Source organism: Nocardioides sp. (genome assembly GCF_035703625.1).
Classification (GTDB): Bacteria; Actinomycetota; Actinomycetes; order Propionibacteriales; family Nocardioidaceae; genus Nocardioides.
Genome location: NZ_DASSXS010000203.1, coordinates 1 through 43,863 on the forward strand (window position 1 = coordinate 1; position 43,863 = coordinate 43,863).

General features: G+C 72.2%; 36 protein-coding genes. 23 read left to right on the forward strand and 13 right to left on the reverse strand.

The window, feature by feature from the left end:
- A partial coding sequence (locus VFN12_RS09845; protein WP_325118475.1) for a (Fe-S)-binding protein occupies positions 1 to 2,261 on the reverse strand: 2,261 nt, incomplete at its 3' end.
- Between the two features lie 132 nt (positions 2,262 to 2,393).
- Positions 2,394 to 3,251, reverse strand: coding sequence for a polyphosphate kinase 2 (gene ppk2 / locus VFN12_RS09850; RefSeq protein WP_325118476.1), 858 nt, complete (start codon positions 3,249 to 3,251; stop codon positions 2,394 to 2,396).
- A 273-nt stretch (positions 3,252 to 3,524) separates the two neighbouring features.
- Here ppk2 and VFN12_RS09855 point away from each other — a divergent pair, with 273 nt between their 5' ends.
- From VFN12_RS09855 to VFN12_RS09865, 3 genes are read left to right on the forward strand one after another with little or no spacing between them, the layout of a single operon-like run.
- Positions 3,525 to 5,186, forward strand: coding sequence for a N,N-dimethylformamidase beta subunit family domain-containing protein (locus VFN12_RS09855; RefSeq protein WP_325118477.1), 1,662 nt, complete (start codon positions 3,525 to 3,527; stop codon positions 5,184 to 5,186).
- 29 nt (positions 5,187 to 5,215) lie between these two features.
- On the forward strand, positions 5,216 to 5,812 hold the full coding sequence (locus VFN12_RS09860; protein WP_325118478.1) for a hypothetical protein: 597 nt from the start codon (positions 5,216 to 5,218) through the stop codon (positions 5,810 to 5,812).
- Positions 5,809 to 6,687, forward strand: a complete 879-nt coding sequence (locus tag VFN12_RS09865; RefSeq protein ID WP_325118479.1) for an LCP family protein — start codon at positions 5,809 to 5,811, stop codon at positions 6,685 to 6,687. The genes VFN12_RS09860 and VFN12_RS09865 overlap by 4 nt, the downstream gene beginning before the upstream one ends.
- A gap of 4 nt (positions 6,688 to 6,691) precedes the next feature.
- Here VFN12_RS09865 and VFN12_RS09870 read toward each other — a convergent pair whose 3' ends face one another.
- The 3 genes from VFN12_RS09870 to VFN12_RS09880 are packed head-to-tail and all read right to left on the reverse strand — an operon-like array spanning position 6,692 to position 12,071.
- Entirely contained in the window at positions 6,692 to 7,342 is a 651-nt protein-coding gene (locus VFN12_RS09870) for a response regulator transcription factor (RefSeq protein ID WP_325118480.1), read from the reverse strand.
- Positions 7,339 to 9,591, reverse strand: coding sequence for an ATP-binding protein (locus tag VFN12_RS09875; RefSeq protein ID WP_325118481.1), 2,253 nt, complete (start codon positions 9,589 to 9,591; stop codon positions 7,339 to 7,341). Before VFN12_RS09875 ends, VFN12_RS09870 begins: the two co-directional genes overlap by 4 nt.
- Before the next feature lie 38 nt (positions 9,592 to 9,629).
- On the reverse strand, positions 9,630 to 12,071 hold the full coding sequence (locus VFN12_RS09880) for a hypothetical protein (RefSeq protein ID WP_325118482.1): 2,442 nt from the start codon (positions 12,069 to 12,071) through the stop codon (positions 9,630 to 9,632).
- A gap of 88 nt (positions 12,072 to 12,159) precedes the next feature.
- Here VFN12_RS09880 and VFN12_RS09885 point away from each other — a divergent pair, with 88 nt between their 5' ends.
- Positions 12,160 to 12,879, forward strand: coding sequence for a nucleotidyltransferase domain-containing protein (locus VFN12_RS09885; RefSeq protein WP_325118483.1), 720 nt, complete (start codon positions 12,160 to 12,162; stop codon positions 12,877 to 12,879).
- 63 nt (positions 12,880 to 12,942) lie between these two features.
- On the opposite strand, the gene VFN12_RS09890 is transcribed toward VFN12_RS09885, so the two are convergent.
- Positions 12,943 to 13,710, reverse strand: a complete 768-nt coding sequence (locus tag VFN12_RS09890; RefSeq protein WP_325118484.1) for an IclR family transcriptional regulator — start codon at positions 13,708 to 13,710, stop codon at positions 12,943 to 12,945.
- An 86-nt stretch (positions 13,711 to 13,796) separates the two neighbouring features.
- Positions 13,797 to 14,525, reverse strand: coding sequence for a hypothetical protein (locus tag VFN12_RS09895; protein ID WP_325118485.1), 729 nt, complete (start codon positions 14,523 to 14,525; stop codon positions 13,797 to 13,799).
- A 161-nt stretch (positions 14,526 to 14,686) separates the two neighbouring features.
- Between VFN12_RS09895 and hutH the strand changes: the two genes are divergently transcribed.
- From hutH to VFN12_RS09910, 3 genes are all read left to right on the forward strand, one after another.
- Positions 14,687 to 16,246, forward strand: a complete 1,560-nt coding sequence (hutH, locus tag VFN12_RS09900; RefSeq protein ID WP_325118486.1) for a histidine ammonia-lyase — start codon at positions 14,687 to 14,689, stop codon at positions 16,244 to 16,246.
- Positions 16,243 to 17,904, forward strand: a complete 1,662-nt coding sequence (gene hutU / locus VFN12_RS09905; protein ID WP_325118487.1) for a urocanate hydratase — start codon at positions 16,243 to 16,245, stop codon at positions 17,902 to 17,904. The genes hutH and hutU overlap by 4 nt, the downstream gene beginning before the upstream one ends.
- Before the next feature lie 84 nt (positions 17,905 to 17,988).
- Positions 17,989 to 19,005 (forward strand): M48 family metallopeptidase, encoded by a 1,017-nt coding sequence (locus VFN12_RS09910; RefSeq protein WP_325118488.1) that lies wholly within the window; start codon positions 17,989 to 17,991, stop codon positions 19,003 to 19,005.
- 24 nt (positions 19,006 to 19,029) lie between these two features.
- On the opposite strand, the gene VFN12_RS09915 is transcribed toward VFN12_RS09910, so the two are convergent.
- Both VFN12_RS09915 and VFN12_RS09920 read right to left on the reverse strand, forming a co-directional pair.
- Positions 19,030 to 20,340, reverse strand: coding sequence for an MFS transporter (locus VFN12_RS09915; protein WP_325118489.1), 1,311 nt, complete (start codon positions 20,338 to 20,340; stop codon positions 19,030 to 19,032).
- Between the two features lie 168 nt (positions 20,341 to 20,508).
- Positions 20,509 to 20,934, reverse strand: a complete 426-nt coding sequence (locus tag VFN12_RS09920) for a hypothetical protein (protein WP_325118490.1) — start codon at positions 20,932 to 20,934, stop codon at positions 20,509 to 20,511.
- Positions 20,935 to 21,121: 187 nt separating this feature from the next.
- On the opposite strand from VFN12_RS09920, the gene VFN12_RS09925 reads away from it, so the two are divergent.
- From VFN12_RS09925 to VFN12_RS09970, 10 genes are all read left to right on the forward strand, one after another.
- A complete protein-coding gene (locus VFN12_RS09925) occupies positions 21,122 to 21,646 on the forward strand; it encodes a hypothetical protein (protein ID WP_325118491.1) in 525 nt (174 codons plus the stop codon).
- Between the two features lie 86 nt (positions 21,647 to 21,732).
- The gene (locus tag VFN12_RS09930; RefSeq protein ID WP_325118492.1) at positions 21,733 to 22,758 is read left to right on the forward strand and encodes a LacI family DNA-binding transcriptional regulator; all 1,026 of its coding nucleotides are present in this window, start codon (positions 21,733 to 21,735) and stop codon (positions 22,756 to 22,758) included.
- 88 nt (positions 22,759 to 22,846) lie between these two features.
- Entirely contained in the window at positions 22,847 to 24,085 is a 1,239-nt protein-coding gene (locus VFN12_RS09935) for an extracellular solute-binding protein (protein ID WP_325118493.1), read from the forward strand.
- 13 nt (positions 24,086 to 24,098) lie between these two features.
- Positions 24,099 to 25,022, forward strand: a complete 924-nt coding sequence (locus tag VFN12_RS09940) for a sugar ABC transporter permease (RefSeq protein ID WP_325118494.1) — start codon at positions 24,099 to 24,101, stop codon at positions 25,020 to 25,022.
- Position 25,023: 1 nt separating this feature from the next.
- Entirely contained in the window at positions 25,024 to 25,845 is an 822-nt protein-coding gene (locus VFN12_RS09945) for a carbohydrate ABC transporter permease (RefSeq protein WP_325118495.1), read from the forward strand.
- A complete protein-coding gene (locus VFN12_RS09950) occupies positions 25,842 to 27,035 on the forward strand; it encodes a Gfo/Idh/MocA family oxidoreductase (protein WP_325118497.1) in 1,194 nt (397 codons plus the stop codon). The genes VFN12_RS09945 and VFN12_RS09950 overlap by 4 nt, the downstream gene beginning before the upstream one ends.
- A gap of 23 nt (positions 27,036 to 27,058) precedes the next feature.
- Complete coding sequence (locus VFN12_RS09955) at positions 27,059 to 29,140, forward strand: hypothetical protein (protein WP_325118498.1); 2,082 nt, start codon at positions 27,059 to 27,061, stop codon at positions 29,138 to 29,140.
- A gap of 38 nt (positions 29,141 to 29,178) precedes the next feature.
- A complete protein-coding gene (locus tag VFN12_RS09960; protein WP_325118499.1) occupies positions 29,179 to 30,150 on the forward strand; it encodes a glycoside hydrolase family 130 protein in 972 nt (323 codons plus the stop codon).
- Positions 30,150 to 31,406, forward strand: a complete 1,257-nt coding sequence (locus VFN12_RS09965) for an AGE family epimerase/isomerase (protein WP_325118500.1) — start codon at positions 30,150 to 30,152, stop codon at positions 31,404 to 31,406. Before VFN12_RS09960 ends, VFN12_RS09965 begins: the two co-directional genes overlap by 1 nt.
- A 101-nt stretch (positions 31,407 to 31,507) precedes the next feature.
- Positions 31,508 to 32,182 (forward strand): hypothetical protein, encoded by a 675-nt coding sequence (locus tag VFN12_RS09970; RefSeq protein WP_325118501.1) that lies wholly within the window; start codon positions 31,508 to 31,510, stop codon positions 32,180 to 32,182.
- A 10-nt stretch (positions 32,183 to 32,192) separates the two neighbouring features.
- On the opposite strand, the gene VFN12_RS09975 is transcribed toward VFN12_RS09970, so the two are convergent.
- Both VFN12_RS09975 and VFN12_RS09980 read right to left on the reverse strand, forming a co-directional pair.
- Entirely contained in the window at positions 32,193 to 33,059 is an 867-nt protein-coding gene (locus VFN12_RS09975) for a CoA ester lyase (RefSeq protein ID WP_325118502.1), read from the reverse strand.
- A complete protein-coding gene (locus VFN12_RS09980; RefSeq protein WP_325118503.1) occupies positions 33,056 to 34,144 on the reverse strand; it encodes a CoA ester lyase in 1,089 nt (362 codons plus the stop codon). The genes VFN12_RS09975 and VFN12_RS09980 overlap by 4 nt, the downstream gene beginning before the upstream one ends.
- A gap of 83 nt (positions 34,145 to 34,227) precedes the next feature.
- Between VFN12_RS09980 and VFN12_RS09985 the strand changes: the two genes are divergently transcribed.
- Positions 34,228 to 35,109 carry an alpha/beta hydrolase gene (locus tag VFN12_RS09985; RefSeq protein WP_325118504.1) on the forward strand — a complete coding sequence of 294 codons (882 nt, stop codon included), beginning with the start codon at positions 34,228 to 34,230 and terminating at the stop codon, positions 35,107 to 35,109.
- A 6-nt stretch (positions 35,110 to 35,115) separates the two neighbouring features.
- Here VFN12_RS09985 and VFN12_RS09990 read toward each other — a convergent pair whose 3' ends face one another.
- Positions 35,116 to 35,661: a DUF1992 domain-containing protein gene (locus tag VFN12_RS09990; RefSeq protein ID WP_325118505.1), complete on the reverse strand. Its 546-nt coding sequence runs from the start codon at positions 35,659 to 35,661 to the stop codon at positions 35,116 to 35,118.
- A 172-nt stretch (positions 35,662 to 35,833) separates the two neighbouring features.
- The gene (locus tag VFN12_RS09995) at positions 35,834 to 36,466 is read right to left on the reverse strand and encodes a nitroreductase family protein (protein ID WP_325118506.1); all 633 of its coding nucleotides are present in this window, start codon (positions 36,464 to 36,466) and stop codon (positions 35,834 to 35,836) included.
- Here VFN12_RS09995 and VFN12_RS10000 point away from each other — a divergent pair.
- From VFN12_RS10000 to VFN12_RS10020, 5 genes are all read left to right on the forward strand, one after another.
- On the forward strand, positions 36,465 to 37,748 hold the full coding sequence (locus VFN12_RS10000) for an allantoate amidohydrolase (RefSeq protein ID WP_325118507.1): 1,284 nt from the start codon (positions 36,465 to 36,467) through the stop codon (positions 37,746 to 37,748). The two genes, VFN12_RS09995 and VFN12_RS10000, sit on opposite strands and share 2 nt — an antisense overlap.
- Entirely contained in the window at positions 37,745 to 39,049 is a 1,305-nt protein-coding gene (locus VFN12_RS10005) for a formimidoylglutamate deiminase (protein ID WP_325118509.1), read from the forward strand. Before VFN12_RS10000 ends, VFN12_RS10005 begins: the two co-directional genes overlap by 4 nt.
- Complete coding sequence (hutI, locus tag VFN12_RS10010; RefSeq protein ID WP_325118510.1) at positions 39,046 to 40,203, forward strand: imidazolonepropionase; 1,158 nt, start codon at positions 39,046 to 39,048, stop codon at positions 40,201 to 40,203. The genes VFN12_RS10005 and hutI overlap by 4 nt, the downstream gene beginning before the upstream one ends.
- A 129-nt stretch (positions 40,204 to 40,332) precedes the next feature.
- On the forward strand, positions 40,333 to 40,479 hold the full coding sequence (locus VFN12_RS10015; RefSeq protein WP_325118511.1) for a hypothetical protein: 147 nt from the start codon (positions 40,333 to 40,335) through the stop codon (positions 40,477 to 40,479).
- 35 nt (positions 40,480 to 40,514) lie between these two features.
- The gene (locus VFN12_RS10020; protein WP_325118513.1) at positions 40,515 to 43,454 is read left to right on the forward strand and encodes a helix-turn-helix transcriptional regulator; all 2,940 of its coding nucleotides are present in this window, start codon (positions 40,515 to 40,517) and stop codon (positions 43,452 to 43,454) included.
- Positions 43,455 to 43,863 lie beyond the last annotated feature (409 nt).

Consider the following 43,863-nt stretch of genomic DNA (forward strand, 5'->3'; position numbering starts at 1 on the left):
GTCGCCTCGTCGTCCTTCGACCCGGCGGGCGCAGCCGCCGGCGCTCCGTTCGACGCCGCCTTCCTCGCCTTGGTGGCGGACTCGCCCTTGACCGAGGCGAGCAGCATCTGTGCCACGTCGAGGACCTCGACCTCGGCCCGGGCGTTGCCGTCGGCCTGCTCGGCGGTCAGCCCGTCGGAGAGCATCACCCGGCAGAACGGGCAACCGACGGCGATCTGGTCGGCACCGGTGGCGACCGCCTCCTTGGTGCGGTTGACGTTGATCCGCGAACCGAGGTTCTCCTCCATCCACATCCGCGCCCCACCGGCGCCACAGCAGAAGGAACGCTCGGAGTTGCGGGGCATCTCCGTGAACTCGGCTCCGGGCATGACCTGCAGGAGCTCGCGCGGCGGCTCGTAGACCTGGTTGTGGCGGCCGATGTAGCACGGGTCGTGGTAGGTGATCGAGCGCTTGGCAGCTCCGGCGCCCTCGGCGACGGGAGTCAGCTTGCCCTCGCGGACCAGCCGGTTGAGGAGCTGGGTGTGGTGCACGACCTCGAGCTCGATGCCGAACTCCCGGTACTCGTTCTTCAGCGTGTTGAAGCAGTGGGCGCAGGTCGAGACGACCTTCCTGGCCTTGTGCTCCTTGAACGTCTCGACGTTCTGCTGGGCGAGTCCCTGGAACAGGAACTCGTTGCCGGCACGACGGGCCGAGTCGCCGGTACAGGTCTCGCCGCTGCCGAGCACACCGAACGAGACGCCGGCCATGTCGAGCAGCTCGGCCACGGCGCGGGTCGTCTTCTTCGCACGGTCCTCGTAGGCACCGGCGCAGCCCACCCAGAACAGCCAGTCGACCTCGTCCAGCGACTCGATGCCGCCCTGGTCGGACGGAGCACCGACGACCTTCACCTCGAAGGGCAGGTCCTTGGCCCAGTCGAGCCGCGCGGAGGCCGACAGGTTCCACGGGTTGCCCTTGTTCTCCATGCCCTTGAAGAGCTGGTTGAGCTCCGCCGGGAAGTTGGACTCCACCAGCACCTGGTAGCGGCGCATGTCGACGATGTGGTCGACGTGCTCGATGTCGACCGGGCACTGCTGGACGCAGGCGCCGCAGGTCACGCAGGACCACAGGACGTCGGGGTCGATCACGCCCGAGCCGTCCTCGGGCATGTAGAACCAGTCGTCGCCCGTGTCGCCGACCAGCGGCCGCTCGGCCTCCTTGACCAGGGTGTCGCTGCCTTCCAGCAGCGCGGCGCGCTTGTCGTCGGGGGCCAGGGAGTAGGGGCCCTTGGCCATGGCGTGGTCGCGCAGGGCCATGATCATCAGCTTGGGGGACAGGGGCTTGTCGGTGTTCCAGGCGGGGCACTGGTCCTGGCATCGCCCGCACTCGGTGCAGGTGTTGAAATCGAGCAGGCCCTTCCAGCTGAAGTCCTCGATCGAGCCCACGCCGAGCGTGTCGTCCTCGTCGAGGTCGTCGATGTCGTCGAGGGTGACCGGCTTGCCGGCGTTCATGAGCGGCTTGGCCGAGCCGAGGGCGACCGGCTGGCGCTTGAACAGGACGTTGAGCGGTGCCAGGAAGATGTGCAGGTGCTTGGAGTGGAGCACGTCGATCAGGAAGACCAGCATCACGCCGATGTGCAGGAGCAGTCCGAGATGCTCCATCACCTCGAGGGTGTCGTGGGGCAGGCCGTCGATGAGGTTGCCGAGCCCGATCGAGACGAAGGCGCCGCTGTCGTAGGGCAGGTTGCCCAGGGCCGAGGCGGCGCTGCGGAAGAAGAACAGCGTCCAGAGGACGTTGAAGATCATGAACAGCACCAGCCAGGCGCCGCCGGTGTGCGACCGGGAGAACCGGGACCTGCGGCCCAGCCGTTGCGGCGACTGCTGGATCCGGAGGGCGGCGAAGGTGACGATGCCGAACAGACACATCACGGCGATGAAGTCCTGGGCGAACCCGACGATCGGCCAGGTGCCGATGACCGGGATGGCGAACGAGGGGTCGAAGAGGGCGCCGTAGGCCTCGACGTAGACGCTGCCGAGGATCACGAACGCCCAGAAGACGAAGAAGTGCGCCGCGCCCGGTACCGACCACTTGAGCAGCTTGCGCTGGCCGAACACCTCCACGAGCTGGGTCCGCACCGCCCGGCCGATGCGGCCGGTGACCCCGGCCACCCGGTCGGGCGCGGGCTGCCCGCTCGCGATCAGGCGGTACAGGTAGGCCGCGCGCCGCCCGGCGAAGGTGAGGGCCACCGCGGTCATCGCCAGCCCGATGATGAGTGTCAGAGTCACAAGCCATTCCAATCTGCCAGGCCGCCGGTCCGCGCCGTCGCGACGCGAGCCTATTGGTCTGCGCGGAGAGCGTCAGCCGTCCGCCGTCCCGCGAGATCCTACCTGCGGGTAACTTCTCGGTTCCCGAGGTGGTCAGTACCGCTGCGGCACGAAGGTCTGCTCGTGCATCGGCGGTCGCACGTAGGGGAGCTCCAGCATCGTCGGCAGCGTCACCACGTCCGGTGAGACGTCCTGGTAGTCGAACCGGCTGAGCAGGTGGGAGATGCAGTTCAGGCGTGCTGCCCGCTTGTCGTCGGACGGGACGACGTACCAGGGCGCTTGCTTGATGTCGGTGTACTGGAAGGTGACGTCCTTGGCCATGGAGTACTTGACGTAGAGCTCGTGCTCGGCGAGGTCCATGGCCGAGAGCTTCCATCGTTTCAGGGGCTCGGCGTTGCGGTCCTCGAACCGACGGCGCTGCTCCTCGTAGGAGACCGAGAACCAGTACTTCAGCACGACGATCCCTGAGCGGACCAGCATCCGCTCGAACTCGGGACAGCTGCGCAGGAACTCCTGGTGCTCCTCCTCGGTGCAGTACCCCATCACCCACTCGACGTTCGAGCGGTTGTACCAGCTGCGGTCGAAGAGGACCATCTCGCCGGCGGCCGGAAGGTGCTCGACGTACCGCTGGAAGTACCACTGCGTCTGCTGCCGCTCGGTGGGCTTGGGGAGGGCCACCACCCGCACCGTTCGTGGGCTGGTGCGCTCGGTGATCCGCTTGATGACGCCACCCTTGCCCGCCGAGCCGCGGCCCTCGAAGATCACCAGCACCCGGAGCCCCTGCCGCTGGATCCAGTACTGCAGCAGCACGAGCTGCTCCTGGAGCCGCTCCATCTCGCGCTCGTAGACCCGGGCCTTCAACCGGCCCCTGTGCGTGTAGTCGTCGGGGTTCCGGTGGCGCGCGGCCGGGGTTGCGTCATTCGCCCCTGCCGGGGGCGTCGTCGCGGCCATGTCACCACGGTCCCCTGATGGAGGCGGTCGGGCAAGGGGGCCTCACGGCAGGAGACGGACACGCTCGTCCTCGCCGGCCGGCCGTCGGGACGCACGCCGGGACCGGCGGCCCGGATCGGAACACCTCCCGGGACGACCGTCCCTGGTCCCGGGACGCCCAGCCGCTACCTCCCGGCCGCACGGGACATCGGCCTCAGGCGGCGGGACACGCACTCGTCGAACCCTGCCATCAGAGGCGCCGCAGTGGGTGCCACTGGAGGGAGGAACAGGGCGATGAGGACCACGACCAGGCCGGCACGGCCGACCGGAATCGTCGTAGCCGGGCTCGCGGTGTGCCTGGCGACAGGGCTGGTGCTGACCGGGTGCGCGGCCACCTCGCCCGCCTCCATGGACCGGGCGGCCGGGGCCGCCGGGGGGAAGGGCCCTCGCTCCGACGACGGGGGACCGGGGCCGGTGACCGCGTCACCGTCCCCGGTCGAGTCGGACAGCGGCGGTCCCTCGGCCCCGGCCGCCCCTCGCGAAGCGGCGCTGGCTGCGGCGAGGGGCGCGGAGACGGGCAGCGAGGAGTGGCGGGCGAGGCGACCGGCGGCCGGACGCATCGCCGGGTACTCCACCACCGCCAGCGGACCGGCCGGGACCCGAGTGGGGCTCAAGGTGTCGACGTCTGCGTCCCGCTACCGGGTGATCGCCTACCGGCTGGGTGCCTACGACGGCGGCACCGGTCTCGAGGTCTGGCACTCCGGCCTCCTCGAGGGCCGGGAGCAGGCGGCGCCCGTCATGCGTCCGGCCTCGACCCGCACGGTCGTCGCGCCCTGGCGGCGCGACCTCACCGTCGACACCGACGGCTGGGAGCCGGGGTTCTACGTCTTCAAGCTGCGCACCGGGCAGGGCCACGAGGTGCTCGTTCCCTACGTCGTGTCCTCGCCGTCGGCCGCGGGCACGGTCGCCCTCGTCGCCCCGATCACGACCTGGCAGGCCTACAACGAATGGGGCGGCTACAGCCTGTACGACGGTCCGGACGCCGACCGACGCAGCTGGGCGGTGAGCTTCGACCGGCCCTACAACGGAGCGACCGGAGCCAACGACTACCGCACGGCGGCGGTGCCGATCATCGTGCGGGCCGAGCAGCTCGGCATCCCGCTGTCCTACTACACCAACGTGGACCTCCACACGACGGCCGGCCTGCTCGAGGGCGCACGAGGGTATGTCTCGATGGGGCACGACGAGTACTGGACGACGACGATGCGGTCGGCCGTCACCGAGGCGCGCGACGCCGGGACGAACCTCGCCTTCTTCGGAGCCAACACGATGTACTGGAGGGTGCGGCTGGCGGACGCGGCGACCGGTGCCGCCCGCCTGGTCGTCGGGTACCGGTCGGACGCCGGCCTCGACCCCGAGCGCGAGGAACGGCCCCGCGAGGCCACGGCGCGCTTCCGCGACGCTCCGATGCCCAACCCGGAGCAGGAGCTCACCGGGATGATGTACGAGTGCTACCCGGTGGACACCGACTACGTCGTCGCCTCGCCCGGTTGGTGGGGCTTCCGCGGAGCCGGCGTCACGCGTGGTGACCGGATCCCCGGGCTGGTCGGGCCGGAGGCCGACCGGGTGTACCCGACCGGCTCGCTCCCGCGTCCGATGCAGATCCTCAGTCACTCGCCGTACTCCTGCGGTGGCGTGAGCACCGCCGCGGAGTCCGTCTACTACACCGCCCCGTCGGGCGCGGGCGTCTTCAACGCGGGCACCCTGCGCTGGGGGTGCGCGATGGTGGACCGGTGCGAGCGACCCCTGGGCGCCAGGACCGCGCGCTTCGTCGAGGTCGTGACCGGCAACGTGCTGCGCGGGTTCGCGGCCGGTCCCGCGGCACGCCGGCACCCGGCTCGGGACAACGTTCAGGAATTCGACCTTTCCCCGCACAACGCGGTGTCGGCCAGCTGAAGTTGTGGTGATCCGACATGATGGGGCGCATGGCCGGAACCGGCGGAGGGGCCCGTCGCGCGACCGGGACAGCGCTGTTGCTGGTCTCCCTGGCGCTCTCCGGCTGCACCCCGGAACCCCCCGCCGGAGAGGGCCCTCCGTCCCCGTCGGAGTCGGTGGCCCTGCGGGTGCGCACCGTCCACGTCGCCGGCTCCCTGGACCCCGAGGCGCGGGCCGCTGCGGAGTCAGAGGTCGGGGACGTGCTGTCGGACTACGTGGTGGGGGCGTTCCTCGGCGACTACCCGCGCGAGGACTTCGTGGGTTCCTTCGAGGCGTTCACGGGGAACCTGGCCAGGGACGCGGTGCGCGACATCAACCAGCTGACGGCCAACAGCCTCAGGTCCGCCGAAGCAGTCCGCGCGACCAGGCTCGACGCCAACCTCTCGTTCGTCGTCGACGGCTCCGACATCGTCGGCGCCTCGGCGTCCGTCCGCTTCGCATTCGAGGCGACTGTCGGCGGTGACGAGCGGCGCCTGGGCATGCGCGGCCGGATCTTGCTGATCGAGGAGGACGACGTCTGGTCCGTCTACGGGTACGACGTCGTCACCGACACGGGCGAGGCCGTCGATGCAGAGGTGACGCCGTGACCGGCTTCCGGATGCTCGCCAGGACGGCGCCCCTGCTCGTGCTGTTGGCGCTGGCCGTGCCGGCCTCGTCCGTCCACCCGACCACCCTCAGCCTGAACCGGGTCGAGACGGCCAAGAGTGTCGACTTCGAGGACGGCGTGGTGTGGGTCCTGGTGCTCGGCCGCGACGCCGAGGGTGATACCGACGCGATCGAGATGCTCGCGTTCGACACCGCGAGCGGAGCCGCCTCCGGCATCGGCATTCCCCGTGACTCGTGGGTCAGGCTCCCGGGTGGTCTCGCCAGGATCAACGAGGCGTGGTCGAAGGGAGGGCCCGACCTGGCGGCGCGCGCGGTCGGCGACCTCGTCGGCGTAGACCCGGACTTCGTGCTGGTCACTGGTTTCGAGGGGTTCCTGGCGATGACCGAGACGGTGGGCGAGGTGGAGGTCCGCTCGCCGCTCGCGTTCGAGACCGACCAGGGCCGGACCGTCGAGCGCGGGCTCAACAGCTTCAACGGCGAGCAGGCGCTCGACTTCGCGAGCAGCCGCGACAACCTGCCCGATGACGACTTCGACCGCATGGCCAACCAGCAGGCCCTGCTCCTCGGCTACCTCCGCAGCCTTCGGGCGCGCGAGGACGAGACCGGCTTCATGGAGGACGTCACGCTCTCGGCCCTGGCGGGGCTGGAGACGGAGCTTGCCCCCACGGATCTCTACCGCCTGGCGCAGGCCATCACCCAGGTCGACCCGGCCAAGGTGACCGGGTGTCTGGTGGGTGGCACGCCGTTCACCACCAGCGGCGACGCTCAGGTGATCCGCGCCGACGAGGAGCTCGCCCGGCGGCTCGGTCGCGACGCGGACAAGGACGCCACGCTCGACCCCGACTGCCAGGGCTAGGGCGTCACCCCAGCCCCGCCTCACGCGCCCGCACGATCGCCTGGGCGCGGTGGGCCACCTGCAGCTTGGCGAAGATGTTGCTCGCGTGGTTGCGCACCGTCTTGACCGACAACCCGAGCTCCCGGGCGATCTCGCCGTTGTCGAGGCCGTCGGCGATCCGGCCGAGGACCACCCGCTCCCGTTCGGTGAGCTCGGGGAACACCTCGGCCGCCGGCCGCGCGCGCAGCCCCCGGAAGTAGGTCATCATCCGGTCCGCGATGCCGGGTCCGAAGATGACCTCGCCGGCGCCGACGGCCTCGATCGCCCGCACGATCTCCTGGCGACGGGCGCCCTTGAGGAGGTAGCCCCGGGCTCCCGCCCGCACGGCTGCGAACACGGAGTCCTCGTCGTCCATCATCGACAGGACGATCACGCTGATGTGGGGGGAGGAGGCGACGATCCGCCCGGTGGCCTCGACCCCGTTGAGTCGCGGCATCTGCAGGTCCATGAGGACGATGTCGGGCTGCAGGCCCAGAGCCAGGTCGACCGCGCGGGCACCATCGGCTGCGCTGCCGACCACCTCGAGTCCGTCGGCCGCCCCGAGCAGGGCCTCGAGTCCCTTGCGGAACTCGTCATGGTCGTCCACGACCAGCACGCGCACGGCTTCTGCGTTCATGTTCCCCCCTCCCCGGAGAGCGGCAGACGGACCTCGACCACCGTGCCTGTGTCACTCGACGTGACGGTGCAGGTGCCGCCGAGCTCCTCGGCTCGCTCTCTCATGGAGGTCAGGCCTACACCAGCGCCCGGGTCCGCCGCCAGACCACGGCCGGTGTCGCGGACCCGGAGCCGCAGCGTGCCGTCCTCGCGCTGGAGGGACACGGTGCACTGCTCCGCCCCGCTGTGGCGCAGGGCGTTGGTGACGGCCTCCAGCGCGATGCGGTACGCCGCCACCTCGACCGCCGCGGGCAGCGGCTCGACGTCGTCGCCGGCCTCGACCGTCCAGGTCATCCGGCTCCCGGTCGCACCCGGCACGTGGTGTTCCTGCGCGCGCTGCCGCAGAGAGGACACCAGCCCGAGCTGGTCCAGGGCGGGCGGGCGCAGCCCGTCGACGAGTCGCCGTACCTCGAGGATCTCGGCGCGCGCCTGCTCCGACAGGGAGTCGGCCAGCTCCGCCGCCCCGGCGGGATCCTGGTCGATCAGGTCGGAGACGGACTCCAGGCGCATGGCGAGGGTGGCGAGTGCCGGTCCGAGCCCGTCGTGGAGATCGCGGCGCAGCCGCCGGCGCTCCTCCTCGCGGGCGGTGACCAGCCGCTGCCGGGAGCGCTGGAGCTCCCGGTTGGCCAGCACGGCCTGCACCAGCGCACCCACCTGCACGCCCACGTCCTCGAGCAGGCGACGGTCGCCCGGACCGAACGGATCGCGCTGCGGGTCCACCTCGAGCCGCAGCCGCCCGAGGTCGGCACCCCCCGCGACGAGCTCGACGGTGACGGGGTTCCCCCGGCTCTCGCCGATGGCGACGTGCATGGGTCCGGATCCCGCCGCCCCCCGCACGTCGATGGCGGCGTAGGACAGTCGGAGGCGCCGGGCCAGCAGGGACAAGGTCTCGGTGAGGGTGGCGTCGGGTGCCGACGTGGTCCCGAGCCGGCGCAGGTCGGACACGACCCGCTGCGGGAACTCACGGTCCCCGTAGACCGCCCGGCGGAGCAGGCGTTGCAGGGCCACCGCCAGCGGGAGCACGAGCAGGGCGAGGACGCCGCCGGCGAGGAGCGACCGGAACCCGATCTCGGAGGCCTGTCCGACCGCCGCGGCGACGGCGACGAACGAGGTGGCGACCAGACCGGCCGCGAGCGCCTGGACGACGGCGCGACGCACGGTCGGCTCCACCTCGTCGAGCCGGGAGCCGTCCACCGCCACCACCAGGCAGCCCAGCACGGCCGGCGTGATCAGCAGGACGAGCACGTCCCACGGCAGCAAGGGATCCCCGGTCAGGCGCTCGGGCAGGTCGCCGAGCAGCGTCCGGGCCACGACGCCCCCGAGGATCCCGATGAGCGCGAGGCGGGTGGCCAGCGTGGTGCTGCGGTCGTCGCTGCGCGCGTAGCGCCAGCACAGCAGGGCGACCACGGTCGGCAGGGCCACCACCAGGGCGGGCGACGTCACGGTCACCTGGGCCTGCAGCCGCGCCGCCTCGGTGGACATGGCCCGCGCCGGCCCGAGCAGCCAGCCGGCGTACCCCACGAACGGGAGTGCCGCACACACCAGCAGGAACGCCACGCGCGGCCGGTGAGCCTGGTCAGGGCGCGCCAGCGTGACCGCGGCGACGGCGGCAGCCCCGAGGCCGAGCGCGAACAGGAGCCCTCCCACCAACGTCGGCCAGGTGCCTCGCGACCCGGCGAGGTCGATCACGCCCGGCCCGAACGCGGACGTGGTGAGCCAGGCGGGGAGGAGCGCGGCCGCCGCGAGGAACGCCCGTTGGGCGGTTCCGTCGGGTCGCCGCCAGAACACGACGGTGGCGGCGGCGAGCAGCAGGGCGAAGGCGATCAGGGTCGCCGCATGACGGCCGGCGGCCTCGACGGGGTAGCGGACGAGGGTGACCTCCACGTCCAGGTTCCGGTCGAGGTCGGGCGCGGCCCGGATGATCTCGTAGGTCACCGGTTCGCCGATGGCGCGTTCCGCCGAGGCGTCGCCGGTCACCCAGTCGCCGACGGGTCGGCCGTCGATGGACCGGACCACGTCACCGGGTTGCAGCGGACCGTCCCCGACGACGTCGACCACCGTGACGGTGCTGCCCCAGCGGCCGGCGTCGTCGAGGGCCGAGGAGGAGATGACCGTGCCGTCCGACGGCCCCGCGAGGAGGGCGCCGGTCACCCACGCGACCGGGAGGACCCAGGCCGCGAGGACCACGAGGACCCTGCCGGTGCGCGACATCGTGCGACCATCGTGCACCCCGCAGGGGCCGCCGGGGGTCAGGCTCGCGAAATGCCCGTCACCCTGCCGCCGTCGTCGAACGTGACCCGCATCCGGACCTCCGGCTCGGCCGCCGTCCTCGCGCAGAACGTGAAGGCGTGCCCGAGCCGGGTGTAGGGCTGGCCCACGGCCTCCATGACCTGGCGCGTGGTCATGCCGACGTCGATCAGGTCCTGGACCGCCGACTCGCGCTTGCGGAGCTCGGGGTTGCGGCAGGAGTCGGGCGCGATGCCCTCGGCCCGCTCCCACGTCTGCAGGTAGGCCTCGGCGCCGCGCGCCATGTCCTCGACGATCGCGTCGCCCTCTGACCCGCCCGCGACCATCCGCAGGTCCTCGATCCAGTCGGGGTAGAGGCCGTACTGCGCCACGCCGTCGGCGTTGATGTCGTAGACCCGCTCCCCGGCGACCTGCTGGTCGATGGTGACACCGCCGAGGCCGGTGAAGGGGTAGGTCACCGGGTTGGAGACGTCGGTGCCGCGGGGGTCTCCCTGGGCGCCGAGGCCGTTCATGTCGGCGCCGTACCCGAAACCGAAGTAGTAGCGCGAGTCGGCCCAGCCGAGGTGGGCGCGCCACTTCTCGACGAAGCCGGTCGAGTCGCCGGCGTACGGCGCGATGTAGCCGCCGAGCTCGTAGATCCGGGGGTAGGCGTCCTCGGTCGACCAGGAGTGGCTGGACAGGATCCCTGGGTAGCCCATCTCCTCGACCTGGTCGAGAGCGGCGTTGCGCGCCTTGACGCTCATGTGGTCGGGGTCGAAGAGCATGTGGCGCTCGGCGAGTCCGGCGATGGTCTGCTCGCCCAGGGTCGTCAGGCCGCGCTCGTTGCAGTGGTCCGGCGGCGGGTAGACCGGCAGGGCGGTCCCGGTCGCCCCGAAGAGCTCACCGATCGCGCCGAACAGGGCGTCCTGCTGGTCGGCGCTGATCTCGGGCGCCGCGAGCTGGTTCTTGTCGTGGGCGTCGGGGTGCTCCGGCTCGCAGTGCCGCATGTCCCAGAACGAGTTGGTCTCGCGGAAGTTGGCGGAGTTGACCGCGACCCCCACCTCGCCGTTGTCGCCGGCCACACCGGAGAGGGCGTTGTCGAACTTGTTGACCAGCTCCATCTGCCGCACGCCGAGGTCGTGCACCTCGTCCAGCTGCGCCTCGATCGACGCCGGGTCGCAGGTCGGCTTGGCCGGGTGGGACGTGCACCCGAAGGGCACGCTCGTCTCGATCCCCATCACCACGGCCAGCTTCCCGGCGTTGATCACCCGGCGGGCCTGCCACGGGCTCTTCACGATCCGGTAGAAGCCCTCGCCGGGACCGCCGAACTGGGCGTCGATGTAGTCCTGCATCTCGTACATCCGCTTCGCCTGGAGGCGGACCGAGTCCATGTCGTCGCAGGAGTTCTTCTCGTGGGGCGGCGGCAGCGGGTAGAGCTCGCAGAGCTGGTTGTTCTCGACGAGCAGGTTCACGAACAACCGCTGCCCGCCGCGCCAGGACCGCTCGAGCCAGCGGAAGTAGGTGCCTTCGTGGGTCAGCGAGTTGGGGGCGGGCCAGTCCTTGAACGTCGGCCAGCCGACCGGGTCGTGGCTGGGCTCGCCGGAGAGGACCGACTCGAGCACCGCGCCGCGGCCCTGGGTCTGCCGGTGGTCCTCGCAGTCGACGAGGGCGTACGGCGCGCCGTACCGGTCCCACGGCTTGCCGCAGTGGACGCCTCCACCGAGGAACTCGAAGGCCATGCCGTGGGTGTGGGCGTCGACGTAACCCCGCACCTCCTGGTAGGAGGTGGTGCCGGAGAAGGGAGCGCCCGAGACGCCGATCGCGGCCTCGGGGTAGCGCGGGCAGCCGGTGGTCGTGTTCAGCGAGAAGCGCTGGGCCTGGTCGCCTGCGGCGAAGCCGCCACCGCTGGTGGTGAGCCAGCGACCGTCGGCGAGCCGGAAGGTGTAGCGGCCGTCGCGACCGGCCGCCGTCCAGTCGGCGTCCTCCGACGGCTCCTCGGCCAGCCCGTCGGCGCTGACGAAGGACTCGTCCCGGGTGTAGAGCAGGTAGGAGCCGAGGTCGGTGGCCTGGAACCGGATCGGCTGGCCCGCCATCGAGTAGCAGCCCCCCGCCATGGCGTACCGGTCCTCGGGCACCGCCTGCCGGGCCTCTCGGACGGGGGTGGTGGTCAGCGGGGGGTCGGGGGTCTCGCGGTTGTCGGCGACGTAGGCGGCGCTGGCGCGACGCTCGGCCGCGGTCGTCGGGTCCTCGGTGGCCTGGCCGAGCGAGCCGGCGCGGGAGACGGCGTTCTTGGTCGCGCGGTCGTCGCGGACCGAGACCGCCATGTCCTTCGAGGCGGAGTAGGCGCCGTGCAGGCTGCCGAGCCGGTGGCCCGGGGAGGAGACGGAGAACGCAGTGGCGACGACTGCCACCGCGACGGCGGAGGCGCAGAGCAGACGGGGCAGGGGAGTTCGGTTCGGACGCACGGGTCTCCTCGGGCTGGATGCGCTGGTACAACGAGGATCAGGTCTCGAAGTCACCCTTTCCGCCGGCGCGACCCGGCAAACTCCTCCCATGCAGCTCGAGCAGGCGGTGACCACGGCGCGGGCGCTCGTGGCCGAGCGCTTCCCCGGGGCGAGGGCAGCCTGGCTGGCCGGCAGCGTGGTCGCGGGCACGGCCACTGCCAGCTCCGACCTCGACATCACCGTGCTGCTCCCGGGGCCTCCGGCGCCGTTCCGGGAGTCGCTGGTGCACGACGGCTGGCCGGTCGAGCTCTTCGTTCACACACGCGAGTCGGTGGCGCGATGGATCGCCCAGGACCTCGAGCGTCGCCGGCCGACGCTCGTCCGGCTGATCTCGAGCGGGGTGGTCCTCCTGGACGTCGACGGCAGCGGCGCGGCACTCTCAGAGGAGTGTGCGGAGGTCCTCGCCGCCGGCCCCGGTCCGCCGTCCGACGCCACCCTGGACTGGATGCGCTACGGCCTCACCGACATGCTCGACGACCTGGCCGACTCCACGGAGCCGCTGATGACCGCGGCGATCGCTGTCGCGACCTGGGAGGCCGCGGCCCGGTTGCTGCTGGCGGCCGACGCGCGCTGGTGGGGCACCTCGAAGTGGCTGGTCCGCGAGCTGCGCGAGTACGACGCGGTCCACGCGACGACGTACGCACTGCGGCTGCACGCCGGCCTGGCCGCCGCGTTCGACCAGGCGCCGGACCAGCTGCTGCTCGTCGCCGAGGAGATCCTCGACAGCGTCGGCGGGCGCTTGTGGGCGGGCTACCGGGCCGAGGGGTGAAGACGCCCGCATCGGGCGAGGCCGCTTCTCGGCCTCCCGATCGGTGCCCTCGCTCCGACTGCGTCAGACCTGTCGAGCGTTGGCCGTCCGGCCGCCGAGCCGCGCGGTGAGCGCCTCGGCCGCGCGGCGCACCACCATCGTCGGCGGTTCCTCGTCGGTCGGGGTGGGGAAGGTGACGGCGAGCCCGGCGACGGGGTGTCCGTTGGGGTCGAGGACAGGTGCGGCCACGCTGGCGAAGCCGGGGGTCACCTCACCGTCCTCGACGGCGTAGCCGCGCTGCCGGGTCTCGGCGAGCAGGGTGCGCAGGGCGCTGAGGGTGTCGGTCCCCTTGCCGTGGCGGTCGACGAACGCGGTCCGGTCGGGGTAGAGGGCTCGCACCTGCGCCGGGGGCAGCGCGGCGAGGATCGCGCGGCCACTGGCGGTCAGGTGTGCCGGCAGCCGCACGCCGACGTCGGTCACCAGCGGGGGTCGGCCGTGCGCCCGCTCCTCGACGACGTACAGCACGTCGCGGCCGTGCAGGACCGCGAGGTGGGCGCTGTGGCCGGTGGTGTCGACGAGGCCGGCCAGCAGCCGCCGGGCGATGCGCTGCAGGGGCTCCTGCCGCGAGTAGCCGCTGCCGACCTCGAAGGCCGCGACCCCGAGGCCGTAGCGCTTCTCCTCGACGAGATGGATGACGAATCCTTCGTCGACCATGGTGCCGAGCAGGTGGTAGGCCGTGCTCCGCGGGAGGTCGACGGCGCGCATGATCCGGTCCAGGGGCACCGGGTCGGGCTGGCTGGCCAGGAACCGGAGCACTCGCAACGCCCGGGTGGCGGCCGGCACCTGGCTCATGGACGTTCCGGAGCGGCGATGACCCGGAGAGAGCGTCGCGCCGCCCCCGATGAGGGTGCGGCGCGAGCGATCGGCATGAGGTCAGACTACGGCGCGCGGTGCGTCCCGCCCGGCTCGCTCGGGTCCTCGACCGGACGGCCGTGCTCGTCGACGGGTCGACCCTCGTCGTCGACCCTGGTGGTCCCGTGCGTGCCGGGGGTCGCGGTGGTCTCCGTCGCTCCGGGCGCGCCGGTCGTCTCGGCGGTGCCGGCCCGATCGGGCGTACCGGCAGCGCCGGTGGCGCCGGCCGTGTGGGTGCCGCTGGTGGCGTGGGTACCGGTACCGGTACCGGTGGTCGCGTGGGTGCCGGGAGCGTGGGCGCCTGGCGCTGCTGCCGGGGCACCCGCGGTACCCGTGGTCGACGGGTCGACCCGGCCGGTCTCGTCGTACGCCGGGGCGCCGGTCTCGGTGGCCCGGGTGTCGGGGTCGTAGTCCTCGGACCTGTGGTCGACGTTCGGGTCCAGCCGGTCCGCCTCGCGGAGCTTGTCCTCGTGCAGCGCCTTCTCCTGGGCCACTCCCTGGTGGGCGCGGGCCGCCTCCTCCTCGGCACGCTGGGCCTGCAGCCGGGCCTGCTCGGCCCGTGCCTCGGCCTCGCGGGCCTTGACCTGCGACTCCTGGAGCCCGCCTGCGTGGGCCGCGGCGTCCTGCCGGATGCGCTCCGCCTCCGCCAGGCGCTGCTCGCGCTTCTTCTTGTTGCTCATCCACGCGGCCAGCCCGATCAGGACGAGGACGATGACGGCGATGACGATGATCAGGACGATCGTTGCGCTTGACACGGGCGTCTCCAGTCTCTTGGCAGAGGGCACGCGTGTTGCACCCTCCTGCGATCCCACGTACCCACCCCGGGGTGGCTCATGCGGCCACCGGGTCTCGGATCCGAGACGGCGTGCGGTGGCCGGCACTGGTGGGGGGCGGTGGGCGGGAGTTGGATTGAGGCATGGTCTCGACACCCGCTCCCGAGGTTCCCGTCGGCACCGGCCCGGTCTCCTTCGACGACGTCGTGGCGGTGTGCCGCGACGGGGCCGGCGTCGTGCTCACCGACGACGCGCTGGCGGCGATCGGGCGCGCCCGCGCCGTGGTCGACGACCTCGCGGCCGCCCCGACGCCTGCCTACGGAATCTCGACCGGCTTCGGCGCGCTGGCGACCCGTCACATTCCCACCGAGATGAGGGCCCAGCTCCAGAGGTCGCTGGTGCGGTCGCACGCAGCCGGCTCCGGGCCCGAGGTCGAGCGTGAGGTGGTCCGGGGGCTGATGCTGCTGCGGCTCTCGACCCTGGCCACCGGACACACCGGTGTCCGCCCCGAGACCGCCCGGCTGCTCGCCGCGCTGCTCACCCACGGGATCACGCCGGTGGTGCGCGAGTACGGCTCGCTCGGCTGCTCCGGCGACCTGGCGCCGCTCGCCCACTGCGCACTCGCACTGATGGGCGAGGGCCAGGTGCGTGACGCGTCCGGGTCGCTCCTCGATGCCGCTGAGGCCCTGCGTGCGGCCGGGCTCGCCCCGGTCGAGCTGGTCGCGAAGGAGGGGCTGGCCCTGATCAACGGCACTGACGGCATGCTGGGGATGCTGGTGCTCGCGATCCACGACCTGCGCCGCCTGCTCCGGACCGCCGACGTCGCCGCGGCCATGTCGGTGGAGGCCCAGCTCGGGACGGACCGGGTGTTCGCGCCCGAGCTCCAGGCCATCCGCCCGCACCCGGGGCAGGCGCTCTCGGCGGCCAACCTCATCGCTATCCTGGCGGACTCCGGAGTCGTCGCCTCGCACCGCGGCCCCGACTGCAACCGGGTCCAGGACGCCTACTCCCTGCGCTGCTCGCCTCAGGTGCACGGCGCCGCGCGCGACACCGTCGAGCACGCCGCGACGGTGGCCGGTCGAGAGCTGGCGTCGGCGGTCGACAACCCGGTGGTGCTGGCCGAGGAGGGGCGGGTCGAGTCCAACGGCAACTTCCACGGAGCCCCCGTGGCCTACGTCCTGGACTTCCTGGCCATCGTCGCGGCCGACGTCGCGTCGATCTCGGAACGGCGCACCGACCGGTTCCTCGACAAGGCCCGCAGCCACGGGCTCCCGCCGTTCCTGGCCAGCGACCCGGGTGTGGACAGCGGGCACATGATCGCGCAGTACACCCAGGCCGCGGTCGTCTCCGAGCTGAAGCGGCTGGCGGTGCCCGCGTCGGTCGACTCGATCCCCTCCAGCGCGATGCAGGAGGACCACGTCTCGATGGGCTGGTCGGCCGCCCGCAAGCTGCGCCGCGCGGTCGACGGGCTGACCCGGGTGGTGGCCGTCGAGATCCTCACCGCGGCCCGGGCGCTCGACCTCCGGGCCCCCCTCGAGCCTTCTCCGGCCTCACGGGCCGTCGTACGCCTGCTGCGGTCGTCCGGGATCGAGGGACCCGGCCCCGACCGCCACCTCTCGCCCGAGATCGAGGCCTCCGTCGGCCTGGTCGCCACGGGCGCCGTCCTGACCGCCGTCGAAGAAGTGATCGGAGAGCTTTCGTGAGCGCCAACCCCCGCCTGCCCATCCACGCCGCCACCGGCACCGAGCTGTCCGCGAAGTCGTGGCAGACCGAGGCCCCGCTGCGGATGCTGATGAACAACCTCGACCCCGAGAACGCCGAGCGCCCCGAGGACCTCGTGGTCTACGGCGGCACCGGCAGGGCCGCCCGCAGCTGGGAGGCGTACGACGCCCTCGTCGCGACCCTGCGCACGCTGGAGGACGACGAGACGATGCTCGTCCAGTCCGGCAAGCCGGTCGGCGTGATGAAGACCCACCCCTGGGCGCCGCGGGTGCTGATCGCCAACTCCAACCTGGTCGGTGACTGGGCGAACTGGGAGGAGTTCCGCCGGCTCGAGGACCTCGGCCTGACGATGTACGGCCAGATGACCGCCGGCTCGTGGATCTACATCGGCACCCAGGGGATCCTGCAGGGCACCTTCGAGACGTTCGCGGCCGTCGCCGACAAGAGGTTCGACGGGACGCTCGCCGGCACGATCACCGTCACCGCCGGCCTGGGCGGCATGGGCGGGGCCCAGCCGCTCGCGGTCACCATGAACGACGGCGTCGTCATCTGCGTCGAGTGCGACCAGGCACGGATCCGGCGCCGGATCGACCACCGCTACCTCGACGTCGAGGCGTCCTCGCTCGAGGAGGCCGTGGAGATGGCGGTGTCCGCCCGGGACGAGCGGCGGCCGCTCTCGATCGGCGTGCTGGGCAACGCCGCGGAGCTGCTGCCCCGGCTGCTGGAGATGGACGCGCCGGTCGACATCGTCACCGACCAGACCTCGGCCCACGACCCCTTGTTCTACCTGCCCGTCGACACCGCGTTCGAGGACTGGGAGCGCGAGCGGACCGACGACCCGGTGGGCTTCACCAAGCGCGCGCAGCAGTCGATGGCGACGCACGTGCGGGCGATGGTGGAGTTCCAGGACCGGGGGGCCGAGGTCTTCGACTACGGCAACTCGATCCGCGACGAGGCCAGGAAGGGTGGCTACGACCGGGCCTTCGAGTTCCCCGGCTTCGTGCCGGCCTACATCCGCCCGCTGTTCTGCGAGGGCAAGGGCCCGTTCCGCTGGGCCGCGCTGTCCGGCGACCCGGCCGACATCGCCGCCACCGACAAGGCGATCCTCGAGCTGTTTCCCGCCAACGAGCGGCTGCGGAAGTGGATCACCATGGCGGGGGAGCGCGTGCACTTCCAGGGCCTGCCGGCGCGCATCTGCTGGCTCGGGTACGGCGAGCGGCACCTCGCCGGCCTGAGGTTCAACGAGATGGTGGCCTCGGGTGAGCTGAAGGCGCCGGTGGTGATCGGTCGCGACCACCTCGACTGCGGTTCGGTGGCATCGCCGTACCGGGAGACCGAGGGGATGCTCGACGGCTCCGACGCGATCGCCGACTGGGCGCTGCTCAACGCCCTTGTCAACACCGCGTCGGGGGCGTCGTGGGTGTCGATCCACCACGGCGGGGGTGTGGGCATGGGGCGCTCGATCCACGCCGGCCAGGTGTGCGTCGCCGACGGCACGCCGCTCGCGGCGGAGAAGATCGAGCGGGTGCTCACCAACGACCCGGGCATGGGCGTGATCCGGCACGTGGACGCGGGCTACGAACGGGCGTCCGAGGTCGCCACCGAGCGCGGCGTCCGGGTCCCGATGCAGGAGTCCTGAGCCCACCCTCGGGATCGGCCCGCTGCGTGCCGGCCTTTTCGGCAATCCCTCGCGGAGCAGTGGCGTGCGTGTCAAGGTTGCCCGGTGACCTCCACGCAGCCGACGCGGTACCGGGCGACCCTGACCGGGATCAGCTCCCGCGCCTGGGAGCATCCGGCCGACCGGGGCGCCCTGGTGGCGCTGCGCAAGCTCAAGGGATTCGACACGGTGCTCAAGGCGATGTCGGGTCTCTTCAACGAGCGTGCGGTCCGGCTGGTGTTCCTCGGTTCGGCGATCAGGGTGGACGAACGGCAGTTCTCGAGCATGCACCGCCTGCTCGGTGACGTGGCGCGGATCCTGGACGCGCCGGAGCTGCCCGAGCTGTACGTCGCCTCGAACCCGGTACCGGGCGCGATGACGATCGGCATGAACAAGCCGTTCATCGTCGTCAACTCGGGCCTGGTCCACCTCCTCGACGTCGACGAGCTCCGCTTCGTCCTCGCCCACGAGCTCGGGCACGCGATGAGCGGGCACGCCGTCTACCAGACGCTGCTCCAGCGGCTGCTGGCGCTCAGCGGGGTGCTGACTGCGATCCCGCTCGGAGGCCTCGGCGTCCGCGCGATCGTGGCCGCGCTCTACGAGTGGTCGCGCAAGGCGGAGCTGTCGGCCGACCGGGCGGGCCTGATCGCGACCCAGGACACCGCCACGGCGTTCCGGGTGCACATGAAGCTCGCCAGCGGCGGCCATCTCGAGGACCTCGACGCCACGTCGTTCTTCGCCCAGGGCAAGGAGTACGACGACGCCGACCTGCGCGACTCGGTGCTGAAGCTGCTGCTCATCGAGAACCGCACCCACCCGTTCGCCGTGGTGCGTGCCGCGGAGCTGCGCCGCTGGGTCGACTCCGGTGACTACACCCGCGTCCTCGGCGGTGACTACCCGCGGCGTGACACCGACGCCGACGCCAGGCTCAGCGAGGCTGCGGCCGAGGCGGCGCGCAGCTACTCCGAGCAGTTCCGCCAGACCCAGGACGCGGTGGGCAAGCTGGTCCACGACGCTGCGGGGTGGGTCGGGAGCGCCCGGCTCTGGCTCGACGAGAAGCTGCGCCGGGACGGCGCCGACTGACCGGACCGGGGCAGCCCGGCGGGCTCAGCCCGCGACCGAGGTCTCGGACGTGACCGGGTCGGCGGAGATGACCGGCGGCTCGTCGATGCCGTTGACGGCCGGGCTGATCAGGCGTTCGACGACCAGGGCCAGGGTGGCCATGGCGGCGCAGCCGACCACGAGCATCACCACGAAGGCCGACGACCACCCGTGGTTGAGCAGGACGCCGGCCACCACCGGGCCGAGGATCGTTCCCGCCTGGAAGGCGCCGGAGCTGACCGCGTTGTAGCGGCCGCGCAGGTGGTCGGGCGCCATGTCGTTGGTGATCGCCGGGATGGTCGGCTGCAGCATCGTCTCGCCGAGGGCGAACACCGCGTGGAAGACCAGCACCCCTGCCGTGGCGGCGATGGTGCCGGCCACGACTCCGGTGAGCCCGAGGGTCACCCAGGACGCTGCCCACAGGGCGCACATCACCAGCAGCACCCGGGTGCGCCGACGGCCCGTGATCAGACGCAGGACCAGGAACTGGAGTCCGACGATGACCAGGGTGTTGAGGGCGAACGCGAAACCCACCACGCGGGTGGAGACCTCGCTGACCTCGCGGGCGAAGGCCGGGAAGCCGGCCTCCATCTGGCCGTAGCCCACGAACGTGCCGAGGAAGGTCAGCACCGTCATCCACAGCACGGCGGGCCGGCGGACGATCGCGAGATAGGACCCCTGGGCGGCGTCGTGGTCGTCGGGCACGTCGGCCCGACCGTGCACGTGACGCAGCGGGCCGAGCAGGAGCGCGATCGGCACCAGCATGGCGGCGCCGTCGGCGAGGAAGATGACCGTGAACGTGTGGGGCGCCGAGACGTCGGCGTAGAGGCCGCCGATGATGCCGCCCACGCCGATGCCGAGGTTGACCAGGGCGAAGTTGATGCCGAAGTACTGCTGGCGCATCGCGCCGGCGGGTGTGATGGCGGCGATCAGGGCGTTGAACGCCGGCCAGGCAACCCCGAAGTTGAGGCCCATGAACGCGAAGGCCAGCGCCACCACGACGGGGGTCGAGGCGAAGGCGAGGATCGAGCACCCGACGAGGTGCGCCGCGGTGGAGAAGAGCAGCAGGCGACGGGCACCGAACCTGTCGGTCAGCGCCCCGCCCGGCCCGGTGACGCCGAGCGCCACGATCGCGATGAAGGCCATCAGCAGGCCGGCGAGGTCGAGCGAGATGCCGCGAACCTCGTGGAGGTAGATGACGGTGAACGGCAGCGTCATCCCTCGGCCCAGGGTCTGGACCGCCACCGTGGACAGGAGCCAGCGCCCCTCGGTGGACAGCTGGTGCCAGAACCCACGCAGGCCGGGTGTCGTGCTCACCGGACCATCCTTGCCCGGGCCACCGACAACCGCCCACCCGTTTCCCGCCCCGGACGCGACGAGAGGGACGGCGGCGACACCCGCGCCACCGTCCCTCTCGATCGGCCCACCTCGTCGGCCTCGCCCCAGGTGGGCGGGGGCGAGGCCGATCCGGGAGGGATCGTGGGGTCAGCCCGAGCTGCCGCTGGAGCCCGCAGGGGCGAGGGCGACGCGGCCCCGGCACACCTCTCCGGTCCTGGCGTTGATCGCCCGGGCGACGAAGCGATCCGTCCCGGCCCGGTTCGTGAGCATGCGGTCGACCGAGAGCGACCGGCTGATCCGGTTGGTGCGCCGCGCTCCGGAGAAGACGAGTGCGCCGTTGTCCCTGACCCGGACCGTCCAGCGCTGGCCGGCGCGCTGGGTCTCCACGCTGAACTCCATCTCGATCCGGCCGGTGTCGTGCTTGGCCTTCATCACCCAGGAGGCGTTCGCCGAGCAGGAGCCTGTCCTCTCGGTGAAGTCCCCGCCTCCGGCCTGCGCCGGGGCTGCGGCGATGACGCTGCCCAGGAGCACGGCCGAGCCGATGACCGCGGGATAGGTGTGCCTTGTGCTCATGCTGTCCCTCCGATGTCTTGAGGGGCACCGCCCTCGGGTGCCTGCGACAAATGTCCGGGCGCGCGGGTACACCCCACAATCGGACAAAGGGACTAGTCGCGTGGACCCGCGAGATGCCCATGGCCCGTCGGCGGCGCCGCCGCTACCCTCGTGCCGATCCGTTCACGGGGGCGGAAGGCGAGGCGACATGCGCAGTTCGGGACCCGGTGCGGCGACGCTCGCGGTCGTGGCGATGACCGGCTGCTCCCTGATCCAGGGTGCTGACGCCTCGTCGGCCTCCGGCCCGGTGGCCGGACCCGGGGCCGGCGACCTGTTCGTGCACGGAGAGGTCCGCCGGGACGGCGATCCGGTGGCCGGCGCCGAGGTCTCCCTCCTGATCGAGGACCTGGGGGTGGCCGGCGGGACGACGACGTACGACGTGCCGGCGGTCACGACCACCGAGGACGGCAGCTATGCCTTCGACATCGACCCCGACGAGCTCCCGGGACGGTTCCTGGCGGGGGACGACTACGTGAGCTTCGACGTGTCGGTGACCGACGAGGCAGACGCCGCGACCTGGTCCTCGAGCGTGTGGCTGGTGGAGGACGACGGCGCGTGGCGGGCCCGGGGTGCGGACGTCAGCGACGCCGTCCCGGCCGTCTCGTTCGACCTCGGTCGCGGGACCGTCGAGGTCACCGGTTCGACGGGGGAGAGCACGACCTACGGCGAGTAGCCCGTCCGGCCGCACGGGTACAGCGCGGAAGGCTGATCGGCGGCTGCCCCTTGACAGGGTGCTACTAAACCGGTTTAGGTGGAGCGATGTCCCGCCCCACGATCAACGACGTCGCCCGCGCTGCCGGCGTCTCCAAGGGCGCCGTCTCGTTCGCGTTGAACGACCGCTCGGGCCTCGCTCCCGAGACCCGGGCCCGGATCCTCGGTGTCGCGCGGGACATGGGGTGGACCCCGAGCTCACGCGCCCGCGCCCTCTCGGTCTCCCGCGCGCTCGCGGTGGGTCTCGTGATGGCCCGCCCGCCCGAGACCTTGCGGGCGGACCCCTTCTTCCCGTCCTTCATCGCCGGCGTGGAGAGCGAGCTGTCCCGCCACGGCTACGCCCTCCTGCTCCAGGTCGTGCCCGAGCACGAGGGCGAGCAGCAGACCTACCGCCGGCTCAGCGACGAGGGCAGGGTCGACGGCGTCTTCGTGACCGACCTGTACGTCGACGACGCACGCCCCGCGCTGCTGGCCGAGCTGGGGCTGCCTGCCGTGATCGTCGGCCCCGGACTCACCACCCCCGTCTGGCCCTCCGTCGGTGTCGACGACGGCCCCGGGATCGTCGCCGCCGTCGAGCACCTCCTCGCCCAGGGCCACACCCGGATCGCGCACGTCTCGGGCCCGGCCCGGATGGTGCACGGTCGTTCCCGCCGCGAGGCGTGGGCCGCCACCCTGCGCGGCGCCGGCCTTCCGGAAGGCCCCTGTGTGGAGGCCGACTTCTCCGCCGAGAGCGGTGCGGCCGCCACCCGCGAGCTGCTGGACCTCGCCGAGCCTCCGACGGCGATCGTCTACGCCAACGACCTCATGGCCGTGGCCGGACTGGCCGTCGCCTCCGGGCGCGGCATCGACGTTCCCGGCCGGCTGTCGGTGACCGGCTACGAGGACACCGAGCTCGCGGCCCATCTGGTGCCGGCGCTGACCACCGTGAGCAGCGACGTCATCGGCTGGGGCCGGGCGGCGGCCGTCCGCCTGCTCGAGCTGATCGACCAGCGACCGGCCACCGCCGTGGAGCTTCCGCTGCCGCGGCTGGTCGTCCGCGGATCCACCGGTCCGGTCCGCCACCCGGTCCCCTGAACCACCAGTTCCCCCGCAGTACACGAATGGAGAGAGACAGATGAGATCGAAGGCCGCTACAGCAGTGCTGACCTTGCTGGCGATTGGCATGACCGCCGCGTGTGGGGGTGACAGCGGCAGCTCCGACGAGGCCACCACCGCCACGGGCCCGATCAAGGTCTGGCTGTCCAACAACCCGGAGGAGATCGCCTGGGGCAAGGCGATGGTCGAGGAGTGGAACGCCGAGCACCCCGACGAGGAGGTCACCGCCCAGGAGATCCCCGCCGGGGAGACCTCCGAGGAGGTCATCGGTGCCGCGATCACGGCCGGGAACGCCCCCTGCCTGGTGTTCAACACCTCGCCCGCGGCCGTGCCGCAGTTCCAGAAGCAGGGAGGACTGGTCGCGCTGGACGAATTCGAGGGCGGCACGGACTACGTCGAGTCACGCAGCGGTGACGTGGCGGAGCAGTACAAGTCTCCGGACGGGCAGTACTACCAGATCCCCTGGAAGTCGAACCCGGTGATGATCTTCTACAACAAGGACATCATGAAGAAGGCAGGGGTCGACCCGGAGAACCCGCCGCTGGGCACCCATGACGAGTTCCTCGCGACCAGCCGCAAGATCGTCGACAGCGGGGCTGCCCAGGCCGCCATCTGGCCGGCGCCGACCAGCGAGTTCTTCCAGTCCTGGTTCGACTTCTACCCGATGTTCGCGGCCGAGACCGGCGGCCAGCAGCTGATCGAGGACGGAGAGGCGACCTTCGACTCCGAGGAGGGCAACACGGTCGCGGAGTTCTGGGGGACCATGTACGACGAGGGTCTCGCGCAGCAGGAGGTCTACAACGGCGACTCCTTCGCCGACCAGAAGGCGGCCATGGCCATCGTCGGCCCCTGGGCGATCGCCGTCTACGGCGAGTCGGTCGACTGGGGCGCCGTTCCCGTCCCGACGTCGTCCGGCACGAGCCCGGAGGAGACCTACACGTTCTCCGATGCCAAGAACATCGGGCTCTACTCGGCGTGCGAGAACCAGGGCACCGCCTGGGAGGTCCTGAAGTTCGCGACCAGCGAGGAGCAGGACGGCAAGCTGCTGGAGATGACCGGCCAGATGCCGCTGCGCAGTGACCTGCAGGGCACCTATCCGGACTACTTCAAGGAGAACCCGGAGTACGTCGAGTTCGCCGACCAGGCCTCGCGCACCGTCGAGGTCCCCAACGTGGCCAACTCGATCGAGATCTGGCAGACGTTCCGTGACGCCTACTCGGAGTCGGTGATCTTCGGCAAGGCGCCGGTCGACGAGTCCCTCTCGGGCGCGGCGGAGGAGATCACGGATCTCGCGAGCCAGTCCTGAGCCGGATCCGACGATGACCGAGACCGTCGACCGGACCCGTCCGGCGCGCTCCCGATCGAGGCTGGCGGCCCTCCTGGGCCGCCAGCCCCTGGGAATCGTGTTCTCCGCGCCCTACGTGGTGTTCCTCGCTGTCGTGTTCGCCTACCCCCTCGGCCTGGCGGTGTGGATGAGCTTCCACGACTACTTCTTCGCCGCACCGGGCGTGGAGGTGGAGCGACCGTTCGTCGGGCTCGAGAACTACCAGGAGGTCCTCGGCGACCCGGATGTCCGGGAGTCGTTCCTCAACGTCGTCGAGTTCCTCCTCATCAACGTGCCGCTGACCGTCGTGCTCGCCCTGGTGCTGGCCGCCGCCCTCAACGGCGCCATGCGGGGCCGGACCTTCCTGCGGATCGCCTACTTCGCCCCCTACGTGACCGCCAGCGTCGCCCTGGTGGCCGTGTGGCTGTTCCTGTTCAGCCAGGGCGGGATGGTCAACCAGGTGCTCGGCCCGCTGGCGCCGGACCCGTCGTGGCTGGTGAACAGCACCCTGGCGATGCCGGTGATCGCGCTGTTCGTGACCTGGAAGCAGCTCGGCCTGTTCGTGCTGTTCTACCTCGCGGCGCTCCAGAACGTGCCGAAGGAGCTCTACGAGTCCGCCGCGAGTGACGGTGCGGGACGGATCAGGGCGTTCTGGCACGTGACCGTCCCCGGAGTGCGGCCCGCCACCACGTTGGTGCTGATCCTCGCCACGATCACGGGCGCCAACCTGTTCACCGAGCCCTATCTGCTCACCAACGGCGGCGGGCCCAACGGCGCCTCGAGCTCACCGGTGCTGGTGATGTACCAGAAGGGGATCGAGCAGGGGAACCCCGACACCGCCGCCGCGATCGGCGTGCTCCTCGTGATCGGCGTACTGCTGATTGCCCTGGTGACCAGGAAAGTCGTCGAGAGGGACTGACATGAACCGCTTCCTGCGATACCTGGTGCTCTTCGGCGGCGCCCTGCTCTTCGTCTTCCCCTTCTACTACATGCTGATCAGCTCGCTGCAGAAGGAGCCCGACACGACGCTCAAGGGCGCCTTCCCCACCGGCGGGTTCACGCTGGACAACTACACCGCGATCGACGATCGGGTGGACCTGGGCCAGTCGCTGGTCAACTCAGGCATCTTCACCGGAGGCGTCCTGCTGGGGACCGTCGTCTTCGGGGTGCTGGCCGGGTATGCGCTCGCACGGCTGCACTACCGGGGGAGAGGCACCCTGTTCGCCGTCATGCTGCTGGTGCAGACGATCCCGTTCCAGCTCCTGATCATCCCGATCTACGTCATGATCGTGCGCACCTACGGGCTGGCCGACTCCTACCTCGGGATGATCGTCCCGTTCGCGATCAACTCCACGGCCGTCTTCCTCTTCCGGCAGTTCTTCCTGCAGCTGCCGGAGGAGCTGTTCGCCGCCGCCCGCCTCGACGGGGCCAGCGAGCTGCGGATCCTGTGGTCGGTTGCGCTGCCGCTGGTCCGCCCAGCCGTCCTCACCGCGATCCTGCTCACCTTCATCGGGCCCTGGAACGAGTTCCTCTGGCCGTTCCTCGTCACCAAGGACGCCGACATGCAGCCACTCGCGGTGTCGCTCGCCAACTACATCAGCAACGTCGCCGGACGGGCCGCCAACCCGTACGGCGCCATCCTCGCCGGCGCCGTGGTGCTCTCCGTCCCGGCGGTAGCGCTGTTCGTCGCCTTCCAGAAGCACTTCACCGCCTCCGATCTCGGGTCGGGGGTCAAGGGATGACCCCGGGACACGGGCTGGGGATCGTCGGGGCGGGTGGGTTCGCCACCTTCCTCGCCGGAGCCACCGCCTCGCTTCCCGACGTCACGGTCCGGTCGGTCGCCGACGTACGGCCCGAGGCCGCGCGCCGGCTGGCCGACGCCCACGGCGCACGGGTGGCCGACTCGTGGTCCGACCTGCTGGCCGACCCCGCCGCCGACATCGTGGTCGTGGCCACCACCCCCGACAGCCATGCCTCGATCGCCGCGGCCGCGCTCGAGGCGGGCAAGCACGTCCTCGTCGAGAAGCCGCTCGCCCTCGACGACGCCGAGGCCCGAGGCCTCGTGGCGACCGTCGAGCGCACCGGGCGCGTCCTGGTGGTCGACCACGTCCTGCGCTACAACCCGCTGCTGCGGGCGCTGGGTCGGCTGCGCGGTCCGCTGCTCGGCCCGGTCCAGCGTTTCTGCTTCGAGAACGACGCGAGCGACGAGGACCTCGGCCCGGCCCACTGGTTCTGGGACGAGACCCGCAGCGGAGGGATCTTCGTCGAGCACGGAGTGCACTTCTTCGACGCCGCCGCGGCGCTGATGGACCACCCCGCCACCTCGGTGCAGGCCGTCGCCGCGCGCCGAAGCGACGGACCGGTGGACCTGGTCTCGGCCACGGTCACCCACGGAGACGCACTGGCCACCCACACCCACTCCTTCACCCACGCGCATCGGTGCGAACGCCAGCTCATGCGGCTCGACTGCGGGGCCGCCGAGGTCCGGGTCGAGGGCTGGATCCCCGTGCTGGCCGTGATCGACGCGTGGACCGACGACTCCGGCCTGCAGGTCGCCGAGGGACTCCCCGCCCGGAGCGACGAGCTGTTCCACGTCGACGGCTTCCGTCTCGGACCCGGGGCCGCAGTTCGCGTCTCCAGTGAGCCGCACGCCGCGCCCGCCCGCGCTCGGGGGCGGGGCCTCACCCAGGTGGTGCCGCACCGGGTCCGCGTCGAGCTGACCCTCGGCGGGCACGACGCCAAGCCGGCTGCGTACGCCGAGAGCGTGCGCGCGGCGATGACCGACCTGCTCGCACGCATTGCCGACGGCGGCGCACCGGTCAGCGGTCCCGCCGAGGGCGCCGCGGCCGTCGCCATGGCCACCGCCGCCACTCGCTCCGCACAGCACGGGAGAGCCGAGTCGCTCGCCCCCACACCTGTCCCTGCCCGATGAACCGTCCAGTGATGAGGCATCCCATGACCCACTCCTCCCGACCCCGTCCGTGGCGCAGCCGCGCCGTGCTCGCCGTGGCCGCCCTGACCGGTCTGGCGGTCACCTCGACGACGGTGCCGTCCGTGGCGACCGTCAGCACCCCCAGGTCCGCCTACGCGGCGCAAGCCCCGGGGACGCTCACCAACCTGGACCACCTCGACTGGCTCTCGGTGACGGTCTCCCCGCCGGACCAGGCCGGGCACACGACGTACCGGCTCGCGCAGGAGCCGGAGATCGGCACGCTCTGGACCTACGCAGAGCCGAACCCCGACGGGACCTTCCGGCACGTCGGCGGCGGGTCCTACGACCCGGCCACCGACACCTGGAGCCAGGGCGCGTTCAACGCCGACGACGTGAGCCGCGCGTCCGTCGTCTACCTGCGGCACTGGCAGGCGACGGGCTCGACGGCCAGCCGGGACGCGGCCTACCAGATGCTGCGCGGCCTGACGTACCTGCAGACCACCACCCCCGGCGACGACCTCGGCAACGTGGTGCTGTGGATGCAGCCCGACGGAACCCTGAACCCCAGCGCCGAGCCGAAGGAGCTGCCGGACCCCTCCGACAGTGACGCGTCCTACTGGCTGGCCCGCACGATCTGGGCCCTCGGTGAGGGTTACGCCGCCTTCAAGCATGCCGACCCCGCGTTCGCGGAGTTCCTCGCGGACCGCCTCGACCTCGCGGTCGGCGCGGTCGACCGGCAGGTGCTGGACCGCTACGGGGAGCACCTGGACATCGACGGCGAACCGGCTCCGGCGTGGCTGATCGCCAACGGTGCCGACGCGAGCGCCGAGGCCGTGCTCGGACTGTCGGCCTACGTCGAGGCCGGAGGGACGCCGGCGGCTCGCACCGCGCTGTCGCAGCTCAGCGAGGGCATCGCGCAGCTGCGCGGCGGCGACGCCCGGCACTGGCCGATGGGCTCGGTCCGTCCCTGGGCGGAGTCGCGCTCGGTCTGGCACGCCTGGGGCGGCAACGCACCCGCCGCGCTGGCCGAGGCCTCCGGCGTGCTCGGACAGCGTGGGCTGGCCGACGCGGCGAGCCGCGACTCGTTCACCTTCGACCCGTGGCTCCTGACCTCGGGCGGCGCTGACAACGGCCGGCTGCCCACCCGTGGGGACGCCTCGCAGATCGCCTACGGCGCTGACTCGCGGTTGCAGTCCCTGCTCGCGACCGCCGAGGCCGACGGCTCCACCACCGGTGCCGCGACCGGTCTCGCCGGGATCGTGGCCGCGTGGTACTTCGGCGCCAACCCCGCCGGCCAGCCCATGTACGACCCCGCCACCGGCAGGACGTTCGACGGGATCTCCGGGTCCGGCCAGATCAACCGCAACTCGGGTGCCGAGTCCACGATCCACGGGCTGCTGTCGATGATCGCGCTCGACCAGCACCCTGCCGTCGCCGAGCTCGCCCGGACCAACGGCATCGAGACCAGGCAGGGCACCGTCACCCTGGAAGCCGAGGACGGCGACCTCACCGGCGACGCGTCCGCCGCCGTGCCGCCCTCGATGTGGACCGGCGAGTCGTTGTTCAGCGGCTCCGGGTACGCGGCCCTCGGAGACGGCGGGTCCACGACCCTGGCCCTGCCGGAGCACCCCCGCTCGCTCGTGCTGCCGGTGTTCGACCTGCGTCCGGGCAGCGGCGCCGTCACCACCCTCCGGGAGGACCAGCAGCTGCTGGGACGCGTGGCGTCCGGCGAGATCGGGGCGCAGGGCGACTCGCCGGCGCCGGGAGCCCTGCTGCCCGTGACCCTGCCCGTGACGCTGCCGGCCGGTGCGACCAGGCTCTCCGCCACCACCGCGACCGGAGACGGCGATCCCGCCGCCCTGGACGCGCTCATGCTCGAGCCGCTCGTGTCGCGCCTGGTCCTGGCCGGTGACGGCCACGGCACCGCGCTCCTGCGGAGCGCGTCGACGAGCGCCGAGCGCACCAACGTGCGCGTCGCCGGCACCGGTCCGGCGCGGGTGCAGACCTACGACGGCACCGGTCGTCCGGTCGCGTCCTCGGTCAGCACCGCCCGGACGGTGAACGTGACGGTGCCGGCCGGAGGTTTCGCCCTGGTCCGTCGCTGACCCAGCCACGCTTCAACGAACACAGAGAACGAGGAGTCATGTCCCCCCAGGCCCACCCGCACGCCGAGTTCCCGCTCGGACCCTTCCGGCCCTACGAGCAGAACCCGATCCTGAAGCCCCAGGGCGACGGCTGGGAGTCGGCCAGCGTCTACAACCCGGCCGCCGTGGTGAAGGACGGCAAGGTCGTCCTGCTCTACCGTGCCCACGCCGACGACATCGTGTCCCACGTCGGCCTCGCCACCAGCGAGGACGGCATCAACTTCGAACGCCACCCGGAGCCGGTGCTCTCGCCGACCGAGCCCTACGAGGAGTTCGGTGCCGAGGACCCGCGGGTCAGCGAGATCGACGGCACCTACTACATGACCTACACCGGCTGGGACCGCACGACCGCCCAGCTCTGCCTGGCCACCTCCACCGACCTGTTCACGTGGACCAAGCACGGGCCGCTCTTCCCGGAGTTCAACACCTTCCTCCCGCAGGGCAACGGCCAGGACGGCCCGTGGAGCAAGGCCGGCGCGATCCTGCCGGTGCCGATCGAGGGTCGCTACCTCATGTACTTCGGCGAGGGCTCGATCTACCACGCCTGGTCCGATGACCTGATCAGCTGGAAGCCGTGCTCCAACGACGAGCCGCTGATGGTGCCGACCGGGCCGGGCACGTTCGGTGAGTTCCTGGTGGAGGTGGGCCCGCCGCCGATCATCACCGACAACGGGCTGATCCTCATGCTCCACAACGCCGCGGTGAAGAACGCCGACGGATCGGTCCGCTACACCTGCGGCCAGCTGCTCTTCGACCCGGCAGACCCCGCCACGATCCTCGCGGAGATGAAGCGGCCGTGGCTGGAGCCGTCGACGTACGAGGACACTCACGGACTGGTCTCCAACGTGACGTTCGTGGAGGGCCTGGTGAACTTCCAGGACACCTGGTTCGCCTACTACGGCCAGAGCGACTCGACGCTGGGCGTCGCGACGTACCGGATCGGCGACCGATACTCCGCGCTGGGCTCCTGATGGCCGAGGCGACCCCCTGGCTCGCCACCGCGGCCCATGGCCGCTGGCTGGAGGCCGAGGGCGACCGGCTGCTCGACTTCAGCCGGGCCTCACGCCATCCGGCCGGGGGGTTCGCCTGGCTCGACGAGGCGGGGCGTCCAGAGCCCGACCGGCCGGTCGAGCTCTGGATCACCTGCCGGATGACGCACGTGTTCGCGCTGGGTCACCTGATGGGCCGCCCCGGTTGCGGGCCCCTGGTCGACCACGGCATCCGCGCCCTGGCGGGACGCTTCCGCGACCCCGTCCACGGGGGCTGGTACGCCGCCGTCGACGAGGGCGGGCCGACCGGTCGTGACAAGAGCGCCTACCCGCACGCGTTCGTCGTCCTCGCCGCGGCCAGCGCGACCTGCGCGGGTCGCCCCGGTGCTGCCGACCTGCTGCGCGAGGCTCTCGAGGTGCTGCTCACCAGGTTCTGGGACGACGAGCACGGGATGGTCGTGGAGGAGTGGGACGAGTCCTTCTCGTCGCTCGACAGCTACCGCGGCGTGAACGCCAACATGCACACGGTGGAGGCGCTCCTCGCAGCCGCCGATGCCACGGGGGACCGCGCCCTGCTCGACCACGCGCTGCGCATCGTGACCCGGGTGGTGCACGACCTCGGACCCGCCCACCACTGGCGTCTGCCGGAGCACTTCGACGAGGCGTGGACCCCGCTGCTCGACTACAACCGCGACGCCCCGGCCGACCCGTTCCGCCCCTACGGCGCGACGGTCGGCCACTGGCTGGAATGGGCGCGGCTGGCCCTCCACCTGCGTGCCGCGCTCGGCTCCACCGCCCCGGACTGGCTCCTCTTCGACGCGGTCGGGCTGTTCGAAGCGTCGGTGCGCGAGGGATGGGCGACCGACGGCGCGGACGGGTTCGTCTACACCGTCGACTGGGACGGCGAGCCCGTGGTGCGGGAGCGGATGCACTGGGTCGCGGCGGAGGCCACGGCCACCGCCGCCGCACTGCACGCGGCGACCGGCGACCCGTCGTACGCCGGCTGGTACGCGACCTGGTGGGACCACATCGCCGAGGTGTTCATCGATCAGGAGCTGGGTTCCTGGCGCCACGAGCTCGACGCACGGAACCTGCCCAGTGACGTGGTCTGGCAGGGCAAGCCGGACACCTACCACGCCCTGCAGGCGACGCTGATCCCGCGACTGCCCCTGACGCCGACCCTGGCAGCCGCGCTGCGCGACGGGCTGCTGGACCAGGTGCGACGTCCGCCGGGGTGATGCCCCGGTCCGGTGAGATCCGGTACCCAGGGTGGACGGGGTCGGCTCCGGTCCGACCTGGGTAGGTAGACCGTTGTCGGCTCGGGATCGCAGTCTGAGTGATGCCCATCAGGATCAGCCGCCGTAACAGGGTCTCGCTCGCCACGTCCTGCGTCTGCGCGCTCGCGCTGGCCAGTTGCGGGACCGCGCGCCAGGCCCCCACCGCGGACTCCGGCCGCGCTGAGTCGCCCGTGGCCGGCCGCGCGCTCAGCGCGCAGTACACGCTCGCGCTGGTGGAGATCGGACGTCCTCGCGTGCGGGTCACGACGGCCGGGCCCGACCTCATCCGGTTCGAGTGGGTGATCCCCACGGACTACCCACCGACGCGGTGGCTCGTGATCTACGACGGGGACCGGCTCTTTGCCCACCTCAACGACTTCGTGGACCCCTACCAGCTCTACGAGTCGCCGGAGGAGTTCGGCGGAATGTTCTACGACTACGTGCGCTCGTGGGTGCTCCTGCCGGGCAGCGCCAGACTGGCCGAGGCGTGTCCGGGAGCCCGGCGCCTCGGCAGCCGACAGATCCTGGGACGGACCGCGATCGGCTACCGCTGCGGGCGATCACGCGCCGAGATGGTGACGGCACGCCGGATGTGGGTCGACCGGGCCACCGGGCTCGTGCTCGAGGCGGGGCGGGTCGTCGCGAACCGGGTCGACCCGCACCCCCGGATCGACGAGTCGACGTTCTCCACGACCCCGCCGGAGGGTGTGGACGTGAGGCGGTTTCCGGCCAGGTGACGACCCGCGGTCAGGTGCTCAGGGCGGAGATCGCGTCGTGGATGGAGAGCGTGCGACGGGCGGACTCCACGTGGAGGTTCTCGATCATGCGCCCGTTGTAGGTGACGACTCCCGAGCCCTTGCCGTCCTCCCATGCCTCGAGGATGCCGCGGGCGTCCTGCACGGCCTGCTCGCTCGGGGCGAACGCCTCGTTCGCAGCCTCGACCTGCCCGGGGTGGATCAGGGTCTTGCCGTCGAAGCCCATCTCGCGGCCCTGCCGGCACTCGGCGAGGAAGCCGTCGGCGTTCTTCACGTCGTTGTAGACGCCGTCGAGGATCGCCTTGCCGGTGGCCCGTGCCGCGAGCAGGGCGATGCCGAGTCCGGCCAGCAGCGGCTGGCGCCCCGGGACGTGCTCGGCGTACAGCTCCTTGGCCAGGTCGTTGGTCCCCATCACCAGCACCGTCAGCCGGTCGGAGGCCGCCGCGATCTCCTCCGCGTGCAGCATCGCGTACGGCGTCTCGACCATCGCCCACAGCTCGGTGTGCTCGGGGGCGTCGTGGGCGGCCATCGCCTCGACCAGCCGGAGCACCGCGTCGGCGCTGTCGACCTTGGGCACCACGATGGCGTCCGGGCCCGCCGCGCAGGCGGCCGCCAGGTCGTCGGCGTGCCACTCGGTGTCGGCGCCGTTGACCCGGATGGTGACCTCGCGCTTGCCGTAGTCGCCCGAGGCCGCGGCGGCGCAGGCCGCTTCGCGGGCCGCCGGCTTGGCGTCGGGGGCGACGGCGTCCTCGAGGTCGAGGATCAGCCCGTCGCAGGGGATCGACTTCGCCTTCTCCAGCGCCCGCTCGTTGGAGGAAGGCATGTAGAGGACCGAGCGGCGCGGGCGGAACTCGCTCACTGGTCGACCTCGATGGAGTCGTAGGCCTTCTTCAGCTCGGGATCGATCGCCGCCAGCCGCTCGGCGAGCTCGACCAGCACCAGGCACTGCTTGAGGGAGGCGTCGTCCTCCATCTTGCCGTCGAGCATCACCGCACCGGTGCCGTCGCCCATGGCGGCGACCACCCGGCGGGCGTGGGTGATGTCCTCGACGCTCGGGCTGAAGACCCTGTTGGCGATCTCGATCTGCTTGGGGTGCAGGGTCCAGGTGCCGACGCAGCCGAGCAGGAAGGCGTTTCGGAACTGGTCCTCGCAGGCCACCACGTCGGCGATGTCGCCGAACGGCCCGTAGTGGGGGTAGATCCCGTGCATCGCGCAGGCGTCGACCATCCGCGCGATCGTGTAGTGCCACAGGTCCTGTTGGTAGGTCTTGCGGTCGCCGGACTCGACGTTGTCGGCGTTGACGATCGGGTCCTGGCGGACGAGGTAGCCGGGGTGGCCCCCACCGACGCGGGTGGTCTTCATCCGCCGGTCCGCGGCCAGGTCGGCGGGTCCGAGGGAGAGGCCCTGCATCCGGGGCGAGGCGCCGCAGATCTCCTCGACGTTGACCATCCCGCGAGCGGTCTCGAGGATCGCGTGCACCAGGATCGGCCGGTCCAGCCGGGCCTTCGCCTCGAGCTGGGCGAGCAGGCGGTCGACGTACTGGATGTCCTCGGCGCCCTGGACCTTCGGCACCATGATCACGTCGAGCTTGTCGCCGATCTCGGTGACCAGGGTGGTGAGGTCGTCGAGCACCCAGGGGCTGTCGAGCGCGTTGATGCGGGTCCAGAGCTGGGTGGACCCGCCACCTCCACCGAGCTCGGCGGTCTCCTGCGCGATCTTGACCAGGCCGGCGCGGGCGGCCTCCTTGTTGTCGGCCTTGACGGCGTCCTCGAGGTTGCCGAGCAGGACGTCGACCGTCCCGACCATCTGCGGAACCTTGGCGGCCATCTTGGCGTTGCTCGGGTCGAAGAAGTGGATCGCCCGGCTCGGCCGGGCCGGGATCTCGGTGAGGGGGTCGGGGGCGCCGACCGCGAGGGGGCGGAAGAAGTCCTTGGCACTGCGCATGGGGCGGAACCTAGCAGCGGCCGGCGCGTGGTCGGCATGACGCATTGCATGCCGGGACGCCCCGATCTCGGGCACCATGCCTCATGGCGATCTTCGAGCGTGAGGGAATCCACGTCGGGCCGGACGGGCGACGCGTCGGCTGGCTCCTGCGCGGGCCCGAGGGTGGGCGGGTGGTGGGCTGGCTCCACGGCCAGCCCGGCTCACGGCGTGACGCCCGTGCCTTCGACGCGTCGCTGGAGAGGTACGGCGTCTCGATGCTGGCGATCGACCGGGCCGGTTACGGCGACACCGATCCCGCCGGCCTGGACCGCCGCGTGGTGGCCGGCGACCTGCTCGCGGCCGCCGACCACCTCGGCGTGGCCGAGCTTCCGGTGATCGGAGTCTCGATGGGCGCGGTCTACGCCCTGACCCTGGCGGCGCTCGAGCCGCGGAGGGTGACGTCGGTGGTGCTCGTCAGCGGCCACGTCCTGCCCTACGACGACCCGGAGGTGGAGGCGCACCTCAGCGATGCCGAGCGGGAGGACCTGGCGATGCTGCGTCGTGGCCGGCCGGACGAGCTCGAGGCCGACTACGCCGCGTCGGTCGAACGGGCCTCGGACGTGGACGGTGCCGTGGCGCTGCTGCACGAGCTGGCGGCGACCATGTCGCCGCGTGAACGCGACCTGCTGCACGGGCCCTTCGCCCCGTCGCTGGCCGAGTCGATCGTGCACGGCTTCAGTGGCGGACACGTCGGCTACCTGGAGGACGGGATGCGCACCATCCGCCCGCTCGAGGTCGACCTCGAGGACGTGCGCTGTCCGGTGCGCCTCCTGCACGGGACGGCCGACGACCTCGAGCCCTACGCGAATGCCGAGCGAGTGGCCGCCCGGCTGGCCGACGCCTCGCTGATCGCGTTTCCGGGGCTGGGCCACTTCGGGCCGTGGATCTGGCCCGACCTGCCCTTCGCGGTGCTCGCAGGTGGCTGAGCCCGATCAGCGGCTCCGACGGAACCAGGACCGCCTCTCGCGCCGCGGGGGTGGTTCGGGTGAGGGTGCGGGTGGCTTCGTCGTACGCCGTCTCGCCCGCCAGGCCGCCACGGTCTCCTCGACGTCGCGGGGCTGGGTGACCAGCGGCGGCCCGTCGACCGGGGTGTAGCGGGCCCGGAGCACGCGGGCGTTGAACTCCTCGACCTCCTCGCGGACCTCCCGCTCGGTCAGCAGCTCGTCGAGCCGGCCGTCGAGCTCGGCGTCGTCCTTGCGCAGCTGGAGGGCCGGTGGCAGGACGCCGGTGATGTTCTCGCGCTCGATCAGCTGCTTGATCCACCAGTCGGGGTCGTGCTGGGTGCCGAGCCCCTGGATCGGCTTGCCGGCTCCGGGCAGGTCGTCGAACTCGCCGCGGGCCATGGCCTGCTGGATCTCGAGGTCGACGTACCTGGTCTGGTCGCGCATCCGGTTGCGCGCGGCGGCCCGGCCGGTGCGGACGTCCCGCTGGCCTTCCCGCTCGGGACCCTCCGGCTGCTCCGGTTGCCTGTCCGTCATGCCCATCTCACCTCGCCCTCACGATAGTCCCGAACGAGGCCGCGGCTCCCTTCGGCGTGTCGACGACGGTTTCGTTAGGGACTATCTGTGAAGGAACCAGTCTCGGATGCGAGATGGCCCGGCGGTGCGGCTCGTTGACCGGCGCCACGCGGACCGCTGGACTTGGAGGGTGTCAGCCCCTCCCGCCCCAGTGACCGTGGTGCACCACCTCGTCCGGGGTACGTCGCCGCCGGCTGGCGGCCGATCCCGGGCGGCCCGGGTCGGGCAGCCGGTGACCGACCGTGATCGCGCCGATGGGGGTGTGGCTGCGCGGGACCCCGAACTCGTCGCGGAACCGGTCGGTGCACTCCGGCGGGATGCCGAAGAAGCAGGCGCCGAGCCCCTCGTCGACCGCGGTCTGCAGGATCAGCAGCGCCGCCATGCCGGTGTCGATGTGCCAGTAAGGAACGGGCCAGCGGGCAGCGACACTTTCTGGGTCGCGGTCGGTCCAGCCCTTGTCGGGCTGGGCGTACCGGTCGAGGTAGGCGTCCTTGTGGGACAGCGGCACGATCACGACCGGGGCCGCGCGCATCCCGGCCAGCCAGTCGCTCATGGTCTCGAGGTACTCCTCGGGGGTGGTGGTCCGCCAGAACCGTTCGAGCTCGTCGGGCCGGTCGAGGCGCAGGAACGCCCAGCCCTGGCTGAAACCGGCGCTCGGCGCGTGGACCGCGTGCGCCAGCATCCGGTCCACCACGGCCGGGTCGACCGGCCGGTCGTCGTACTTCCTGACCATGCGCCGACGGCGCACCACGTCCCTGAACTCCATGGAGCCGATCTTGTCCTTTGAGCAGATGTGGCGCGACCTCGCACCGGTCGGGCGGTCGTCGGCGAGCGGGGGGTACTTCCGGCAGCCCTACGAGTCCGCCGAGACCGAGCTCCGGTCGTGGTTCGTCGAGCAGGCGACCGCGCGGGGGCTCCGGGTCGAGTCCGACGAGCTCGGCAACATCGTGGCCTGGTGGGATCCGGCCAACCAGATAGTCCGGCGCAAGAAGCTCCCCGCCCTGCCCGATGAAGGAGCCGATCGTGGCGGACTATCGAGAAAGGGCGTCCTCACCGGGTCCCACCTCGACTCGGTTCTCGACGGTGGCGCCTTCGACGGCCCGCTCGGCGTCGTGTCGGGCCTGGCCGCGGTCGACCTGCTGCGTGAGCGCGGTCTCGTTCCCGCGAAGCCGATCGGGGTCAGCGTCTTCGCCGAGGAGGAGGGATCGCGGTTCGGCCTCGCCTGCCTGGGCTCGCGGCTCGCGGCCGGGACGATGGACTGGTCGGCGGCCCGGGAGCTGCAGGACCGTGACGGCGTCTTCCTGCCCGACGCGCTCGGCGCGGCCGGCCTGGCGCCCGACGACGGCGACAAGTCGTGGGGACTGCACGACCAGGTCGAGTGCTTCGTCGAGCTGCACGTCGAGCAGGGCCGGGACCTGGTCGACCGCGGCGCCGCGATCGGCGTCGGCAGCGAGATCTGGCCGCACGGGCGTTACCGCTTCGACTTCGCCGGCCAGGCCAACCATGCCGGCACCACGCGGATGGAGGATCGCCGCGACCCGATGCTCACCTACGCCATGACCGCCCTCGCCGCCAACAAGCAGGCGCGGCTGGCGGGGGAGCGCGCCACCTTCGGGCGGGTCGAGGTGTTCCCCAACGGCACCAACGCCGTGCCCTCGCGGGTCACGGCCTGGCTGGACGCGCGCTGCGAGACCGACGACGGGCTCGCGGCGCTCGTCGCCGCCATCGAGAGGCAGGGCGGGGACCGCGCGGGCCGGGACGGTACGGCGCTCGCCGTCACGGCAGAGTCCGTCTCCGGAGCGGTCGCCTTCGACCCGGCCCTGGCGCGACGGATCGCCGGCGACCACGAGGGCGGCGACTGGCCGATCATCCCCACCATGGCCGGACACGACGCGGGCATCCTGTCCGCCGCGGGGATCCCCACCGCGATGCTGTTCGTGCGCAACCCCACCGGGGTGTCGCACTCGCCCGACGAGCACGCCGAGATGGCCGACTGCCTGGTCGGGGTCTCCGCCCTGGCCGACACCCTCGAACGGCTGGCGTCGTGACCGCTCTCCTCCTCGAGCGGGCCTGGGTCGGCGGGGCCGTCCGGGACGACGTGCTCGTCGAGATCGAGGACGGCCGGTTCACCGCGGTGACCCCGGGCGCGCAGACCGGCGAGCCCCTCGCCGGGCTCACCATCCCCGGCCTCGCGAACTGCCACAGCCACGCCTTCCACCGCGCCCTGCGCGGTCGCACCCAGCGCGAGCGGGGGTCGTTCTGGACCTGGCGCGACCAGATGTACGCCGTCGCCGGCCGGCTCGACCCGGACCTCTACCTCGACCTGGCGCGGGCGACGTACCGCGAGATGGCAGCGGCCGGGATCACGTGCGTCGGCGAGTTCCACTACCTGCACCACCAGCCTGACGGCACACCGTACGACGACCCCAACGCCATGGGCCTGGCCCTGGTCGAGGCGGCACGCGAGGCCGGGATCCGGATCACGCTGCTGGACACCTGCTACCTCAGCTCGGGGTTCGGCGAACCTCCCCAGGGGGTGCAGGTCAGGTACGCCGACCGCGACGCGGCCGGCTGGGCGGACCGGGTGGGCGCGCTGGAGGCCACCGACGGTGCCCGCACCGGTGCGGCCGTGCACTCGGTCCGCGCCGTGCCCGCCGAGCAGCTCTCGACCGTGGCCGACTGGGCGGGCGCCACGAGGCCGCTGCACGCCCACCTCTCCGAGCAGGTGGCCGAGAACCGCGCCTGCCTCGCGGCGTACTCCCGCACGCCCACCGAGGTGCTCGGACGCCACGGCGTCCTCGGCCCGATGACCACCGCGGTCCACGCCACCCACCTCACGGAGGGAGACATCCGGCTGCTCGGCAGCACCGCCACCCACGCCTGCTTCTGTCCCACCACCGAGCGCGACCTCGGCGACGGCGTCGGCCCGAGCCGGAGGCTCCAGGTGGCCGGCGCGCCGCTCACCCTCGGCAGCGACAGCCACGCCGTGATCGACCTGTTCGAGGAGATGCGGGCGGTCGAGCTGGACGAGCGGCTGGCCACCCAGCAGCGCGGGCACTGGAGCGCCCCCGAGCTGCTCGACGCCGCCACCCTCACCGGCCACGCCAGCCTCGGCTGGCCCGACGCCGGCGCCATCGAGGTCGGGCGGAGGGCCGACCTGGTCACCCTCGACCCGGCCAGCCCCCGAACCGCCGGCACCGGTCGGGACGACAGCACCGTGGTCTTCGCCGCCACCGCCCAGGACGTCACCCAGGTGATGGTCGACGGGCGCATCGTCGTGCGGCAGGGTGACCGCCAGGAGATCGGGCGCGAGCTCGACCGGGCGATCGGAAGGGTCTGGCAGCAATGAGCAGCACCCTCATCCACCACATCGGCGAGCTGGTCACCAACGACCCGCAGCGCGGGGGGCTCCTGGGCATCGTCGAGGACGCCGCCCTCGTGGTCGAGGGCGGCACCGTCGCCTGGGTGGGCGCCGCGGCCGACGCGCCCCCCGCCGACGAGGCGTACGACGCCGGCGGCCGTGCCGTGCTGCCCGGCTTCGTCGACAGCCACAGCCACCTGGTCTTCGCCGGCGACCGGGCGGCCGAGTTCGCAGCCCGGATGGCCGGTGAGTCCTACGCGGCCGGCGGGATCCGCACCACCGTGGCCGCCACCCGGGAGGCCACCGACGAGCAGCTCACCAGCCACGTGGCGCGGTTGGTGCAGGAGATGCACCGGCAGGGCACGACCACGCTGGAGATCAAGAGCGGCTACGGCCTGACCACCCGCGACGAGGCCCGCAGCCTCGCGATCGCCCGGCAGTTCACCGACGAGACCACCTTCCTCGGCGCCCACGTCGTGCCCGAGGGCACCGACCCGGCCGCCTACGTCGAGCTGGTCACCGGCTCCATGCTCGAGGCCGCCCTCCCGCACGCGAGGTGGATCGATGCGTTCTGCGAGCGGGGCGCGTTCGACGGCGACCAGGCGCGCGCCGTGCTGGAGGCGGGTCGCACGGCCGGGCTCCGGGGGCGGCTGCACGCCAACCAGCTTGGCCCCGGCCCCGGCGTCCGGCTGGCCGCCGAGCTCGGCCTGCTCGCCGTCGACCACTGCACCTACCTCGAGGACGCCGACGTCGACGCCCTCCGCGACTCCGGGACCATCGCCACCCTGCTCCCGGGCGTCGAGTTCTCCACCCGGCAGCCCTACCCCGACGCCCGCCGCCTGCTCGACGCCGGTGTGCGGGTCGCGCTCGCCAGCGACTGCAACCCGGGCAGCTGCTTCACCAGCTCGATCCCGCTGTGCATCGCGCTGGCCGTCCGGGAGATGGGGATGACCCCAGCCGAGGCGGTGCACGCCGTCACCCAGCGCGGCGCCGAAGCGCTGGGCCGCGACGACGTGGGCGCGCTGGTCCCGGGTCACCGGGCCGACCTCGTGCTGCTCGATGCTCCCACCCACGTGCACCTGGCCTACCGGCCCGGCGTCCCCCTCGTCGCCGGCGTCTGGCTGGCCGGCCGTCCGACCTGACCCTCGACCGGACCCGGGACGGCCTGAGGCACTCCCAGACCCGGGGCCGCGGAATAAGGCACTTGTCCGATGTGCGGGCCTACCTCAGAGGGCGACTCTCGACTCACCGACGAGAACCGAGGAGCCGAGATGTACGACCCCAAGCTCACCTTCCTGCAGTCCGAGCTCAGCTACCGCAGCGACCGCCTCAGGTCCGGCCTGGCGGACCACAGCAGGCGCCACCGCCGGGTGCCGCGCGCACGTCGGCCGGCGGTGGCCGTCGACGCCGCCCAGTGATCCCGGGGGCGGCCGTTCGCGACATGATGGAGGGCGTGCCAGCGCAATCCAGCAGGACCCTGGTCGGACGGGACGCCGAGCTGAGCGAGATCGCCTCCCAGCTCGGTGTCCGTCCGCGTGCGGAGGAAGGGGTCGGCAGCGAACCTCGCGCCGTCCTGCTCTCCGGTGACGCGGGCGTCGGCAAGACCCGCCTGCTCACCGAGCTGCGCGACCTCGCCAACGCCGACGGCTGGCAGGTGTTCGCAGGACACTGCCTCGACTTCGGCGACAGCGCGCTGCCCTACCTTCCGTTCTCGGAGGTGCTCGGCCGGATGGCCGCCGCCCTGCCCGACGTCGTCGACACCGCGACCGGGCTGCACCCGGCGCTGACCAGGCTCCAGCCGGGACGCCGGGTCCTCTCCTCCCAGGAGGAGGGCGAGCCGTTGTCCCTCGACCGGGCCGACCTGTTCGAGGCCATGCACGAGCTGCTCGAGGAGGCGGCGGCCAAGGCCCCGGTCCTGCTGGTCGTGGAGGACACCCACTGGGCCGACCGTTCGACCCGCGACATGCTCAGCTTCCTGTTCTCCCGGCCCTTCCAGGGCCTGGTCGCGGTCGTCGCGTCGTACCGTTCCGACGACCTGCACCGCCGCCACCCGCTCCGCGCCCAGGTCGCCGAGTGGTCCCGGATCCGCGGCGTCGAGCGCCTCCAGCTCCAGCCTCTGGGGGCGTCCGACGTCCGCACCCTCATCACCGAGCTCCACCCGGCACCGCTCGAGGCCGAGGAGGTCGCCGACATCGTCGACCGGGCCGAGGGAAACGCGTTCTTCGTCGAGGAGCTCGTCGGGGCCGCCGCCGGGCCGGGGCGCTGGGTCCCCGCCGAGCTCGCCGACCTGCTCCTCGTGCGGCTCGACCGGCTCGACGAGACCGCTCGGCAGGTCGCCCGGGCCGCGAGCGTCGCGGGGCGGAGGGTCTCCCACGACATGCTGGCCGCGGCCGCCGGTCTCGACAGCGCAGCGCTCGACACCGGCCTGCGCGGCGCGGTGGAGACCAACGTGCTGGTCGCCGACGAGCGCGGCTACGCCTTCCGGCACGCCCTTCTCGGGGAGGCGGTCTACGACGACCTGCTGCCCGGTGAGCGAGTGCGCCTGCACGCGGCGTACGCGCGCGCGCTCAGCAGCGGCGCGGCCTCCGGTACCGCCGCCGAGCTCGCCCGGCACGCCCGGCTCGCGCTCGACCTGGCCACCGCCCTGACCGCCGCCATCCGGGCCGGCGACGAGGCGAGGGCCGTCGGGGGACCCGACGAGGCGGCGCACCACTACCAGCAGGCGCTGGAGCTGATGGCCGACCCCGAGCGCGCCCGCCCCGCCGACATCGACGTGTCGAAGCTCGCCGTCAAGGCGGTCGAGTCGCTCACGGCCAGTGGGCACCCGATCCGGGGAGCCGCACTCGCGCGCGAACAGCTCGAGCGGCTGCCCGCCGACGCCCCCGACGAGTGCCGGGCCCGGGTGCTCGCCGCCCGCGCCGACGCGCTGGTGATGACCGAGACACCCGAGGACCCGGCCGCGGTGTCGGCCGAGGCCCTGGCGCTGGTGCCCGAGGGGTTCCCGCAGCTGCGGGCCAAGGTGCTGGCGCTGCACGCGCGGATCCTGTCGGCGCTGGGCCGCTACGCGGAGGCCGAGACGGTCGGCCTCGAGGCCCTCGAGACGGCCGAGAAGCTCGACCTGACCGAGCTCGCCTCCGACGCGATCACCACCCTGAGCGGGCTGAAGCGGACGGGCCCGAAGGAGGGGCTGCGGGTCGCCCTCACCGAGGCGGTCGCGCGGGCCGAGGCCGCCGGCGCCGTCGAGGCGGAGCTGCGGGGGCGGGTGCTGCTCGGTCGCTCCTACCAGGACTGGGCGGAGTTCGCCGAGACGGAGCGCTGGTTCCGCAGCGCCATCGACCGCGGCCGGGCGGCCGGGCTGCCCTGGGCGCCGTGGTCGTTCGACGCCCGCTGGCACCTGGCCTGGGTGTACCGCACCAGGGGCGACTGGGACCAGGTCCTCGAGCTGACCGATCTCGCCGGCCAGGAGCCGCCGCCGCTCGCCCGGGCCCTGCTGGGCACCCTGCGCGGGACCGTGGCGCTCGCGCGCGGCGAGGACGTCGGCGACCTGCTGCGCGACCTGCGCCGGTACTGGCACAAGGAGGGGCTGCTGCCCATCCACGCCGGCCCGATGGAGATGGAGCTCGCCGGGCGGCGCGGCGACGCGGCCGGCGTGCTGTCGTCGTACGACGACGTGGTGGAGACCATGACCCGGATCTGGCACCCGCTGTTCAGCGCCCGGATCCGCCTGGCCGCCGTCGCCATCGGCGAGCTGGCCCGGGTGATGCCACAGGTCCCGGCGGCCGAGCGCCCGACCTGGCTCGAGCGCGCCGAGCGGCTGCGGTCGGACGGGCACGCCGTCCTCGAGCGGCATGCCGACCGGCCGGAGTCGTGGGGTCCCGAGGGCCGGGCCTGGGCGCAGCGGCTGGACGCCGAGACCCTGCGCGTGCAGTGGCTGGCCGGGATCGAGCCACCACCGCTCGACGTGCTGGTCCCGGCCTGGCAGGAGACGGTCTCGCTCACCGAGGAGTTCGGGGACGTGCACGAGCTGGCGCGGATGCGGTCGGTGCTGGCCGGCATCCACCGCGCGTCCGGCGACACCGCCGCCGCACGCGAGCTCGGCGACCTCGCCCGGGCGACGGCCCACCAGCTCGGCGCCACGCCCCTGCTCGACGACCTGCGCTCGATCGGCAGCGCCCCCACCCGGGCGGCTGGTGCGTCCGACGCGCTCACCCCCCGCGAGCAGGAGATCCTCGCGCTCGTGGCCGAGGGGCGCTCCAACGGCGAGATCGGACGGCAGCTGTTCATCAGCACCAAGACCGTCAGCGTCCACGTGTCCAACATCCTCGCCAAGCTCGGTGCCTCCGGGCGGACCGAGGCGGCCGCCATCGCCCGCCGGCGTGGTCTGCTCGACTGACTCCTCGCGGTGGTTTGGGGTGTCGCGCGCGCCGCGTCGGTTTCCCCGGTGGGCCGGGGAAACCTGCACTTCTCAGCCGCTGCAACGCCCGAGAAGTGCATGGAAACCCCGAGAAGTGGGGCCGGTGTCGCCCACGTCGACGCACGGCGGGCGGTCCAGATCTCGGCGCGCTCGGCGTGCCCGGCCCGATCGCGGGTACGGCGTCACCGGACCCGGGGTTGCCCCGGTGACCCTGCCGGAGAAGACTCGCGGCAGGATCGAACCCACCCACATCAGCAGGAGGAAATGGATGACCCCCGAGGAGCCCCTGGGCGACGACGACATGACCACCAGCCCCGCCGGGGCGCCGCAGGAAGGTCTGGGTGGCGGTGACGCCGACGGGACCGACGGCGACGCGACCGACGGCACC

Bases quoted from the DNA above. Each gene is read 5' to 3' on its own strand.
- ppk2 (WP_325118476.1), bottom strand. From the start codon at position 3,251: ATGGCCGCGACGACGCCCCCGGCAGGGGCGAATGACGCAACCCCGGCC.
- VFN12_RS09855 (WP_325118477.1), top strand. From the start codon at position 3,525: ATGAGGACCACGACCAGGCCGGCACGGCCGACCGGAATCGTCGTAGCC.
- VFN12_RS09860 (WP_325118478.1), top strand. From the start codon at position 5,216: ATGGCCGGAACCGGCGGAGGGGCCCGTCGCGCGACCGGGACAGCGCTG.
- VFN12_RS09870 (WP_325118480.1), bottom strand. From the start codon at position 7,342: ATGAACGCAGAAGCCGTGCGCGTGCTGGTCGTGGACGACCATGACGAG.
- VFN12_RS09875 (WP_325118481.1), bottom strand. From the start codon at position 9,591: ATGTCGCGCACCGGCAGGGTCCTCGTGGTCCTCGCGGCCTGGGTCCTC.
- VFN12_RS09885 (WP_325118483.1), top strand. From the start codon at position 12,160: ATGCAGCTCGAGCAGGCGGTGACCACGGCGCGGGCGCTCGTGGCCGAG.
- VFN12_RS09890 (WP_325118484.1), bottom strand. From the start codon at position 13,710: ATGAGCCAGGTGCCGGCCGCCACCCGGGCGTTGCGAGTGCTCCGGTTC.
- hutH (WP_325118486.1), top strand. From the start codon at position 14,687: ATGGTCTCGACACCCGCTCCCGAGGTTCCCGTCGGCACCGGCCCGGTC.
- VFN12_RS09920 (WP_325118490.1), bottom strand. From the start codon at position 20,934: ATGAGCACAAGGCACACCTATCCCGCGGTCATCGGCTCGGCCGTGCTC.
- VFN12_RS09925 (WP_325118491.1), top strand. From the start codon at position 21,122: ATGCGCAGTTCGGGACCCGGTGCGGCGACGCTCGCGGTCGTGGCGATG.
- VFN12_RS09930 (WP_325118492.1), top strand. From the start codon at position 21,733: ATGTCCCGCCCCACGATCAACGACGTCGCCCGCGCTGCCGGCGTCTCC.
- VFN12_RS09935 (WP_325118493.1), top strand. From the start codon at position 22,847: ATGACCGCCGCGTGTGGGGGTGACAGCGGCAGCTCCGACGAGGCCACC.
- VFN12_RS09940 (WP_325118494.1), top strand. From the start codon at position 24,099: ATGACCGAGACCGTCGACCGGACCCGTCCGGCGCGCTCCCGATCGAGG.
- VFN12_RS09945 (WP_325118495.1), top strand. From the start codon at position 25,024: ATGAACCGCTTCCTGCGATACCTGGTGCTCTTCGGCGGCGCCCTGCTC.
- VFN12_RS09950 (WP_325118497.1), top strand. From the start codon at position 25,842: ATGACCCCGGGACACGGGCTGGGGATCGTCGGGGCGGGTGGGTTCGCC.
- VFN12_RS09955 (WP_325118498.1), top strand. From the start codon at position 27,059: ATGACCCACTCCTCCCGACCCCGTCCGTGGCGCAGCCGCGCCGTGCTC.
- VFN12_RS09960 (WP_325118499.1), top strand. From the start codon at position 29,179: ATGTCCCCCCAGGCCCACCCGCACGCCGAGTTCCCGCTCGGACCCTTC.
- VFN12_RS09965 (WP_325118500.1), top strand. From the start codon at position 30,150: ATGGCCGAGGCGACCCCCTGGCTCGCCACCGCGGCCCATGGCCGCTGG.
- VFN12_RS09970 (WP_325118501.1), top strand. From the start codon at position 31,508: ATGCCCATCAGGATCAGCCGCCGTAACAGGGTCTCGCTCGCCACGTCC.
- VFN12_RS09980 (WP_325118503.1), bottom strand. From the start codon at position 34,144: ATGCGCAGTGCCAAGGACTTCTTCCGCCCCCTCGCGGTCGGCGCCCCC.
- VFN12_RS09985 (WP_325118504.1), top strand. From the start codon at position 34,228: ATGGCGATCTTCGAGCGTGAGGGAATCCACGTCGGGCCGGACGGGCGA.
- VFN12_RS09990 (WP_325118505.1), bottom strand. From the start codon at position 35,661: ATGACGGACAGGCAACCGGAGCAGCCGGAGGGTCCCGAGCGGGAAGGC.
- VFN12_RS10000 (WP_325118507.1), top strand. From the start codon at position 36,465: ATGGAGCCGATCTTGTCCTTTGAGCAGATGTGGCGCGACCTCGCACCG.
- VFN12_RS09995 (WP_325118506.1), bottom strand. From the start codon at position 36,466: ATGGAGTTCAGGGACGTGGTGCGCCGTCGGCGCATGGTCAGGAAGTAC.
- hutI (WP_325118510.1), top strand. From the start codon at position 39,046: ATGAGCAGCACCCTCATCCACCACATCGGCGAGCTGGTCACCAACGAC.
- VFN12_RS10015 (WP_325118511.1), top strand. From the start codon at position 40,333: ATGTACGACCCCAAGCTCACCTTCCTGCAGTCCGAGCTCAGCTACCGC.